The sequence below is a fragment of the Psychrobacter sp. TB20-MNA-CIBAN-0197 genome, from assembly GCF_040309765.1.
In the GTDB taxonomy this organism is placed as follows: Bacteria; Pseudomonadota; Gammaproteobacteria; order Pseudomonadales; family Moraxellaceae; genus Psychrobacter; species Psychrobacter submarinus.
This window is the reverse complement of the sequence record NZ_JBEOPC010000025.1, coordinates 1-51,702: the sequence shown is the minus strand read 5'-3', so window position 1 is coordinate 51,702 and position 51,702 is coordinate 1. Positions and strand designations below refer to the sequence as shown.

Genomic DNA, 51,702 nt, shown 5'->3' with positions numbered 1-51,702 from the left:
GTTTGGCATGGTTCTTAGACAACGATGAATGTTCTTCTTATTTTAATTCCCTCTGCTACTTTTGCAAGAGGTCTATTGTATCAGAAGATATTATAAAAATTTTGCAAAAGTGTTTGGATAGATTCTTACAAATTGAAGAGCTAAACAAAGATAGCTACAGAGTTGGCAGATTCGAACAACTTAAAAATAATACACTAGAAATATTAATGTTTACTCGATTTAGCCAATTTAATGGTGCTAAACGGTTTGCAAATGAAAACTGGTCTGAGATTAATTTGATATTACCAATTATCGATAAGCTTGTGCGTGAAGCAGGTTGGGTAGGCGTTGTTATGCAAAATTTCGTACAACTATGTGAGAGCGCTAAAAAAGACTATCCTACTGAACTTTTCGCAGATCAAGTCTTAACCGTCATATCTACACCTAAGCTTTTAGGCTGGCAAGGTAGCACGCTATATTCAAGGCTTGCTGAACTAGTTCAATTTTTTGCGGCAAGAGATAATCCACTAAACTTGCAAACTGGGCAAAAGCTCTTAAGAATTATTGACTGGCTTATTGATCAAGGCGATAGACGTAGTGCATCACTACAACAAAGCGAATTGTTTAGAAGCATCAAGGTTAATTGAACAAGCTAGCTATAAACAGCTCTAAACTCTATACTTTATCTTCTATTAATACCATCAAAAAATACCCTAAAAACTTAAGAACGCCCGATGACGCATAATAGTGATTAGTGGTAGCCAAGTTTTTGTCAGAGTGTTTACGTTTTTTCTGTACTACCCTTACCTCATAGCCATGAAAACTCTCACGTGCACCGACACGTATTGAGCTGTTCAGACCTAAGTCTTTTTTAACATCACTTACAACTTGCTCACTATATGTCCTAACTTGCCAATGATTGGCATCAATAAGCTGACAACCTACTAGCATAAAACTCTGTAGCATCTCAATCTGGGTCTCCTTAATACCAAAATGGATCGATGAGTTATTTAAGTTATGCTTATGCGCAAATATCTCAATAAATACTCTCAACTTCTCAGGATCCTTTATAGACATCTGATATGCCCTATCTAATGCTCTAATGATTACTTCCTGATTCTTACTACCTTTAGGCCTACCTAGTAATAGCCTGTCATCGTCGAACAGCTGACTAGCGCGCAGGTATAAACATTTAGATTTATTTAGACTTATACCATGTCTAATAGCAACTTCAGGTAACAGCTCATCTCGAGAATTTTCTTTTAACTCCTGCAGCTCCTCTAGAAAACCTATGACGTCCGCATATTTAGGGTGAATAAAAATTGAATTTGTATTCGACTCTTTCAATTCATTCAAACTACTATTTAACAGTGGCTGGCTAGCATTGCTATCAGGTTCATCTGCATTCTTAAATAATGGTGTTTTATTAACAGCCGTTTTTTTAAGGAAATATGGTCTTATCTTATTTAATTGCACAGTCTTTGTCGTTGCATCATAAGCAGTTTTGTCTTGTCTATAGATAGCAGAGTAATCTAGATCTGTTATTAACTCTAAAACTGTTATAGGTAGCTCCAAGCAAGCATTACTCAGCCGCTCCCCTGCCAGCAGATGAGCAGTATGAATATAATGCTCGAAGGTTGTGTCGCACGTTAAATGTCCTGCAAAGCTGGCCAGTCCAAACCAGGATCCTTGTTCCTTGTGATAGCCAAGGACCCCTTTTATTACTTTTTCGCACTGCTCATTATCATAATCAGTCATCACCTGTGCCAATGGCGACTTACTTAGTACTAACGCCAGCTGACTAATCGCAGTATGCCTAAAGCTGTGAAATGTGAAATCGTGCTCTCCTAGCAATCTGTCCCAAATTAACTTCATGAGATTACTGAAAATCACACTGGGTAACGGCTGATCACCTGAACCTTGAGAAAACAAGTAACGACGCTTCAACCTTTTCTGCTGACGATATAACTGAGTAAATTGTTTTAACTCGTCTTTCTTAAGTAGGCAGTTAATGGGTATAAGGCGGCTTGCGCTGCTACTTTTCAATCTCCGATAGCGATTTGGTCTTAACCATATTTGCGGCTGCTCTATTCGTTGTCCATGTTCATCAATATAGATGTCAGCTATATCACGAACTTTAACACCGATAAGTTCTTTAATTCGCAACCCTGTTCGATACGCAAGACTTAACACTAATAAGCAAAGGTCTTTCTGCTCATCGTCTAAGCCCGAATTGACCAAATACTCTTTCATCGCATGATATATCCGAGGCGATATCATGTTCGCATTTACCACTTGGCGTTTATTACCCCATGGGAAATACACAAACGGCGTATTATAGGATGCTCGCTGATAATTATGGAAAGCTCGTAGTCTGCCGTAAGTAAATTTTTGAGTATCTTTGAGCTTATCCAGATATGAAACTTTGTTTTTGTTTATATGCTCATTCTTTAAGCCATTGAAACTACATTGACTTATCACATCGTCTGCACAGCCAACTAAATCATCGTCTGTATCTAGATTGTCTTCACCAAAGCCTGAGTTTTTGTTCAAAATAGACCGCTTTCTTCCATCCTTAATCTTACTTTGAATGATCTCCTCATATACAGCTTCAAAGTCCTCGTCAGACCATTCATCAAGATTCTCATCCATTGTTAGCATCAGCCAATCGCGACCAATACATCCCAGATATTTACTGATGGTATCTAACCTGTTACTGCTATCATTCAATAAGCTCTTTACCCATCCTAAAAGACGCATGGCGTTGGGTTGGGTTAACTCCTGCTGTAACAGCTCTACTTGTATAATAGCGGATGCTTTACTGCCTTTAAGGGCATCTTGAACCTCTTTAATCAGATTCTTGCTAAAGCTTGGATACTCCCTACTATTGGTACTTTTTTTGTCTGATCCTGAATAGCTTACTATAAATAACTCGGACCAAGTAAGCGGCTGTGGGTTTGATTTAAACACCTCTTGATTATAACTAATAAGCTTATTTGTGGTTAAGCTCGTCGTTTTAATCTTTCCTTGTCTAACCATAGCCAGTGCAGTGTCTATATCGCCCCCCTTCATCTGCCGCCAATGATAGTCAGCGTATTTTATTAACTGTGATAAATATGGTTTACTTTTATCTTTATTTTGTAGTTTTAGCTTCTTACAAATCTCATTAATAATGATTTCAAACGACTTCACATCTTCTTTTTTTAACTTTTTATCTTTTAGCGCGTATAAAAAGCAAAGTGTCATATCATCAGGTATGTACTCTACATAGCGCTGTAAGCTTGTAGCAGATACATCCTCTGAGGTATGACTTTGCGTATAAGAACAACCGTAATTGTCATCATCAATACTGAGCAAGATTAGCGCCAAACTCTCGCTGCTGACACCTGAATCTGGTAATTCATCAGTTGCTGGTAGCTGCAATTGATATATGTCACGTTCGCCTAGGAGCCATTGATACAGTGCTTTTAACACATCTATGTCATTCAATCCCCCATACATCACGCTACAGTAGAGCACTGACTCAATCAAATCATTGTTTGAGAACCTTCTTTTCCGTTGCCATATCTCAATTATTTGCTGGCTAGCAAGGCTTACTTGAGCACCACTTACCATCCAATCATAGGATATTGTTAAATGATCACGCTCTGCTATGACTGGCACAACTGGTTCATCCATACTCAGTTCATGAGATTTGTTATAACTCCGTATGTATTCTAAAAATCCTTGTCTGGCTAAGTGATAGCTATGCGCAGTATCAAAATGCACCTCAAGTATGCTACCAATGGTTTGATAGTATTCAGTTAGGTCTGTTCCTGTGAGTATGTGATTGTCATCAACATACGAAGCTATCAAAAATTTTGCCTCATTTTTGATACTCTCATGACTCTTGCTTTTATTTTCTTCTCTTAACTGATGAGCAACGGCATTATCCATATATATTCACCTCAACTTGTCGTAGGTTAAGCTCAACTGCAACTTTCTCTAAGTCAGCGGATAACGCTTTTAGCTCATTAATGGATAATGACGACATGGGATGCATAGCCTCCTGATCTGGATGTTCATGACCATATAGGGCGCAGATCAAATGCTCAGGGGACCTATTCGTTAGTAGTGAACGTAATTGGTGTCTTAGCCAATTATCTTGATGACTAAAAAAATGCTTTATCTGATAGCGAACCTTACTAGGCGTGATACCGTTAAAGCCTTTGGGATTTTGGCTAAATAGCTGAATGAGTGGCTGACTAGAGTTCAAAATTTTATTTATAGGAAATTGGTCATTGGGATATATAGAATTATGCATGACCGCAAATTGCTTGATATATTTAATATAATTTTGAATCGCTGTGATTAAGAAATCACTAAGAGGAATAAGCCTTCCCTGCCCTTGTCCCTGACGCTCTTCTTTATCCGACACCCATAACAGCCTTTGCCTAAAATCAAATTGATTTAAAAGCCCAGGCGCATGCTTTACGGGTCTAATCCCAGTCTGAATAAAGATGATGTGCCATAACCAGACACCATAAGCATTAAACTGCTCAATATAACGGTCCTGCCTTATGCTTACGTTCCGCTTTAATCGACCGTTATAACTCTCAGTTGCTTCAGCAAGCTCATCAAAAAATCTTTGGCAGATATCAATATTTAAAGTCATGTCACTACCAATATATTTTTTATAACGATTGCTTTTCGTGCTAGACATACTAAGCTGTCGTAGCTCACCTTGGCTGTCCGCAGTACAGTATTCGGTCAATAGTTGTATGGCGCTGTAGTAAGTCTTCTCTAAGCTTATTGTCTCAATACTGGTGTAGTACAAGGGCGAGCTGTGTTTCACATCAACTCCAGTAATCATGTCGGCATGTAATGGCTCTTGCAGCTCATTCTTTATAACTGTATATAAACAAGCGTCAATATGCTGATTTGATAACACCGGTAGCTCTAGTTGCACTTTCAAGCTTGCCAGCACTTCAGACACTTCATCGCCATCCACCGAAAACTTATTTTCAATAACTGCTTGTAGCCTCGCTGGCAGAGGTAATTTAAATTCATTATCATGGCTTTGACGATGTGGCAATAAGTGGCTTCTACGATTTGAAGTTACGTTAATAGTATTACTCATAGCATAACTATCAGCAGCCGAACCGCTTTCATGACTCAACCACTTGCGCTGACTTTTATCCAATGCCAGCTCATAAATCACGTCTTGGACCTTCCGACCACTTAGCATTGATAGTAATATAACGGCATAAACCCGACGCTGTTTATAGCTGACAACGCCAAAAAGCTGCCACACCCGAGCAAATAACATCTGATAGCTCAGTAGACTTAGTTGACGTAAATTAGTAGGAAAATGAAACTGGTTACGGCGGGCATGTCGATATTTATTTTTTAGCTTCCATTGCTGTAATTCTGAGGATTTAGCGGTTGTACTGGAAGGCTTAAAATCATTATCTAAGAGCGCAGGCGGGTCATCATCAGCAATATTCTCAGCGTCCGATACGTTATCATTTTTATGGGGTCTACCAAATATTGTGACTCGTATTGGCTCATCAGCACTATTAAGGTATCGCTTATTAGTGTGTTCTTTACTAAGCTCATTGTTTTGTGAGCTGGTATAGGTTTTACTTACAAACGCTTTGTTCTCTGCAACTACTTCATAGGCAAGTCTTATTTGACCAATTTTACCAGCCAACTTTTGATTAACCACTTTGCCTGACTCTTCATCACTTCTTATCTTAGCTTCATATACGCGTAATGCTGCTAGTGCCTTCGTCAGTGAAACATGTTGAGCATGGATATCAATCAGTTTTTTAACAATCTCAGCTTGTGGGTTATTAGGCTTCAACCCCATCCTTAGACGCACACTTAGCTGACCGACTTTTACAGAGTGTTCATCCTTACGTATAGCAATCATAATGATTATTTGCAGATATGCACTCATAAACTGCCATGCTTCATCATCCCTACGTGCTTGACCATACCTCTGGTAAAACAAGACCAGCATATAAGTGACTGCCCAATTCTCAATTTTTTTCTCTTTGACGACTTTCCTGGCGATAGCTTCACATTCAGACGATGTAAATACTGGCATATCTAGGCTGGCTTGCTCACCAATATGTAGGCAGAAGCCTGGATTAGTATAAAGAGTATTAATAATCAGACTTTGTATTTTTATAAAGTACGGTGAATCAAGTGGCACTAGACGATCTAAAACCGTTTGTAATTCGCTGTTATCAAACTGCTTTATATTCATTAGGGTGCACCACTCAACCAGCTCATACTTTGAGGAATACCTAGAACTCGATCTTCTAGTGCAAACTTACATTGGCGATATTCATAACTACTCTGGCTAATACCTGCAAAATGGCAATACTCCTTTACAGTCAGTTGCCTAACCCCCATGAGCTGGCATATCACACTTTGAGGTGCAGTGCATTTAAGTGCTTTAAACAAATCAGGATGGTGAATACCTTTCAAGAACATCAAGTTTATAACCTCCATCCATGCGAGCTGCTGAACATCTTTAATACTTTCAGGGATTATTAAGCATGGGTGATCGCTATCATTCTCGAACCTTAAAACCTGATCGACTCTTTGGAAATCATTAAAGAAATAAAAAGCATCGTCCCCTCCATCAACCAAGCGCAGGGGTGGACGGTAGAAATTATCCAAAAACTTCATATTGATATAAGTCGTTTTAGGTCTCAATCTCTGCCAAACACATAAAGCGGCTTTAGCATACGGATGTACATACAAATCATCCTTACTAGGATTAGTAAGTTTTTGCCCAACCTTAATTTTATTATTTTTCATCATATATAAAATAATAGTGAATATAATTCATGTTATCCAATAAACATATAGGTGTCAAACGCTTTAGTGTTGTGGGGCTTAATATCGCAAAAAAATCAATTCTATTAGATAGTTAAAATGATTCTAAACACAAAAAAACCTCTTAAAGCCATAATCAATATAGCTGTAAGAGGTTCTTACATTTTATATTTTTGTCAGGTACAAAGTACAAACTCGGGGTTTGAATATCACTACAAACCTATAGGTACTATAGAATTATCCACTTCTACTCATTTGTTAATTTACTTAGGTGATGCTGTTAATATCGGGGTTTCCATATTAATGTAGGTAGCCTCGGGTTCAAATATCTGCTAAACAAATAAAGACTTCTCAGCATAGCGATGTATAAGCAAATTACTTTTGCCTAGGACTATAAGTTTTTTTATTGGCTTAAGATTAATATTTTTCATGTTTTATGATTAAATAGTGATTATAATTCATGTTATCCAGTAATCATGTAGGTGTTAAACGCTTTAGCGTTGTGGTGCTTAAAATTGGATAATAGCTACTAGTTTTAAATATTTCAGATTATTTTAAACACAAAAAAACCTCTTAAAGCCACAATTGATATGGCTTTAAGAGGTCATTATTTTTTAGAATTTTACTAGATGATGAGATCAAAGATGGGGTCTTGGGGTTTGAGTTTTTACTTTATTATTTTTATTCTTAACCTCTTAAGCTTTGAAACCGACTAATAGCCTTAACTACTAAAAACGGGGATATGCCTTAGGAATTCAAATTCGATTGGCAACCGTTCATCGGTTAGAAAAATAATCAGTATTTCAGACGCTATAATCAACTCATCAGCAAGGCTATCATTTACTTTGTCTGAAATTAAAAACCATAAAAGGATATAGTCATGAAGCTCAAAAAAACACTGATGGTTACTCCATTGTTATTACTTTCTATTAGTGCTATTGCCGGCATGGGTGATATTAATGGTAACACCAAATGCACCATCGTTGATTCTATTAGTAAGAAGAAGGTTATTGCAAAGTCTTGTACTTACGATGGTGCAGTAGGAGGGAGCATGAGTTATGCCATTAGCCAACTAAATTTTAAACTGCCTAATGGTAGTACTTATCGTACTGTCAATAATGCTACGTTTGATTTTGATAAAAATGGAAACGTCCAAAATTTAAAAGAAAGTATCTCAGTCAATGGTAAAGCAGCTGAAGTAATAAATTTACATCATAAGACATTTAAAAAAATATCTGATAAAGAAATAGAAAGTCGCTATGAAAAGAAAAGCCCTAACCTTTCTGATGTTTTGCAATGTTTCAAGTACATCAAAAAAGACACTGCTTTCTGCGTACCTTATGAATTTATTAGCAGTATATCCTAACAATTATTTAGCTATAATGCGTTCTTTACCATGTACCTGAACAATCTACATTTATTTATTGGAGAAACTATGACACCTATATCTATAAATTCTTTGGCTCTATTAGCGACTGCAACTTTACTATCTACTATTACCCTAGCTGCTCCTAACTCTTCTAAAAGTGTCAGCAGCTATAAAAGTAATGATATGGTCCATGTATTTGGTTGGATGGAAGATGCTTGTTCTGGTGAAAAACTGCCTTATAAAAAGATTGCTGCTAAAGACACAGCATTTATAGAGAGTATTAGCGGTCAAAAGGCCTCTGGAGACTTTGTAAAGCCGAAGGCGCAATGGTTAGCAGAATATCGAAATATGATAAAAGATGTAAAAATGAAGAAAGGTGAACCATACACTGAATATCGGGTTATTTTTAACAAAGGCGTTACCTATCGCGGTCAGCCTCTAGAGGAGTATAAATTCAGTTTTATACCTGAGTCATCAGGTGGTGAAAATGTTTTAAAGTTTGCACCGACTGCGACTATACCTACCATTATGCCGAACTTTCAAACTCGAACCATGGAATACTGGGGTGAGATGGAAAAAAGAGGGGCTACTTACAACCCTAAAAATAAAACCGTCACCTGTGAGTTTTGGTAAATAGATTTTTTGAGTAGTGACTTCTGCTGTCAAATCCGTAGACATTAGCTTGAGAGATTATAATTTTAAAAAATTTTGATCTGATGTTTATTTTTATTAAAGTATAGTTTTAAAACTAACATCGATAGCGAAGAATGGTTCAATGCTAGAGTGTAGTCGATACACTCTAAAAATGTCATAGCGCTACTGGGATGAATTTTGCGCAGCCTCTAGGAACGCAGCACGCAAGTAAAATTTATACCAGTAGCGCGTTTAAATCCATAACAGTTTTACATTCAGCTAACTATAGATCAAATATTAATTTAAACTATACCTTAGCAGATGGCACGTACCCCAAAACCATGGTGTTCAAAATATTAATAACATCTCCATATACCATTAATTTATTTACTCTGATAAGTCTAAAAACCCCTACATACTATTACTTGTATAGCATAGAAGGCTGAGGTATGAAATCCACTTTTCTCAGGTGATGTTGTTAATATTGGGGTTTGCTTTGATACAGATCGACTGTACCTTTCTCACCCTCAGAATGATTCATTTCCATTTCAGGATATAGTCGTCTAGTCAGCTCATAAATCTCATCCTCTGCCTTCATCCCTCGCTTATCAGGGTTTGGATAAGCCGCAGCAGTAAGTATCAATCGGGGTAGCTCTAAGTGATGAGAAAACATCCTTGCAAGCTCTTTTCTTAAAAAATCAAGCCAAAACGACACCGTCTGTGCAGGCGTGTGTGGATCTGGCGTACTATAAGTAAATAAATCTGCGTTAAGACAGTAGTCCATGCGAAAAGCAACCGCCATACGATCATGCAACCACTGCAAAGTTCTATGATCAAAACTATTCAGCTCATCTCGCAAGTCACTAAGTTCTGTACGGACATCAACCACCCTTTCGGCATGGCGATGCTTATCGATAGCAAAGTCAATGATGATTCGTAATGCTTCTCCGTAGCAATCATGCTGGATCATTCCTATACGAATAGAATCTCCTTGAAACTCAGTACCCACTATCATCGTTAATCCCTGTTGATAAACTTGTAGCGTATTAAATTAATAAGCAATAAAACACCATATCCACCCTATTTTTCAGAACACTTAAGCCTTCAAATACGATAAGATAGCGCTATAATTGCACATTAGCCTGCTAATTTACACCCGTAATTCATCGAAAGAGACCTCCATGGCATTTAACCAAACCCAGTTTTTTGAAGATTTAGAAAAATTAACCACCAAAGTCATTGATAAGAATAAACAAGACGACTTTATCTTTGATTTTCTAAAGCTACTCGATGTCTCGAAAACCACGATAACGGCACTTAAAAAGAACGATAGCCGTTTTAACGTTGCCGCCAATCCTGAAGCTGGCGAGGTTGCCAATAAGCATCGTATCTACTTTAAGCCTGTAGGTGCTGGTCAAGACCTTGCTAAAGCACTAACTGAGGTGATGAACAGCCCAATCATCAATCAGCACAAAATCCGCATGATGATGGTAACGGACTTCAATACTGTACTGATTAACGATACTAAGTATGATGAGACGCTTGACTGCGACTTTACCGATCTTTATAAAAACTACCACTTTTTATTGCCACTTGCCGGCCTAGAGCGTGCGCGTGAGTACTCAGAGCACCCAGCCGATGTGCAGGCATCAGAGAAAATGGGTCGTTTGTTTGACCACATCCGCAAGCTCAACGAGTTTAATACTGCTGATGACTTACATGCGCTCAATATATTTTTGACGAGACTACTGTTCTGCTTTTATGCCGAAGATACGGGTATCTTTAAGCCAGCTCAGTTCCATGATGTGATCGATGGCACTACCAATATAGATGGTAGCGATGTCGATAGCGTCTTATATGAGCTGTTTGACATTCTCAACTTACCTGAGTCTAGCGCTGAGCGCGATGCCAAACCCACCCATCTAAGCGCCTTCCCGTACGTCAACGGTAGCTTGTTTGAATATCCCTTTGCCATCCCGGAGTTCGATGCGCGTACCCGCCGTATCTTGCTAGAGTGCGCACGTTTGAGCTGGGCCGAGATTAACCCAGATATTTTTGGCTCCATGTTTCAAGCAGTGATTGACCCTGAGCAGCGTGGCAGCTTAGGACAGCATTACACCAGTGTTAGCAATATCATGAAGGTCATACAGCCCTTATTCTTAGATGAGCTACGTACAGAGCTAGACACAGTTATAGCGCTAAGTTATGACAATCGCCATAAGAATAATAAAGCCGAGCGCTTAGATACCCTACTTAAGCGTATCAGCCAAATCAAAGTATTTGACCCAGCTTGCGGATCAGGCAATTTTTTGATCATTGCTTATAAAGAGCTGCGTAAACTAGAGATTGATGTATTAAAAGCACAACGCGACTTACTTAAAAACTCTAAAGACAACTTGTTAGGTTTAAGCTTTGATAGTGTAGTCAGCTTAGATAATCTATATGGTATTGAGTATGACGACTTTGCCAGTCAAATAGCGCATTTATCACTTTGGCTCGCTGAACATCAGATGAATGTGTTGTTTGAGCAAGAATTCGGTGCATCAACCCCTATGCTACCTCTCAAAGACAGCGGGCATATCATTCATGGCAATAGCTTGCGTCTCGACTGGAATGAAGTATGTCCAAATAATGGCAGTGATGAGATTTATATTATTGGCAACCCACCGTTTGGGGGCACAACCAATAGAACTGATGAACAAGCTGAAGACATGAAAATTGTTTTTGGCAAAAAAACACTAAAGTATCTGGATTACGTTTCCTCATGGTTTTGGAAAGGTTCGCAATACATCGCTAACTCTAATGCTGAGCTTGCCTTGGTATCAACCAACTCGATTGCCCAAGGCGAACAAGTTGGCATGTTATTCCCTGATATTTTCGAATTAGGATTAAATATTAATTTCGCATACCAATCTTTTCCATGGCGCAATAATGCTAAGCATAATGCTGGCGTTCACGTAGTAATTATTGGACTATCTGCATTAAACCATCGAGATAAAGCTATATACAAACTTGTTAATAAAGTTTGGCATAGCGAATTAGTAGATAACATAAGCCCTTATTTAATCTCAGGTAGTAATACTGCTGTTATTGGATTAAGAGACCCAGTTCAAAAAAGACCGAAAATGTTATTTGGAAACAAACCTACTGACGGGGGGTTCTTGTTATTAGAAAATCATGAGAAGGAGGCACTTGAACGAAACGAACCATTCTCTAGTCAATATATTAAAAAGGTTGTAGGAGCTAAAGAATTTCTCCATAGTGAGCAAAGATGGTGCTTATGGTTTGAGGATGCCGATTTAGAAAAGTTAGCTAAATACCCTTTGATAAAATCAAGACTAGATAAGGTAAAAGTATTTAGAGAAGAAAGCAAAGCAGAATCGACAAGAGATTTTGCCAAATCCCCACATCTATTCAGACAAATAGCACAACCCAAGTCAGGAAACTATATCTTAGTTCCTGGGGTTACATCTGAACGTCGCCAATATGTGCCAATAGGTTTTTATAGTCATGAAGTTATAGCTACGAACCTTGTCAATATCGTTCCCAATGGAACAATATACGATTTTGCAATTTTAACTTCACTTATCCACAACGACTGGATGCGCTTAGTCACTGGGCGACTAGAGAGCCGTTACCGTTATACAAGCACTATCGTTTACAACACCTTCCCCTTTCCTGACGCCACGGATGAGCAGAACCAGCACATTGAAAGTCTTGCAGAAGAAATCCTACTTGCCCGTGCTAGTAATGCTGGCATGACTTTAGCAGAGTTATATGACCCTGATAAGATGCCTGATGATTTAAAGCAAGCGCATAGCACGTTAGACGACGCGGTGGACAAGCTGTATCGCCCGCAAGGCTTTGCCAATACCGAAGAGCGTTTGGCGCATTTACTGGCACGTTATGAGCAGCTTATCGAAGCGGAAAAGCAAAGTAAGACGAAAAAGAAAGCTAAGTAGCTTATTTGGCATTAACATCCATACCAAAACAATATCAAACCCCTTATAAAGAGCATTCTATTATGTTATCCAAAATCTTATCAAGCGCAGCAATTGCTGCCCTACTCGTGTTTTCTGCAGGTCAAGCATCAGCTGCATCGCAAAGTGATCTCATATCGCTAAAAGGCAAAAATGGTCAAGATCTTCCTGAAGGCGATATGTTTATATTGTTTGCATGGATGGAAGATGGCTGTATCGGTGATGGTCCCATTTATAGCTCTATCAATGAACATCATAATAAATTCATTGATAGCTCGATGAAAATGAAGACCCTTGCACAACCGAATGCAAATGATGAGATTTATGAGTTTTCTATAACTCCGCGCTCTCAATGGGCCCCTGGTTATAGCCCACTCATAAAGGATATCAGCATGCATACTAATTATGAATATACTGAATACCATATTAAATTTGCAGATGGTGTCAAATACCGAGAACAACCTATAACAGAGTATCAGTATAAGTTTAGACCTGAGTCAGAAGGTGGTGCACACGTCCTGAAGTTTGCCAAGAATGCAGACATGCAAAGCGTGTGGAAACACTTCAAAACACGTCAGACATCACACTGGATGGACGGTGTCTTTGATCAAAAGGCTGAGTTTGATCGTAATGATAATACGATAACTTGTGTCTACTAACTTCACACTATTGCTATGACAAATGAGCTTTATTTTTACGATGCTACAGCCTTATAAGCATCTCTACCTATAATGAATCTACTATGACTGCCACTGTTAATATCCTAAATCAAAATTACGCCCGCACGGGTCAAAGTAAACAGAACAACGAGTTTGGCATGCGTGAAATGCAGGCGCGTGCATTTGAAAAGCGTAAGAGCCAGTATTTGCTCATCAAATCGCCGCCAGCCTCTGGTAAGTCACGTGCCATGATGTTTTTGGCATTGGATAAACTTATCAACCAAGGTATCAAAAAGGTCATTATTGCCGTCCCAGAGATGAGTATCGGTAAATCCTTTAAATCAACAGCGCTCAGTGACTATGGTTTTTTTGCTGATTGGGAAGTGGCCGATCGTTATAACTTATGCTTAAGTCTCGCCCAAAGTGATACGCGCAAGACTGCGATATTCTCAGAGTTTATTACCCAAGATGTAGATGACAGCGCCCTACCCCAAGTATTAGTCTGCACCCATCATAGCTTTCGATATGGTTTTGACAAAGTGATTGAAGATGGCGGCAGTATTGAGCTATTTAACGATGTGCTAATCGGTATTGATGAGTTCCATCACGTGTCAGCGGATGACTCTAATCGCTTGGGTGCCATACTAGATGGCATTATGACGCAGACTAGCGCACACATTGTAGCGATGACCGGCTCCTACTTCCGTGGCGACTCCGTACCTATCTTGTCAGATAGCGATGAAGAAAAGTTCGATAAGGTAACTTACACCTACTACGAACAGCTGAATGGTTATGAATACTTAAAATCATTAGGGCTCGGCTATCACTTTTATAAAAAATCATTTTTTGATGCCTTAGATGAATGCTTGGATACCAGCAAAAAAACCATCATCCACATTCCTAACGTCAACAGTCTCACTGCTGAGACAGACAAGTATGAGACCGTTGGCCGTATCATAGATGTCATTGGTGAAGTTGAGTCTCGTGATGATATTACTGGTGTTATGACAATACGCGCACATGACGGTAAGCAATTGCTACTCGCAGATCTAGTGACTGATGACGCTATGCGGGCGAATACTCAGGCTTATTTAGCCGATATTACCTCTCGCGATCAGATGGATATCATTATTGCTCTTGGCATGGCAAAAGAAGGCTTTGACTGGGAGTATTGCGAACACGTATTGACCATTGGCTATCGAGGCTCTCTGACCGAGGTGGTGCAGATTATTGGCCGCTCAACACGCGATAGCAAGGGCAAACACCATGCTCAATTTACCAATCTAATCGCTGAGCCAGAAGCTGATAAATCTGAAGTCACAAGCTCTGTTAATGACTTATTAAAAGCCATTACTTTATCACTACTAATGGAGCAAGTGCTCAAACCTAACATCAACTTTAAACGTCGTAGTGAGCTGGATATATTAGGCAAGGCCGACTTGCCGGCAGGTACCATTGTCATTGACGATACAGTAAACCCTCCCTCCGATCGAGTCATGAAGATACTCAACCAAGACCGTGATGAGATATTGGCGCAGTTAGCCCAAAATACAGAGAACATAAAAAAGTATATCGCTGCTGAGACCAATAACGTAGAAACAGAAGCCGTATCAGATACCGTTATTCCAAGTATTATTCGTAGTAAATACCCAGCGCTGGATACCAATGAAGTACGGCAAGTGCAAGAAGGTGTCATGCAGTATATGGCTATCAACCGCCAAGGTGGCGTGGTTGAGGGTAAGGATATTCCTGAAGATGCCATCATCGAAAATGAACGATTTTTCGTTAAGCAAGGCACTGAATATGTCGATATCGCCACTCTAAACGCTGAACGGAAAGGTCAGCTCAATGAAAGTGACATTATCAAAGAGCGCCACCTGCCAGCTGACGCAAAAATTTACAACCCTAACGCCAAATCAAGCAGTAGCAACGACTCGAACCCTAGCAACGGCTTTGTGAAGGTTGGCAGTAAATTTGTCAACGTAAATAACCTTCCTATCGATCTTGTGCGCTCCGTCAACCCCTTTCATGATGCGTATGAAGTTCTCTCTAGGACAGTGGACAAAGAAGTATTGCAAACCATTAATGACGTTGTGCATGCCAGCCGTTCTACTGTTACTGAGGAAGAAGCGGTCCTGATGTGGCCAAAGATCGTTGCATTTATGAAAAATAAAAATCGTCAACCTAGTAAAAACTCAGAGGACGCTATCGAGCGACGTATGGCTGAGGTTATCACTTATGTCAGAAACCAAAAAGCCAAGCGAGAAGCCAATAGTCATGATTAAACTCGATGAGATCTATCAAAGTCGTGATTACAAAACGCTAGACGATATTTTTATCAATGACAGTACTGGTCTACTTGATGATATTAAGCCTACTACCAAAAGCACAGATACTAATAGTGTTTTAGCGCAGCAGTTTGACACTATCAACCTTTTTATCGATCAACAGGGACACGTGCCTAGTAGCAGTGCCAGCGACATTAATGAAAAGATACAAGCTCGCCTGTTAGCGACCATACAAACCAACCACGCAAACTCGCAAGAACTGCTAGCTTTAGATAGACATGGTTTATTAACTGCTCAAAGGGCGGCCTCTACCCTATCTGACGACAAACCGACCCTCTCAGACAAAAGTATAAGTAATAAGAACAGTGAGTCTGAAAAGACAAATAGCGCTGGCACTGAAAAAGCTGAGCCGGTAGTTGAGGCTGTTAGCGAGCCTCCTGTGATTAATAGTCTAGATGATATTTTTAACAGTGATGACCTAGGGATTTTTGACAATATTCACTCTGAAATCCTAATCAGTGATCATAAGGCTAATACACGTGCCAGCTATGATCAATATAATGACGAAGATATAGCCAGCCGGTTTGAGTGTAAGGACTTTTATAAGTTTGAGGCAACCTTTGAGCGTATATCTAAAGCCATTCAAACGGGTGCTTTTACTAAAACCAACTTTTCATCAGTGAAAGATATCAACATTGGCAGCGTATTTGTTTTAAACGGCATGCTTTGCTATGTGGCTAATATTTATAAAGCAGAGGCCAGAAAGAATACCCGTAGCCAAGAGAGATTACGCTTAATATTTTCTAATGGTACAGAGTCCAATATGCTCACACATTCATTGGCTACTGCTCAATATAAATACGAAAACAGCTATCAGCTATTAATTACTGATCCTGACTGGATGGATGATGAGCTCGCCAAAAACTTTGGGGACGAGCGACAACTTACCGGTGTCATTTATGTTGCTAAGCTGACTGAGACCCCAAGTGATTTAGCGCATTATAAACATCTGCACAAAATTGGCTTCTCAACCCTTACAGGAGAAGCGCGCACTAAGCACTCAATTAAGGATACCGCTTTCTTGCAACAGCCCGTAGATATCATAGCTGAATGGCAAGTCTATGATGCCAATGCTCGTAGTGTGGAAAGTGTCTTGCATGCCTTCTTCTATGATCAAAGAGTGAAAGTATCCTTAAAAGCAGTAGATGATAATCTTTACAAGGTAACCGAATGGTTCAACGTTCCTCTAGATGAAATCGAAAAAGCCATTAACTTAGTTATCGCTGGTGACATTAAAAACTATCGCATGGATGGTGCGGCTGGCAAGGTGGTTATGAAGTGACTATCGCTTTGTATTTTCATTAACGACTTAAACTATTATTTTAGCGAGCAAGCTATGTTAGATCCTTCCCTTATAGAAGCTTATCATCAAACCGATTATCACTTTCGCGACACCTTTTTTAATATTGGTGAGCTTTCCTCAAAAGCTGCCTCTCTTTTGCAGCAATTCGCTCCTGCCGGCGGGTTATTTATTACGGCTTGGAACCCGTTAGGAGAAGAGCTTACGGTTGAAGACAACCAAAAAGCTAATCAAACCTTGAAAGAAAAACTACTTAAACTAGGTCTAAATGTGACTGACGGCTACGGTATAGGTAAGGATGGTAAGTGGCGAGAAGACAGCTTCTTTACTTATCCGATAGATGAAGAAACCAGCCTCAAACTGTGTTGTCACTTCAGCCAAAATGCCGTGGTCTATGTCAGCTCTAATGGAGTACCTGAGTTACTACTACATCCTAAGTTTTCTTAATATTTAAGAGATCAGCTATTAAACACCTAAAGCAGTTTAGCCTTCAAACCGCATTTGGGTGAAGCACATGAAGATTGTATCGACTACGTGATAATGAGTCAGTTCTATATAGCTCAATCTAGTCTAATACATCCTTAATAAACAATATCAACTTTCACTATAAACTATTAAATACTAACGGAATTATCAATGGAAATAATAACAGTCACAGAGGGCGACTACGAATCCCCAACCTTTGTTACCAAAGATGAATGGAAGCAAGTACTGTCTAACAAAGACATATTGAAGCGCAGCTACATAGACGCCTTAATAGCTTTTTATTTAGAACCTGAACATAAATCCACCTGCAAAGCTCTTGGCGATAAATACGAGCTGCATCACAATACTTTCAACGGCGCTATCACCCAGTTCGGCAAGCAAGTCCAAAAAGAGCTTAATAGATTCCAAATCGTCAGTAATGACGGTAGTCAAATCTATTGGCGAATAGTCATGACTGGCAGATATGACTCTAGCAATTTTTTTGAGTGGACAATGCGAGATGAGCTGGTAGAGGCGATGAAAGATTTAAACTTTGTGGACAACAACTATAAAGATATGGAGATGACATTAAGTCAAAATAAACAATATGAATTTACTTGGATACCAGCCTTCAAAGCAATTTCGGATTGGCTAGTTGACTTTGAAGACAAGCAAGAGGATTTAGTCGATATCCTCATAGAGATTGGGGTAAATAATGGCCTTCAGGATCAGTTATTAAAAAATGAGAAAAGTAAAGTTAAGGTCATGGACCCCTTCTCATTCTTTTCATTAATAATGAAATACGGCGAAGCTCGAAGCCTTCGAACTCTTACTAGGTTACTTACTAAGCTAGAATTACAAAGTCTTATACCAACTGATTTAAATGGTTTGCCTAGATCAAACCCACAGAAAGTATGGATGTTTCCATACGGTTATATAAGAAAGCCTGAGTATATCCCTATGCTTTGGAAGATATTTCACCAAGCACGTGATCGTAATGTTGATGGGGATTTATTCGACTCTGCCATGCAGATTCCTGGTACCGCTTTCACTAAACTTACCCAAAATTTATTTTACATAGACCCATCAAATTACTTGCCTGTTGATAGTCAAACTCGTCCTTGGCTCATCTCTAAGAGCATTGATGCCCCTAAAGACGGTTGGCATAATTATCAAGAAACCATGCATAACGTAGCCTCGAAAACCGATCAAACTTTCTATGAAATTTCGTATGAAGCATGGCTATTAAATAAAAATAAAGCTAAAACCTCTCATACTGTTTCATCCAAAAGTACTGAATATGAGATCGATGACGATTATATACCACAACCTTTAAACCGTATCTTATACGGTCCTCCTGGTACAGGTAAAACTTATAAAACGACAGAACTTGCTGTAGAGTGTGTTGATCCCGAATGGTATCAAGCATTGGTACTTAAAGACCTAGCAGATGATGAAAAGCGTATCCTGCTGAAGCAAAAGTATGATGAGCTAACTAGCAAAGGGCGCATTGCATTCACAACCTTTCATCAAAGCTTTGCCTATGAAGACTTTGTTGAGGGCATTAGACCTACCGTGAATAAAGGACCTGACAATCAATCAATAATCAGCTATGACGTTATACCAGGTATCTTTAAGAGTATATGCAGTTTGGCCGATACCAATGCGAAAGAAAGAACTGGATCAACGCAGTCAGTTAATATTGATGGTAAGAAAATTTGGAAGTTGTCCCTTGGTAATACACTAGAAGATGAGGGTGAAGATATTTTCAATGAGTGTATTGAGAATAACTATATCCTTCTTGGCTGGGGCGAAGATATTAACTTTACAGGGTGTGAAAATAGAAAGCAGGTCGTTTCAAAGTTTGAGTCGACCCGTAACATCTCTCTTGCGGATGACCCTTACAATTATCTAGCAACTGCCGTTAATAGCTTTAAGAACGTCATTAAAACTGGTGACCTAGTAATTATCTCCGATGGTAATCATAAATTTCGTGCAATAGCAGAGGTAACTGGAAATTATGAATTCCTAGACTTGTCTGATCGTATTGGCTATCAACAGTCAAGAAAGGTTAAATGGCTACGAGTATATGAAACAAGCCTTCCTAAAGAAAAACTGTTTGAAAAATCCCTGTCTCAAATGACTTTGTATAACCTTAAAGACAGTACGATTAACCGAGACAAACTTAAAGAGCTACTTACTGTTCATTCAACTGAAAGCGCAGTTAATAAACCTCATTTAATCATAATCGATGAGATAAACAGAGGTAATATTTCGCGTATATTTGGTGAGCTCATCACACTATTAGAACCTGATAAACGTAAAGACGGGAGCGATGCACGCGAAGTTACGTTGCCCTATTCTAAGGAGAAGTTTTCAGTACCCTCAAACCTATACGTACTTGGTACGATGAACACTGCGGATAAATCGTTGGCGCAAATTGACTTCGCACTCCGCCGCAGGTTTGAATTCATTGAGTTGCTACCAGAACCTTCGCACTTGAAGGAAGTTAACGTTCATAATGTTCCAGTTTCTGAAATACTTGAAGTGATAAATCAACGTATCGAAGTATTATTAGATCGAGAGCACACCATAGGTCATGCTTACTTCTGGTCACTTATGGACCTACAATCAGATGAGGAAAGAGCAGAAGAGCTTGCCAATATATTTGAGAACCGTATTATTCCTTTATTACAGGAGTATTTCTTCTCAGATTGGGAGCGTATTGGCTGGGTGCTTAATGACCCTGCAAAAGATAGCAATGATAGATTCATTCAAGTTGATAACTTAACACCCGATGTTAAATCGCTGTTTCATGATAGTGTGACTGACCAAATTATGGATAGACGTTATCGTATCAATAATGAGGCTTTTAATCGTGCCAAAGCCTATGCAGGGATTATCCCTGCTGATCTACAGGCTGAGTAATGCTAAAACATATTCAGGTCAGAGAATACGCGAGGCTCACTACTGACACCTCGGTTAGTCCTACCCCAGATGTAGCGGTCATAAAACCCGATACTTTTAAGTGGCTAGTGAGCTTAAGCGAGCAGCCAAATTCTGGTAGATTTATTAGCTTTGAAAAATCTGACCGCCTGAGGCTGCACTCTTATGTAGGGTATCTGCAGAGCCCTGCTGGTGAGGGTATAGAAGTATTACCTAAGATAAGTAATTCAGAGTATGACCCACAGAATGGTAGAGCTGTATTATGTAAGATGCTGTGCTCAGCGCTGAACCTCCCCTACAAAGAAGTTCATGCAGCTCAGCTCACACGCATGAACTTGCCCATACATGAATGGATTTATCATCAATTCTTAACCCAACTAAACGGATTGGTTGCTTCAGGCTTGCGCTTTGACTATCTAAGAGTCGAAGAGGAAAGTAAGTTCATACGTGGTCAGTTAAATGTAACTGCTCAGCAGCGTCAACCTGCTGAGCGTGCGCACCTGTTCCATATAAGACACGATATCTACCATCCCAATCGTTTAGAAAATCGTCTTATAAAGACTGCACTAGATTACATTCAAGATAACTGTCGTAGTCCTGAAAACTGGCGTCTAGCAAATGAGCTATCGCATATTTTAAGCCCAGTTAAAAGCCTTGCTAACCCTATGAAGCTAATGGCTAAATGGTCGAACAGCAAAACCCTACATAACTATCAGGCTATCAAGCCTTGGTGCGAGCTCATTTTGGAAAAAATGAACCCTCACTTCCAAAAAGGCTCATACAGAGGTATCTCTTTACTGTTTCCAATGGAACGCTTATTCGAAGAACACGTTGCTGCTTGTCTGAAAAAAATGGTTAAGTTTCCATGGCAGCTTAAAACTCAAGCCTCTAGCAGGTATATGATTGAAGCTGGAGATAAACTATCTGATACAGATAAAAACCGCTTCTATTTAAAACCTGACTTACTGATTACTCATCAGGGTGAGAATCGTTACGTAATGGACACAAAATGGAAGTTAATTGATAGCTCTAATGGCGAAAAAAACTTTGATCTGAGCCAAAATGATATTTATCAAATGTTTGCCTACGGGCATAAGTACCTATCTGGCAGTGGTGATTTGATGCTGATTTATCCTAAGCACGAGAAGTTTATCCTACCCATGCCTTACTTTAGGCTAGATAAAAGCCTACGACTTTGGGTCGTTCCCTTCTGTATAGAGTCTGATAGATTGGTTGATGGAGAATGGATAGATTATTTTTTAATATTGTAAATAGATATGTTAGGACATGACGCAATGACTCAGCATAACGATACCTTAATACAAGTTGAGATACCGCAAGCCATATGTAATAACTGTGACCAAGGTAGAGAAGCTTCAAAGCATATACCGAATGCCTCTCCTGTTTGCTGGATTTGTGAGGCGAGCATAATATATTTAAGAAAAGCCAACAAACAATGGGGGAAACGTTTTGATTACTCGAAAGAAGAGAAAAACCCTAAGTTTTTTGACTTACACTTAAAGTGCAATATCTGTAAAACAGAATTCATTACAAACCCAACCATGCATTTGGATAGTAAATATGGTGGGTGTAAAGAGTGTGATAGGCGTGCAAGAGCTGCTAATTTTATAACAAAAGCTCAAGCGGTTCATGAAGGAAACTATATTTATGACCAGGACTTAAACTTTAAAAGCCAAGCCAAGCACGTAACAATAAAGTGCATTAAACACGGCTCCTTTACACAGAAAGGTAAAAGACACTTAAATGGCCATGGCTGTCCTGAATGTGGTAAGGAAAAATCAGGAGGATGGACCAGAACTGACTTTATTAATCAGTGTGAACGTAAGAATAATGGAACCGCTATTTTTTATTTAATTGTCTGCGAAGGCAATAACGAATTGTTTTTTAAGATAGGCATTACCTCAAACAGTGTGAAATCTAGATTTAGTGGTGGTCAAATGCCTTATCGTTATGACTCACTACTTGAATTAAAAGGCACTGCAGGTGCTGTTTATGATCTAGAAAAAAAGATGTTGAGGCTAAACAAAGCCAACCGCTACAATCCACAGATTTGGTTTGGAGGCGTTACAGAATGCTTTTCCGACTTAACCTTACTATCAAAAGAAACGTTAGGTATTAATTGGACATTATAAAGGCACTAATGGTTTAATCTTTTAAATCCACTATTCATATAAACAACTATATCTCTAAATGCGGCGCTTGTGACTGTCTGATCCGCTGATCTGACCTCTCCCGAATATCCTTACCCCAATTCGTTGCTCTTGCAGACACCAGCTGACGGTAGTTCTCATCCTCGCTCATTTGTATGGCGTTTAGTGCTGATCTGTCTACCCATCCTTGTACCAAATCACTAGATTCACTTTGCTCTGTTTTATCAGTCATTGCTTTGCTCCCTTGATTGACGTTAATAATGCTCGTTACTACTGTGTTATCTGCTATAAATCTGACCGTACTTATCACTCTACCCTCACCGCTTAAACCGTCTAATGCTGCTCGCTACCACACCGAACAATTCAAGCGACCCTTTAACCACAATATCAGCATAATTCTCATTATGCGCTCTCAGTATGATGTGCTCACCCAGTATCAATTGCTTAGCCGTAAAGCCATCATCTATCAGCGCAATCACAATGTCTTTATGACAGGCTGTCAGTGAGCGATCAACGATTAAGATGTCATTGGGGTAGATGCCGATATTGACCATACTGTCCCCTTCCACTTCAACCAAATATGTCGATGCAGGATGGCGTATGAGCAGTGTGTTTAAATCAATACAGTTTTGCACATAGTCAGTGGCTGGGCTTGGAAAGCCCGCTTTGACCTTATCACTGTACAACGACAGTAATACTGTTTCACCTTCATTGGTGAGCTTACCAATTATTTTGACCGTCATCTAATGCACCTTAGGCAACTGATTGATATTGGTGGTATAGCATGGCGATAGCATATTACGGCTCATCTGCCACGACTGCTTACCTTTAATACCTTCACTAGCGATAAACACCGCCGCTTGCTGATTGCTGTTCTGTCCGTACTTTTTATTGAGCGCATCCATGATGGCAGTGACTTCTGTGCTTTTCTTTTTATCCTCACTAGCTGCTTTGTCTTCTGCAAACAAATCAAGCTGTACCTCATCATGCTGGCAAATACCAAGCAGCATCACACCCGCTTTCGCGTAGCGTACCTTTTCTTTATAGATAACCTTTAGTACTTGCCTAGCAGCGGTGACCATCACTCTGGTGTCTGCTGTAGGCGTGATGAAGTGATAGTCGCCAGAGATAGAGACATAAGGCTCGTTCTTACTAAAGGGGCTGTTCTTAGCAAAGACCGTGATATAAGCACAGACGCTGTCTTGCTGTCGTAGTTTACTGGCAGCTTTTGCCACATGAGTACAGATAGACTCACTAAGTGCTTGCTGATCTATGATACGCTCAGAGAAAGAGCGTGAGGAGATGATTTGCTTTTTGGGCGCTATGCTGTCAATACCCAGACAGGACTGACCGTTTAGCTCTAAGCAGGTGCGCTCGAGTACCACGCCGAAGTGTTGCCTTATCTTTCCAGGCTCACAGATGGCTAACTGGTAGACGGTATGGATACCCATCTCATTGAGCCTAACCTTATAACGACGACCCACACCCCATAACTCACCGACATCGGTTATCTGCATGATGCGGCGTATCCATCTGATATTATCTAACACGCAGACGCCTTTGGTGGCGGGATACGTCTTAGCCGCATGATTGGCAAGCTTTGCCATGGTCTTAGTAGTGCCAATACCGACACCCACTGGAATACCCGTGTGCATCTCGACAATGGCTTTAAGCTTATGCCCGTAAGCACTGAGATCTTGCATGGCAGCAGGATAGTCAGCTAAGTATAAAAAGGCTTCATCGATTGAATACACCTCGACCGTTGGACAGAGGGTCTCAAGTGTCATCATGACACGCTGGGAGATATCAGCATAGAGGGTGTAGTTGGAACTAAAGACAGTGATGTTATTGTGCTCACAGAAGTCTTTGACTTGAAAGTACGGTACACCCATCTTAATACCCAATAGCTTTGCCTCAGGTGAGCGAGCAACGACGCAACCATCATTGTTAGACAACACGACCACAGGCTTGTCCTTTAGATCAGGACGAAAGAGCTTCTCACAGTTGGCATAAAAGCTGTTGCAGTCGATGAGCGCATACATGGCAGTCTCGGCTTATTGTCGGCATAAAAAAGGTAAATCCAAGCACTTAAATATTTGTGAATGAATATGCCTTTGATTGTAGAGACAGCGGCTTGAACAATTCAAGGGCAGATGTGAGTAATGCGACGATGGGTGTCGTGAGGTTTTTAGGTAGAATGTTTAAACTAAACAAAACGTCTTCACATTCTATTAGGGTTTGAACCCTAGATTTACCATTTTGCTAGCAGTTGTTATGTTTCTACAATCTCTGTCGCTATCTCAAACTAGTAGAAAGATAGAACACAGTCAACTTAATAGCAAAAAATCAAGCCATTTAATCATCTACTGTGAACAGCATAAATAAACGCAGTGAAGTATGCATCAAATACTTGTTTCCTAGTATAGAGAAACACTGTTATAATGTTTCTCTATACTAGGAAACAAGGGGTTATTAAATGCATTCTAATTCAGAATCAACTATGTCCGAGCGACTTAAAGAACGTATGAAGCAGAAACGCTTAAGACAAATCGATATATCTAAAGCCATTGGTGCATCGCGAGGAACGGTATCCAAATGGCTATCAGGTGACGCTGAGCCCAATCACGAATATACGTTGCGTTTGGCAGAAGTTTTTGATGTTCATCCAGACTGGATCAGAGAGGGTGATAATTACTACGCTACTTATGATGATCTAGATGACATGGAAAATGCGCTTAAAAAAGAAAATAGAGATATGTACCTTAATGAGTTAAAGCTTAAAAACAATGTTCCTTATAGCATTAGATACTTAGAGGAACTATATGATAAATTCAATGAAGAGCGTTTTAATGAGATGCAACAGGAAATGGAACAAAACTATGAAAAAGAAACGGGGATATTTGAAGACATGCCTAAAGAATCAGATTTCTTAGACTATCTTACCGAAAATCAAAGAAAATCAGTAAACTTTTTATCTAATATCGCGGAAGTAGCAGGTGCGGATATAAATAAGACAATTTATGTTACTTTAGAGGATGACAGCATGTCTCCTATAATTCGTCGCAAGGCTGAATGTGCCATAGATACTAGCAAACAAACTATAAAAGACGGAAGAGCATATTATTTCAAACATGAATTGGTTCACCGTATTAGAATACTTCATAAAAATCCAGACGGAGGATTACTAATTCGTAGTCAAAACAAAGAGTTTGGTGAGGAAATCATCAATGCTAGAGATATAAGTAAAATAAAAATTCTTGGCTGGGTGTATTCATGGACTAATATAGACACATGGTAGATACCACTCTTCTTACATAACGCTCAACTGAATAACATGGTTCAGCTAACTATTATTCACAATAATAAATCTTAAGTGAACTTAATAACGACCACCTAATAGGTGGTTTTTTTACGTATAGTCAAAATATCCTAAAAACGCTACGCTATTGCTGATATCAATTTTTTTTAGCCTCTGTCTGCGTAGGTACAGCAAGCAAGAAAAACTGATATCAGCAGCGCGTGATGTATCGAAATTACTTTTCACTGACTATATATACAATTAAACCAACTTTTTCCAGTATCTCCCGATTCCTCTTCATTAATTTTTATTTCCTTCGAATATACATTGCGCAGCGTATTTATATGTTGTATATTACGTTTATGCAAGTTTATTTTAATTTATATAGATTTATCATAGTTTATTGATATTTATCTATTAACAGCTTTCTAGCAGGAGATAAAAATGACTCAGAAAAAACCATGGTCGCAGTACACTGATGAAGAAAAGAGGTCGATGAAAAATGCAGTTGTAAATGCGCCTGCCAGTACTCCATTCTCTCCAAATTATGCAGCCTGCTACATTGGAAAGTCGCCAAGTTCATTACAGTATATGCGCTGCCATAATTCGAACGGAATTGTATACAGTAAGGTTGGCGGGCATGTCATTTATAGAAAAAGGCATCTTGATGAGTACCTTGATAGATGTGAAAAGTCTTTTACAGCTCATTACTAGCTTAAAGGAGTTTGAAAAGGTATCAACACCCACCCTTCAATTTTCTTTTAAAGAGAATAGAAGTTTTACAGTTATGAACTATATAGTTCATATATCAAAGGAAAGATTATTATGACTAAGAGCAATCAAGATAGTGTAATAGCTTTTGATAAAGATGAAGAAGCCGCTGAGCTCGTTAACTCGGCAAAAGAAAACCTGTCCACTCTGCAAAGTGGACAGGTAAATCAAACGTTACTGACAGATGATCTTCGTAAATCATCTTCTGCTATTGTAGCAGAAGATAATCTTAGTACGCTAGCTATGAAATATGATAAAGGGTACATCAAGCAATGTATCGATGGCTTGTACTATATTGTTGACAATAAAAATGGATCGAAGCCTAAGAGAGAAAAGATTTGCTCCCCTATCAAAGTCGTAGCTCGTAGTCGAAATGTTGACCATTCACAATGGGGTATAGTTTTAGAGTGGTTAGACAAATCAAATACGTTGCACACTTGGTCAGTACCGATAGAATTAATACAGAGTGATAGTCGTAAGTATCGTAGGGAGGTGGCTCGAAGAGGTTTAGTTGTATCAACGAAAAAGAATTTACAAGATGCTTTAGACTTTTACCTAAACAATCATCCAATTGAAAGCTTGTTTGTTTTTACTAATAAGGTTGGATGGCATGACAACGTTTTTGTTACGCCTGATAGAGTCTATGGAAAAACAAATGAAAAAATCATTTATCAACCAGAGAGCTCATTAAATCACGGATATAGTCAAAAAGGTACTCTAGAAGAGTGGCAAGAAAATTTGTGCTCTCCACTAGGTGTTCAAAGTAGATTAAATTTTGCTATCAGCTGTGCATTTACTGGTCCACTACTCAAAATCTTAGATATCGAAGGCGGTGGCTTTCATATGCTAGGTAAATCTAGTATTGGAAAATCACTTAGTTTATACGTAGCAGCTAGCGTTTGGGGCAAAAGAGACTATGTTAAAAACTGGAATACAACTAAAAATGCCGCTGAATACTTAGCAGCTATGTGCAACGATGGTATTTTAATTATGGATGAAATTAGTCAGGCTGAGAAAAACTCATTAGAGGACATATTTTATATGCTTTCAAATGGAATGGGTAAAAGCAGGAGTACCGCTGATGGAGGTAATAGAGTCGTGCAAACTTGGCGAATCTTACTTTTATCAAGCGGTGAAGAAACACTACAGTCTATGCTCAGGCACTCTAATAAACGACATAACCCTGGTATGGAAGTCCGGTTATGTCATATTGATGCTGACGCAGGAAAAAATTTAGGTATTTTCGATAGTTTGGTTTTAGCCACTACCCCTGAAAAACAAGCAGATATATTGACAAAACTAACGAATCAGTATTATGGGACTGCTGGTACTAGTTGGCTAAATTATATTACTCTAAATAAAGATTCAGTAATCACCGAAGCAAACCACATAATTGAAAAATTTATGCATGATTACAGTCATGTTAAATCTCAGGCTTACAGAGTTGGCAAACGGTTTGCAGTTGTTGCTGCTGCTGGCGAGCTAGCTACAAAAGCCGGCATTACAGGTTGGCAGGATGGACAAGCCTCGACTGCAGCAAAAATATGCTTTGACAACTGGATTGATAATTATGGGCATGATGGCAAACAAGAAGACCGAAAAATAATTGGTCAGATTGCTGGTTATCTGGAAAAATATGCAGGTAGTCGTTTCCAGATTGTTGGTAACTGTAGGCAAAAAATCAATAAACAATCTGGCTATTATAAATCGGATGATGACCTCTATCTTTTTGGCACCGAAACATTCGAAGAAATATGCCTTCCTTATAGCAAACAACAAGTCCTTAATGTTCTAAAAGACCACGACTTAGTCAAGTACAATGAACCAAAACGAGTTACTTTGAAGCTTAACAATAAACATATTAAAATTGGTCGCGCTCATGCTGTTAGAGGTCAAATCATGCGCTATGATATTTGATATATCTTAAGGCAGTGTTTAATATACTGTTAAGTTAATCACTAGTAAATACTAATACAGTATAAGCACTTAATTTTTTGATTCTCTAAGATTATATCTTGGAGAATCATTTTTGCTATCCGAAATAATTGTTTTAATTTTAGATCTTTGTATCACGGTAACCATGCCTTCTTCCCTATTCTTGTTTCCATAATATCTTTTTATTATTATCTATTACAGTAGCCCGAACTCTTTTATGACGATGACCTATAATAACATTTGTATATAGATTACCGATTTCGTATCTATTTCTATAAAAGGACTTTATAGATATCAGTACTTACATTACGCATAAATATACTGGGAACTTCGGGAACTTCGGAAAAATCTCACTTTTTCAAACTATGTATAAACTATACGAGGCCTTTAATCTCCTATCTTATTAGAGATAATATAACTCTTTCCATCTCACGTAGGTAGTTCCCAAGATCTTCGTTCTAAAATGAGGAACTGAATAAAAAAATTGTGCCCCGTGGTTTATATTGGTGCAAAGTCGCGACTGCCATTATTTGAATTTCCGTCATTACAATAGTATAGCCAATACTTTATTTGCTTTAGTATCTGAACTCAGTTAATGTAAAAGCTCAATATAATTAAAATATTCAACCTTAATTAATAAAAAATGAATATATCTCATGTGTAGAAGTATATCGAACAATTCAATAGCGTTATAAAGCTATTAGAACTATCAGCTTAGAGTTTAAGTAACTCCGTACCCTTAGTGACTCAAGGCTATGAGAGCTTTAGATGGATTAGTTAGGTGGACTGTTTAAACTTATGCTTTTCTTAAAGAGCCAATTATTCTCTACTCACAATCTCAAGCTTCACCTCGTGCGCCATCAAAGCCTCTTGAGTGACCGCCAGAAACCTATCTTTCATATCATTCATATATGGCTGTAATACTGAGTCCTTAATAGTAGTAGCAGACTGTTTTTCACGCTCCGCTATTTTATTTAGCTTTAATAAGCTCTGATTGTGCCTAGCCTTTTTGGGCAAAATATAGCCTGCGGCTTTGATACGTTCAGCAATAACTTCGGCCAATTGCAAGCCTGCTAAATCATAATCCGCAAAGATATATTTAGGACAGCTTAAGCGTGATATCTCTGTTGCGACACTATAGATGTTTTTATCATCGTGTCCTCTGTAGATAAGTAATACAATTCCATTATTGCTTACACCCTCTATTGAGCTTAAATGAGAGTCAGTGAACTCAGTAAAAGATGCAAAGTTTTCAATCACTACAATTGTATCTATGTCCCAATTTGAAATATGGTTTATATGCACACCTAAATAAGACCGTAATGGTGTTGATTGATTAGCGAAGTGGTCTGTTGTCTGACTTAGCGTCTCTGCACTACCTAATAAGCGACATAGAAGAAACCCCTGTGTTGGCGATCTACTCAATATTTTCTCGTCAACCATTATCGTACTATTTTCTAATCGTCCTTTTTGGGATAAATCTTCAATATCATCTGAAATAAGGTTAAAGCCCGTTCCAGCTTCCACTAAATTAATAATGCTTTGCCAACCTATATCAGAAAGGTATATCTTTTTGCCTGCTGAATATCCAATCGTCTTATCATACTGACACAACATATAAAAAATATTGTCTTCATTACGGTACGTGAATACCTTCGTGCGTTTGAGCAAACCATCACGTAAGGTTTTCAATGTTCGTTTTTGAGCTAACTTATTAGCAAGTCTTGGCTCCATATCATCTCCATACCTTATCCAAACTAGGTTCATTATCTGCTACTTTATATCTTATATAGCGCGCATCGAAAATACGTATGGTATTACAAAGCTCTGATGGTGTCTTGGTCTTAAGGTACAGTTTCCATTGATAACCCTCTTTGGTATGCACGATGGCATCGTCCCTAAAATTGCTTTTACAAATATGCATAACTAAGGCTAAAAACGATTTGAATTTGATAATACGATTGACTTCAAACCGCTCCCAAAATTGTCTGACAGACAGATTCTTATTTATATCATTCGTATTGTTATATTTCATGAAGTCATACGCCCAGCGTTGTTCTTCACTCAGTAGTGGCTTACTCGTATTATCATCATCGACGTGTAATAAGGGATCATCATAATGATTACTCACACTATCTTTGAGTGTGCGTTTAGGTGGTGACATCTTATCAAGTAAGCCAAGCAGTAGGAACTTATCCTCCTCTACATCAACATTGGTTAGCTGAGTCTCAACTGCCATGCCACCAAAGGCTAAGTTATGAGATACCAAGTCATCAAAACTTAATACCACATCTTTAGGATTATATTGGCCGTTACGGATATGCCGATGAAGTCGCCATAACATCTCGTTTTGACGTGTTTGTTCTTTCTTTAACTTATCAATAAGAATGACGGTTTTATCTAGACTAATCGTTAACTCTTTAATACATTGGTCGATAGTACCAAAAAGAAGGTTGTCTAGTATCATAGATACTTTATAGTTACCGGCATGGCATTTATGCAACTCTTCTCGGCTAAGGCTTTGCACCTTTTCTATTTGTGACTTTATTTTTTGTGTGAGTGTATCTAGTATGATGCGTTTTGATTTCAGGTTAAACGTGTTGTTTAATTCTGAATTAATCGTGAACTCTATACTCGCCATCTCTTGGATAAGCGCATCAGCCAATTCATAACTATAATCTTCGATAGTGTCTAAAAAACCTTGCTCATTACTCGCCTCATCCACTTCGTATGATGCATTTAGTGCAAGTTTACTATAATGCTCTATATTGCGTTTCCACTCTTCTATATCAGGCATTACATGCAAACGATGGGATTTTTTTGCCATAACATCGAAGATGCGTCTCATCTCTTTACTAATCGTTATGGCATCTAGACCTTCTTGGATGACACCGCAATCACGTAGCGTCCGATAATGCTTGGTTGATTGACTGTCCTCAATAGATAACTCAGACAGATAAGCTTGTAATAGCAAGTCGGCGCGGCTTTCGGTCGCTCGGCCTAAATCGCGAATTTTGTCCTCAGTTAACTGTCCACCACGGCTCATAGATCAAGTCCCTGTTGAGTGTGTGTTTCACTCTCCTTTTCTAAGTAATTCTCATTGATAAACTCAATAATACGATTGATGTACTCCATCTTTCCCGTTACTCGGTATACCTTTTTCTCAGGATTAACCAAGTAAAGAAGTTCATCTTTTTGTAGTTTGTTAAGTAACGCTCCCACTTGCTCATCGTTGGGTTTATTAACACTATTGGTAAACTCTGCCAATTTTTTTAAGCGTGTTGCAAACTCTTGATTATCGTTAACGGTGATTACCAACTTATCCTGCTTTATTATTTTCCCCATATATAGGGTGTCCCCATCTTCATCAGCACTAGCCAGCGCTGTCAATATATCGATGATGGGATAAATATTGTAATGAATATCTTCGAATTCTTTGACGACTCTTTTTTTATCCGTCTCATCTACGGCAATGTTGATACCAGCAAAGACCTCACCTTCACTAAAGGTGGTTAACCTCATGCCTAGTGGCTCTAGAATAGCTGTCATGCGCTCAAAATTATCAGGCATTTTTAACCAGTGATAACCCTCCTCGTCCGTAATGAGACAAATAAACTTGTTTTGTAAGAGTTTTCTAGCAATCGTCATCTCAATCATAAGTCAAAGACTCCGTGAGCTTCCATAGTGGCTTCTTGAGTTAGGGAGGATAAGTCATCGGTTTGAGACAGTCTATAGGTATTACTTTTATCACGACTACAGGCAATGTTATTAGTGAATAAAGGAATAACTGCATCATCAACAACTTGAGGCGCGGCGCACATAGCAGAGACTTTCTGGCTCTTAAGCAGCTCTAATAGTTCTTGAGTATTTTGTGGATCAAGCACACCGATTTCATCAATAAATAGCTTGAGCTCAGTATTAGTAGCCGTTGAAATCATAGATAGTAAAGACAAGTAAATAATAAGTTGAGCTATACGCATGGTACCGTTAGATGACAATGCTTTAAATGAATTGGTTTTCGTTGCAGTTCTTGGCGCTTGACCATGTTGCTTGACCATCAGATCCATTGAGAACTGCTGGGCAAATTTAACATTCAATTTATTCTGCCCAATAAAGTGCTGCACTTTATCTAGGCTGGCAAGTAAATACTCACTTGGCATAGGGTGATGAATGCGCTCAGAGCCCCGCCAATTATCATATGCTTCAGAAAAGTCATCGAGCACTTTATACCACTCGTTATCTTTTATGCTTGAACTGATACTCATCTTAAACTCTTCGATTGCTAAGGCATTTAAGTTGTCACAAATATCGGAGCAGTTTTTATTAATATTTCGAGTAAATTTATTTAAATTATTATCGGCGTTATCTAAGTCATGTTTAAAATTATTTATTTTCTCAGCTTCCACAATATAATGCCCAACGATCATCTCTTTTTTACTTTCGTGTTCGTTGTTCATATAGTCCATAAAAAATCTGGACTGTAAAAACCAGTTAATTTCTGTCGTTCTACCCATAATGTCAGATTGAGACAGTAACGCTTGAAACATCGACTCATTATCAAAGAAGGGTTTTTTGATGGTATCAACCAGCTTAACCCCTTGCTTTATGGTGGTGTCTGCCCGCTCTATGTGACTTTGCATACTGCGTAAGATACGCTCTGTTTGCAAATGCACATCTTCTGCAAGTAAATGGTTCTCTACTTCAGGTGCATTAGCAGGTGATAAACTAGTATTCACATCGATTAAAGCAGAGTTTAACGTTAGCTCTAGCTTTTTAAGGTGCGAGGTTAGATTGAGTTTATCTGCCTCTAGCACACTCAGTCTTTCGGCAGTCTTAGTTATCTTTGCTTGTAACTCATTGAGTAAATGTCGGGTCTCACTAGCATATTGCTCATAAACATGTTGCTGTACAATCAGGCTTGTCTCTAGCTCATTTTTTTGGCTTTCAAGCGCTGCTAACTCTGCATATTCATTTTCAAGAAATATATTATAATCATCAATGCGACGCTTTGCTTGTTCAGCAGTCAAAAGCTTTGAGTCTAAAATCTCGATATCAGCATGTATGCTATTTAGAATACTAGGGTCATAGCCTTCGTTTTCGACTGCTTGGTTTTTACGCATCGTCGCTTCAGCTAAGCGGGTTTCATACTCTGCTTTGGCTTTATCCAATTGAATTGTTAAATCATCTAAACACGCCTGCTTTTCTTGATTTAATTGATCACTATCAACCGTATAAGCTTCATTTAATGCACTTAACTGACTTTGCTCTTCTAGGTTTAGAGCGTCCAGTTTTGTATGGTTAGTCGTTAGCTGGTCATCCAGCGTCTGTATTTGACTTTGTATCTCAGATAAACGCTTTTGCCTTTCCTCTTCTGCCTGAATAAGCAAATAGCGCCCATGATCTTCTAAAGCTTCAATCTCGTTTTCTGTTTTTTGCTCAGCAAGCTGTGATTGAGTAAACTCTTGCTCATTTTGTTTTTTACGTTTATTTAGCTTATTGAGTGTATTTTCTAGTTCAGCCAACTCAGCATTGCTTGAGTCTATCTGTTGCTCATGGCTGAGTATGTCTTGAGCAATGTCAGCATGAGTACGGATATCTGAGCTGGGTATAGCGCTAGTATTCAATCTTAAGCCGTACAAACCGGTATGCACGCTATCAACGACATTAGACTCCTCGTCATCTACCAGCCAATCAGGATTTAAATCTGCTCGATTTAACAATGCAGGATTAATTGTTTTACGTATTTGGTGAACGGCATGATACGACTTGTCGTTTGCTTCACTTTGGATTAAAAAGCTGAACAAGGTATCACCCTGTACCAAAGATTCTAGATGTACCTTATTGTCTTGATGCTGGTTAATAGTGTCATTAATGCGACGTTGTTGGTTTAATTGGCTATCTGTCTCATCCTTTATATCAATCTTTTCTGCCTGTGCTTCTTTTAGCTGAATTTGATGGTCTTTAAGCGTTTTACGTAAGCTGGCTATTTCGCTAATATTGTTATCAATAGCGTTTTGTGAGGACTGGCTAAACGGTAAGTTACTGGCTTGAGTACGCTTAGTCGCTTTTTCTATATTAATGCGTGCAGTCTCACTTTTAATCGCTTCACTTTGCATCTGAAATTGCGACTGTAAACGTTGTTTCTCTTTGGACAGGCTATTTTCTATACTTCGTTGTTTTTCACTGAATTCAAAATCCGTCACGCTCTTGGCTTGATTGATTCTATGGACTGCCTCATCACGCGTTTTTTCAAGGTTGCGAATTTCATCTTTAAATAGTGCTTCAATTTTCTCTAAGTTTGTCTTTGTCTCCTCTAGTTGTATCTTATAAGCTTGCAAACTCTCGCCTTTACTTTTTTTCTGCGCTTGCAAACTGTCTATTTGCGCAACTCGCGCTTTTAACTTAAACATAGGCTCGTGCTGATATTTATCTTGAGTTCCTTGTTCAAACGCCTCTTTTTTATTTTTAAGGTTTTCTAACTCATTTGCCGTTAGCTTAATATCAGCCTCTAGTTTGCCTTTGACGGAGTACCAAGTGGTTTCTTTATCGCCAGCTTCCTTTTTCACACTATGATATTGGGTATCAAGCGTCTTATTTATTTCACCTTTTTCGATAATCTCATTACGAATTTTGGATAGTAAACTTAATGCTTGATGTCTTATGTCAGCCAGCTGCTGTTGATGAGCAATATTGTCATTTAAAGATTGGGTTAATGTCTCGAATTTTGGTTTAAGCGCCTCTATTTGCTGCCACGTTTCGCGCTGACGCACCCATTTGGCGGTATCAATATTCACCGCATCTAACCTCAGCTCATCACTACTTAGCATGTCCTGCGTTTTCATAGCTTCTACTAAGAAAGCACATATATCATCAAATTCCAGCTGAGTTTGAAAAACATTATTAACAATAGGAGAAAAACCAAAAAATGTGGCGTGTGGATCTGACGTAAGGGCATAATCAGGACGATATTTCGCAATGGTTCTACGAGCTTGTGCAGATGTTATTTTTAAGCGTTTCATTGGGCAGTTGCTAATAATCGCTTCATACTCTAGCTGACTGATATTACTTGATACCTGTAGTCCTTGCGACTTAATAGCGCGCATGACCTCCACGCTTCCTTTAAAGTAAAACTCATCATTTCTTTTACCGATAAACCAATCATCTTTATAGCTACTATTGATAAAGTTAAATATCTGCTTTTTATCCTGACTGCTTAAGATGACACAACGTGATTGACCATCTCGTACATATTCATAAACGATATAACTATTATCATAAGGTAGATAAAACTCAATAAAGCTTTTATTCACTTCAGACTTTCTGGCAATAGCACTCAAAGGTACGCCATAAAATGGAGCAATAGCTCCCATTAGAGTCGTTTTACCAGCGGAGTTATGCCCTGTTAAAATACAGTTGTTATCAACATTTAGTAGATGAGCTTGACCTTTTAGATAGCTATTAATCAATGCTACACGGAGTAATCTATTAGGTGATTGCCCTTGTGTGCTTGACTGGGTAATAGGCACATATTCATTAACTTGTGTATTATCTGAGAGTATGTCATGACTAGATGCTGATTGAGAAAAAGTGTTCAAAGGAAATCCTCTATGTCATTCAATTATTAATGCTTCGATGTCATTTAATTCGTCTTTTTTGGATATAAAATTGGATAAATACTATGTACCCAATAATAGACTTATGACGGTTATTTTGCCATAGGTATAGTATTGTTCTTTATAAGTTACATGTTTTGTTTATTTGAAACCTATCAAACTCAAAGTTTTAATACATCTTACAGTCAATATCTCAAAGCAATAAGCAGCCTAACAGGTTGGCTCGTTACTAAGCCATTAAGGTTATAAAGCTGATAGGACTAATTAGTCGAGAATTGAAGAGGCACAATTATATCCTGCTGTCTTGCACTCGAGCAAAGAAGGACTTTGCTAATTCTAGCTCATGACAACCATTTAAAATATAACTTACTAGATGATAGAGCCTTTAATCTTATGGTGTTAGGAATGCCTATAATATCTATATATCGAATAAATCAACCTTACCTTTATAGTTCAAAAAAGCCCTACATACTATTATTGATATAGTATGTAGGGCTTAGGAATTAATTTCATTTCTCTTAGGTGATGTTGTTAATATCAGGGTTTGACGACCTGCCTCTTCTTGGCCAGGTGTCGTAATCACTAATACCTTCTGATAGCCATGCTGAAGTAAAACGTCTTTGGCTTCATTTGACTTGCCCACGCCAAAATGAACATCAATTGGTAAAGCCTTGTAATGAAATTGTTGCATGAGTTCATCCTTGAGCAAGTCAATATTAGGAAGCTTAATGAGTAGTGAGTAGTTTGCTCAAATTTGCTCAGGCTTATAATCAAACCCTTCTTCATCATAAATCTGATAAGTCACATCTAACAATGTTTTTAACAATTCTGATTTGTCAAAATGCCTGACACTCATAACAATAGAAGAAGTTAAAAGACTATCCTCGAAAGGAATATAAACAACCTCCTGACTCCGAAGATGCTCAAGAGTTTTTGGCACGATAGTCAACCCTTCACCTGCTGCTACCAATCCCAAAGCCATATGCAACTCACGCATTTCAGTAAAATAGTTTGCTTTCAGATTGCGCGCCTCAAACAACTCTAATACATAGTCGATAAAACTGGGCCGAGGTGCCATTGGATATAACAATAAATTTTCATTGGTTAAATCCATTAATTTAATACTTTTTAGCTTCTCTTGTGCAAAGCGATGTTTGACAGGAACAGCTACTACTAACCTCTCCTCTCTTAGTAGTAATCGCCTAATAGAAGCATCTTCGAATAACAATCTTCCATAACCGACATCTATTTTACCCTCCACCAAACTTTGCGTTTGCTGCCAAGAATTCAACTCATATAACTTAATCTCTATATTTGGATAAACCTCTCTGAAGCGGGCAATTACTTTCGGTAATATGCCATACAATATCGACGACACAAAACCAATCGATAAGGAATTGTCAAAGCTGCCTTTACGAAAAGTCATCGCACGAAGATCATCTGATTTTTTTATTATCTGAAGAGCATGATCATAAAAAAACTCGCCAGCTTCAGTAAGTTTCAAAGGGCGATTATCCCTATCAATGAGCGTGACACCTATCTCTTCTTCTAACTGTCTTATCTGACGGCTTAACGGTGGCTGTGAAATAAACAAACGCTCTGCTGCCTTATTGAAACTCTTTTCCTCTGCTACTGCTACAAAGTAGCGTAAATGTCTCAATTCCATTGAACGTTGTTCCTTGAGTGACCTATGAGCTATTTTCCAGCATCTTTAATAATTTAGAAATAGACTTTTTAAAAAACAGCAACATTGAAGGTAATGTATTTTTAGGTTATCGATACCTAAAGAACATAACATGATGAAGGTTAGTTATCAAAATACCTAAAAGGTATCGATAACAGACTAAATAGGTCTTAGACATGTCGTTATCTAATAACTATAGTTCTTATTAAGCATATGGAAGCATCATTTATTTAATAGGGACTGTCATGATTCGTTCAATTAATACTTTATTGGTACCGATACCTACTATAAGGGCTCATAAGCTCGCTTGTACCGTTATGAACGAACAAGTTCTAGTCTTGGTGCACATTCAAACAGAAGATGGCTATGAAGGTTGGGGCGAAGCGACCACTATTGGCGGTCTAAGCTACGCAGAAGAAAGCCCTCATAGTATCAAGACTAATATCGACACCTACTTTACTCCTCTTTTATTAAAAGAGCAGCCCACTAGTACAGCAAAAGCTATGCAGCTGCTAAATCTTCATATCAATAGCAACCGCTTTGCAAAGTGTGCCATCGAAACTGCCCTCCTAGACATTGAAGGCAAGCGCCTAAATCTGCCAGTAAGTGAGCTGCTTGGTGGCCGAGTTCGTGACCGTATAGAAGTAGCTTGGACTCTTGCCAGCGGTAATACAGCGACTGATATAGCAGAAGCTAAACACATGATTGAGCAAAAGCGCCATCGCATTTTTAAATTAAAAATCGGTAGCAACCCGATTATTGATGATGTTGATCATGTACTAGCTATAAAAAAAGCCCTACCTGATTGCCGCATTACCGTTGATGTCAACCAAGCATGGACAGAACTTAATGCAATGCAAGGCATTAGCCTATTGCAAGCTGGCGGCGTTGACTTAATAGAACAACCTATCTCAATGCGCAATAAAGCCGCACTAAAACGCCTAACAGAGCATTTTGATGTGGCCATTATGGCGGATGAAATTGTCCAAGACCCACAAAATGCCTTTCATTTAGCAGCAGATAATTGTGCTGACGTCTTTGCCGTGAAAATCAATCAAGCAGGCGGATTAAAAGCTGCATGCTTAATCGGACAAATGGCACATCTAGCAGGTATCGAGCTTTATGGTGGCACTATGCTTGAAGGACCTATCGGTACGGCAGCATCCGCCCATGTGTTCTCAACCTATCCCAGTCTAAATTTTGACACAGAACTGTTTGGTCCTTTGTTATTAACTGACGACGTTTTAGCACAGCCTCTTGATTATCAAAATTTTGGATTGAGTGTACCTACGGGCGCAGGCCTTGGTATAGAAGTAGATAGCGATAAGGTCTATCACTACGCTAAACAAGCAGTCCCTGCGTTACCTAAACCTTCAAAGGCACAAACTTCTACTAATACTCAAACTGAAACGCTGTAAAAGTCAGCCAAATTATCTTTCATCACGTATAAGGAAATAATTATGTTATACCACGTCAGAATGGATGTCTTAATCCCAACAGATATGGATGCCGATAAGGTCAACGAGCTTAAAGCTACAGAAAAAGCACTGTCACAAAAGCTCCAAGAGCAAGGTAAATGGCGTCATATTTGGCGTATAGCAGGTCAGTACTCTAACTTCAGCATCTTTGATGTTGAAAGTAATGAAGAGCTACACGAGATTATGATGTCACTGCCACTTTATCCGTACATGAAAGTTGAAGTGACACCGTTATTACGTCACCCATCATCTGTTCGTAGTGATGACAGCTAAATCAAGGCATTAAATCTGTAATCAGAATCTATAAAAGGTGGGTAAGAATACTCACTGTAGTTACCCCTTAATAAAACAGTCCTCAACAAGGAGAGAGACATGGAACGCAGCCAAATTGAAGCATTAGCCACTCAGTTCATCAAAGGCAAAATCGACTTCCCTGAACAAGTAAATCCACGTGTACAAGAGATTGTATTACGTATTGTGACCGACCTTATGCAAACCATTAATGACTTAAAAATAACCGCCGATGAGTATTGGTCTGGGGTTGAGTTCATTGGTGATTTAGGCAAAGAAGCCGGTTTGTTATCACCAGGTCTTGGTTTTGATCACTTCATGGATTTAATGATTGAAGAAGATTTAAAAGAAGCAGGATTGGATGGCGGGACTGTACGTACTATTGAAGGCCCTCTCTATGTCGCTGGCGCACCAGAAGAAAAAGGGTTTGCACGTCTTGATGACGGTACAGATATTGATAATGGCACGGTGCTATTTATGCAAGGCACTGTTTATGGTGAAAATGGAAAACCTCTTCCAAACGCAAAGGTAGAAGTATGGCATGCCAACAGCTTAGGTAACTACTCTTTCTTTGATGAATCACAGTCTCACTTCAACTTGCGTCGTAGCATCATTACAGATGAGAACGGCAATTATGCATTCCGCAGCATCGTTCCGCTAGGTTACTCGGTACCACCAGAAGGAATGACGCAAAAAGTATTGGGCGCGCTAGGACGTCATGGTCATCGCCCAGCTCACATTCATTTCTTCGCCAGTGCTGACGGTCATCGCAAACTGACCACGCAGATTAACATCGATGGCGATGAGTACCTATGGGATGACTTTGCTTTTGCAAGCCGCGAAGGTTTGGTACCAGAGGTAACGATGGTCGAAGATGCGGACAAGCTAAAAGAAAAAGCGCTGGATAAGCCTTACGCAAGTATCGACTTTGACTTTCATTTAGTAAAAGACATTGACCAAGCTGTACAAGGCAGCGAAGTAGAACGCCGCCGTGCTCAAGGTTAATGAGCACTCATATTAAATAGCATTAATTAATTGATCACTACTAGCGACTTACGTTTGATATGCCCTCAGTTGCCGTATCAAACGTAAAATTCTAATCTCATTTTATATCGTCATTATACAAGGAAGGCAGCCATGAGCGAGCGTATCAATTTAGTACCTGAAGGATCAGACATCACTATTGATGATTTTTTAGAAGAGAACAGTGAAAAAGGGATTTATCGTCTGCATCGTAGCGCCTTCACTAACGAAGAGCTGTTCGAGCTTGAGATGAAGTACATCTTTGAGAGCAACTGGGTCTATTTGGCTCATGAGTCTCAAGTTCCTGATAACAATGACTACTACACCTCATACATCGGTCGTCAGCCCGTGATTCTTGCCCGCAATAAAGAAGGCGAGCTGCATTGCATGATTAACTCATGCTCACATCGTGGTGCACAGCTCTGCCGTCATAAGAAAGGCAATAAAGCCACTTACACTTGCCCGTTTCACGGTTGGACTTTTAACAACTCAGGTAAGCTGCTTAAAGTTAAAGACCCAAGACACGCCGGCTACCCAGAATGTTTCAATAAAGAAGGTTCACACGACCTAAAACAAGTGAAAATGGCCAATTATAAAGGCTTTATCTTTGCTAGCTTAAATGATGATGTTCAGTCAATTGAAGACTGGCTTGGCGGCTCTACCAAAATTCTTGACATGATTGTCAATCAGTCGCCAGAAGGTCTAGAAGTTCTACGCGGCACATCAACCTATACTTTTGATGGTAACTGGAAACTGCAAGCTGAAAACGGTGCTGATGGCTATCACGTATCAGCTGTGCATTGGAATTATGCGGCTACCACTGCACGTCGTAAAGAACAAGAAGCAGTCAAAGAAGACAACATCAAAGCCATGAACGCTGGAAAATGGGGACGTCAAGGTGGCGGTTTCTACTCTTTTGAAAACGGACACATGCTGTTATGGACACAGTGGGAAAACCCACAGGACCGTCCAAACTATGCCTATCGCGATGATTATGTCGCTAAATACGGTGAAGCAATGGCGGACTGGATGATTGGACGTTCACGTAACTTATGCCTATATCCAAACGTCTACATTATGGATCAGTTCAGCTCACAAATTCGTATGCTCCGCCCTATCGCGGTTGACAAAACTGAAGTCAGCATATGGTGTATCGCACCAAAAGGCGAAAGCGATGAGTCACGTGCACGCCGTATCCGTCAGTATGAAGATTTCTTTAACGTTACTGGTATGGCAACACCTGATGACTTAGAAGAGTTCCGCTCATGCCAAGAAGGTTATAACGGTATCAAACTTGAATGGAATGATATGTGCCGAGGCTCCGAGCACTGGATTCAAGGAGCAGATGAAGGCGCTGCCGCTATTGACTTAAAACCTTTAATGAGCGGTGTTAAGACTGAAGATGAAGGGCTATATACCGTCCAACATCGCTACTGGCATGAAGAGATGAAAAAAGCTCTAGAGCAAGAGCAGCAGCTACACGGTGCTAATAGCGACTAATACATTTTTATTATTACTCTGCTATTTATTGTAGAACTGACAAAAAATAAGGATATCAATCATGAAAAACACAACTGTTAACATTGAAGACATTAGACAGTTTCTATACCGTGAAGCGCGTTTATTGGATGAGAAAAAATGGGAAGAATGGCTCACTTATTACGATGAAGACTGCCCTTTCTGGATGCCAAGTTGGGATGATGATGGTCAGCTCATCAGCGACCCACAACGAGAAATTTCGCTGATTTATTATCCGGACCGCCGTGGTCTTGAAGATCGTATCTTCCGCATCGAGACTGAGCGCTCATCAGCGACCATACCTGATACACGTACCACGCACAATTTATCAAATATTGAATTACTCGAAAACAATGACGGTATTGTGACGGTACGTTTCAACTGGATCAACAAGTCCTTTCGCTATCACGAGACCAATACCTATTGGGGTTACTCTCAGTACAAAATAGACATGACTCAAGACCAACCAAAAATTTTGGATAAGTATGTGGTCTTAAAAGACGACTATGTGCATCAAATCATGGATGTCTATCACGTCTAATCATTATTCACTCATTACTTAATCACTAGCTTTTAATCAATACGTGTTGAAAAGGGATATTTCTCATGGAATATAATATTGCTCTACAGTTCGAAGATGGCGTCACGGGCTTCATCAAATGTGAAGCCGACGAAACAGTTGCCGAAGCAGCGTATCGTCAAAAATTTAATATCCCTGTGGACTGCCTAGATGGTGCTTGCGGTACTTGCCGTTGCCATTGTGAATCTGGCAGCTATGACATGCACCCTGATATGTATATCGAAGATGCACTCACAGAAGCTGAAGCTGAAGAAGGTTATGTACTCACCTGTCAGATGATTCCTGAAAGCGACTGCGTGATCAAAGTACCAACCTCCTCTGAAGCTTGCAAAGTTGGCAAGTCTGTATTCAAAGGCAAACTACAGCAACTGAATGTACTGTCTGAGTCTACCATTCACTTTGGCGTCGAAGTCGATAATCCAGATGCGCTAGTATTTTTGCCAGGCCAGTATGTCAATGTCAGTATTCCTGATTCTAACGAGACACGCTCCTATTCATTTAGCTCTATACCTAGTGCCAATCAGGCCGAATTTGTCGTCCGCAATATTCCTAACGGCAAAATGAGCACCTTTTTATCTGATACTGCAACTATAGGCCAAGAGATTAATTTTGAGGGTCCATTTGGTAGCTTTTACCTGCGCCCTCTAATCCGCCCGACCCTATTTCTAGCAGGCGGTACCGGTATCGCGCCTTTTTTATCGATGCTAAAAAGTTTAGAAGTGTCTGGTGCTCATCATCCTGTCAGGATGGTCTACGGCGTCACCAACGATTTTGATCTGATAGAAGTCGAGAAACTAGAAGAAGTAAAACAAAACCACCCTTGGTTTGACTACCGCACCTGTGTCGCCACAGAAGATAGTAGTCATGAGCGTAAAGGTTATGTTACCGGTCATGTTGATAATGAGTGGCTGAACGATGGTGACGTCGATGTGTACTTGTGTGGTCCGTTAGGGATGGTGGATGCGGTGAGTAATTGGTTAGACAGCAGTAATCTAAAACCGTGCAATTTTTACTATGAAAAATTCACGCCCAGTGAACAATAACATAGCTTAGCCGTATTACTCTACTAGCAAAGCATGAGCAAGATTTTTAGGAGACTGTCATGAGTAAAAGATTTGATAATAAAGTATGTATCGTTACTGGTGCCGCCCAAGGCATCGGGCGCGGAGTCGCATTACGCTTAGCAAGTGAGGGCGGAAAAATCGTCATGGCAGACTTTTCTCCATTAGTAGAAGAGGTGCTGGCTGAAATCATTGCTAATGGTGGACAAGCCGTTACCATTCAAGCTGACCTTGAAACCCGTCAAGGTGCTAAAGAGGCTATTGATAAGGCACTTGATAGCTATGGGCGTATCGATATATTAGTCAACAATGTCGGCGGCGCAATATGGATGAAACCTTTTACCAGCTTCTCTGAAGCAGAAATCCAAAAGGAAATCAGTCGCTCATTATTTCCAACATTATGGTGTTGTCATGCGGTATTACCAACCATGGTCAAACAGCAGTCAGGCATTATTGTTAATGTGTCCTCTATCGCTACTCGTGGTATCAACCGCATACCCTACTCGACAGCGAAAGGCGGCGTGAACGCCATGACCGCATCGCTCGCTTTTGAGTATGCAAACGATGGCATCCGTGTGAATGCCGTGGCAACTGGCGGTACTGAAGCGCCGCCCAGAAAGATTCCACGTAACGCCAAACCATTAACTGATGATGAAAAATCATGGATGAATGCGGTGGTTGATCAGACCATTGATCGCACCTTTATGAAACGCTACGGCACGATAGATGAACAAGTCAATGCCATCTTGTTTTTAGCATCCGATGAGTCTTCTTATATTACTGGTAGTACCATTCCTGTAGGCGGTGGCGACGAAGGCTAATAATAAATCTGTCAATCAGTAGCATGCATCTTAATTTGCAACCCCGTAACGAATGCTAATTTGCAAGGAAGCAATATGGCCTCTGTAATCCAAACCTTAAAAAACGACTGGTCGCTCTCTGCATCGGTTGCAGGGTTCTTAGCGGTTCTTATTTCCTATGCAGGTCCTTTGATTATTTTTTTTCAGGCCGCACAAGCCGCACAAGTATCGGATGCCATGATGGCGTCTTGGATTTGGGGTGTCTCCATTGGTGCTGCCATTCCTGGTATTTATTTATCTATTAAATATAAAACACCGGTTATTACAGCATGGTCCGCACCTGGTACCGCTTTACTGGTTACCCTATTTCCACAGATGAGTATTAATGAAGCTGTTGCCGGTTATATCATCTCAGCGATTGTCATATTTATTATTGGAGCGACAGGTTACTTCGACAAAATATTAAAATGGATTCCTAACGGTATTGCCGCTGGCATGATGGCAGGCATCCTATTTCAGTTCGGCTTAGAATTATTTAAAGCCACTGATAGCATGCCATTTATCGTCTTTAGCATGCTCGGTTGCTATTTATTAGCCAAACGCTTTTCGCCGCGCTATACGATGATCTGGGTGTTGATATGCGGTGTTATCTTAAGCGTCTTACTTGGCAAAATGAACCCTGTCCATTTCGATTTAGCCGTTACCATACCTAATTTTATTGCACCTGAATGGTCGTGGAACTCAACGTTTAACCTCGCTATACCACTCATCCTTGTGAGCTTAACTGGTCAATTCTTACCCGGCATGGCTATTTTAAATCTAAGTGGCTATGACACGCCAGCCAAGCCTATTGTGAGTGTTACAAGCCTCGCCTCTTTAGCAGTTGCATGTGTTGGTGGTATCACTATCGTACTTGCCGCTATCACAGCCGCGCTTTGTACTGGCAAAGATGCGCATGAACTTAAGGAAAAGCGCTATATCGCAGGTGTCGCTAATGGCATCTTCTATTTATTTGGCGGTTTATTTGCTGGCAGTATCGTTATGGTATTTAGCCTATTACCAAAGGAATTGGTCGCCGCCTTAGCTGGCCTTGCATTAATCGGTGCCATTTCTGCCAATATTACGCTCGCTATGAAAGATGACGGTCAAAAAGATGCGGCGTTAATTACGTTTTTAGCGACAGCATCGGGTATGAGCTTTTTAGGATTAAGCTCTGTGTTTTGGGGGATTCTTATAGGCATGATTGCTCATCATATTTTGACCAAAAAGCGCCTACTACCAACCTCACTTACTTCATTAACAACCTCTAATAATGAAACTCATTAAGAGTAAGTCTCTTACGAAAAAAAATTAAGTAGTGTCAGAGCAATGAGTCCAATCCATGTACCACTTATTAATTTTGAAGACATTACCCCATATGAATTTTTATAGGATATAAATATGATTAATAAAGCTGATAAAAGTATCTCTGACGTACTTAGTCAAATTAAAGATGGCGCCACCATCATGATTGGCGGCTTTGGTACAGCAGGTCAACCCGCTGAACTCATTGATGGGCTTATTAATTTGGGCGTAAAAGATTTGGTCATCATTAATAATAATGCCGGTAACGGCGACCATGGCCTTGCCAAACTCTTAAAAACAGGTGCTGTGCGTAAGATAATTTGCTCTTTTCCCCGTCAATCAGACTCTTGGGTATTTGATGAGCTTTATCATGCTGGCAAGATTGAACTGGAGCTAGTACCACAGGGTAATCTGGCTTGCCGTATTCAAGCAGCTGGTATGGGGCTCGGTGCAGTATATACGCCAACAGGCTTTGGCACTTTACTCGCGGAAGGTAAAGAGACTCGTCATATCGATGGTAAAGACTATGTTCTTGAATATCCGATAAAGGCTGATTTTGCCTTAATTAAAGCCAATAAAGGCGATCGCTGGGGCAACTTGGTGTACCGCAAGTCTGCACGCAACTTTGGTCCAATCATGGCAATGGCAGCTGACGTAACTATCGCTCAGGTATCTGAAACGGTGGATCTTGGTGAGCTTGATCCTGAAAACGTTATTACACCGGGTATTTTTGTGCAGCATGTGGTGCAAATCCAGCCTGCTAGTACCGAACCTGCTAGCACAGCAACTACAACCACCGCTTAATACTGCCAATTATAAGGAGCGTCATCATGAGCCATACTTCCTACACCGCTTTGACACGCGATCAAATCGCCGAGCGCGCTGCACAAGATATTCCAGATGGTGCCTATGTCAATTTAGGTATCGGACTACCGACTAAGATTGCCCAATACTTACCGGATAATAAAGATGTCTTTTTGCATTCAGAAAACGGTTTACTAGCTTTTGGACCACCACCTGCCAAAGGCGAAGAGGATCCCGAGCTAATTAATGCCGGAAAAGAATATGTCACCATGCTCGATGGCGGCAGCTTCTTTCATCATGGCGACTCTTTTGCGATAATGCGCGGTGGTCATATCGACATTTGTGTATTGGGCGCGTTTCAAGTGGCTGCCAATGGCGACTTAGCCAACTGGAGCACCGGTGCAGAGGATGCAATACCTGCTGTTGGCGGCGCTATGGACTTAGCCGTCGGTGCCAAAAAAGTCTTTGTGATGACCAATCACACCACCAAGACGGGCGACCCTAAAATCGTCAGCAAGCTTACCTATCCTGTGACTGGTAAAAATTGCGTTGATCGCATTTATACTGATCTATGTGTCATTGATGTCACTAATAAAGGTTTAGCAGTCACTGAAATGGTTGATGGCATGAGCTTTTCGGACTTACAGGCCTTGACGGGCGCCACACTGACTGATGCCACTACAGTAAAATAATAATAAGGATAATATCTACAATGGATAACTTAACAAACGCTTATATCATTGACGCCATTCGCACCCCTTTTGGTCGCTACGGCGGCGGTCTAGCAACTGTACGTGCAGATGACTTAGGCGCTATACCAATTAAGGGGCTAATCGAACGTAATGTTAATGTCGACTGGGTACAAGTAGATGACGTCATCTATGGCTGTGCCAACCAAAGCGGCGAAGACAATCGCAACGTCGGACGTATGTCATCTCTTCTTGCAGGCGTACCCTATCAAGTGCCAGCCACCACAGTGAACCGCCTATGCGGCTCATCAATGGATGCGTTAGCGATAGCGGCGCGTGCGATTAAAACAGGTGAAGCGCATCTAATTATTGCAGGTGGTGTTGAAAGCATGAGTCGTGCGCCATTTGTAATGGATAAGTCAGATCAAGCGTTTGGTCGTAGTCAAAAGCTTGAAGATACCACTATGGGCTGGCGCTTTATCAATCCAAAGCTTGATGAGCTATATGGCACGGAGACTATGCCGCAAACCGCCGAAAATGTCGCCGAACAGTTCAATGTCAACCGTGCTGACCAAGATGCCTTTGCGCTACGTAGCCAACAACGTACCGCAGCGGCGCAAGAGTCAGGATTCTTCAAAGAAGAGATTACCCCTGTCGTCATCCCACAACGTAAAGGCGAGCCTGTCACCGTCGATACTGATGAGCATCCTCGCGCTGATACTACACTTGAAAAGTTGTCCAAACTGCGTCCTATCGTAACTGCAGATGGTACGGTGACAGCTGGCAACGCTTCTGGGATCAATGATGGTGCGGCAGCCTTCCTAGTAGCGTCAGAGCAGGCGGTGAAAGAGTTTAATCTAAAGCCGCGTGCACGTATTATAGGGGCAACTACCGTAGGCGTTGAGCCGCGTATCATGGGTTTTGCCCCAGCACCCGCAATGAAAAAACTGCTTAAGCAAACAGGACTAACGCTTGATGAGATGGATGTCATTGAATTAAACGAAGCCTTTGCCGCCCAAGCTCTAGCTTGCACACGTGACTTAGGGTTAGCTGATGATAGCGAGCGCGTCAATCCTAACGGCGGTGCGATTGCCCTTGGTCATCCACTCGGCGCCTCAGGTGCACGTTTGATCTTAACCGCCCTTAATCAACTGGAAAAAACAGGTAAGCGTTATGCTATCTGCTCAATGTGTATCGGAGTTGGACAAGGTATCGCGATGATTATTGAGCGTGTTGAGAATATATAGATAGCTCAAAAAATAGATGCACTCATTGATAGGCAAAAACCAATACCTTACTCACATGACAATCACAAACAAGGACGTTCATCATGCCTGAATTTGACAATAAAGATATAACGCTAAACTATGCCACTTTTGGTGATAGCAGTAACCCTGCTCTGATATTCTCCAACTCTTTAGGTACCAGCTATCATATGTGGCAGCCACAAATCGATGCTTTGCAAAACGATTATTTTATCATCTGCTATGACACTCGTGGCCATGGTAAATCTTCCGCACCAAGAGGTCCTTATAGTTTCGATCAGCTTGGACAAGACGTCATTGATTTGCTTGATTATCTGAACATAGGTAAAGCATTTTTTTGTGGCATTTCTATGGGCGGTATGACTGGTCAATGGTTAGCTATCAATCACCCTGACCGCTTTCATCACTTGATGCTATGCAATACCGCCGCGAAGATTGGCAATGAGGCATCATGGGTAGATCGCGCGCACTTGGTACGTGAGCAAGGTCTAGATCCTATCGCCGCTACAGCCGCTCCGCGTTGGTTCACAGCAAGTTTTATCGATAATCATCCTGATGTAGTCGCAGCATTGTCCAGCGCTCTCGCGGCTGGCAGTAGCGAGGGTTATGCCAGCTGCTGCGAGGCGTTATCTGTCGCGGATACTCGCGAGCAACTAAAAGATATTCGCGTACCTATCACCGTGGTGGCAGGTACCGAGGATCCAGTAACGACGGTTGCCGATGGTCAATATATGGTCGATCATATCCCCCACTCTACGCTTGCGACTATCGATGCCTCGCATATCTCCAATATTGAACAGCCTGAAGCCTTCAATCAACTAGTAAGGCAGTATTTGCATGATCAATAACTCTATTGCGGATTAAAAATTTTTATAAAACGTGAGAATAGAAAAGTAATTACAAGGAAGACACATCAATCAACCAACAAACCATCATTCAAGGAAGAAAGTATGAAACGATCATTATTATCATTGGCTGTCGGTATTATGGCCTGTAGCACCTTTAGCGCTCATGCCAACATCAACATCGATAAAGAAGTTAAAAGTGTTGAAAACAAAGTGATTGAATGGCGTCGAGATATTCATAAGCATCCTGAGCTGGGCAATAGAGAAACCCGCACTGCCGCTATTGTTGCCAAGCACCTAAAATCACTAGGTATGCAGGTCGAAACTGATATCGCACATACAGGCGTTGTTGGATTTTTGAAGGGTGCGAAACCTGGCCCTACAGTGATGCTACGCGCAGACATGGATGCCCTACCCGTTACCGAAAAGGCGGACGTACCATTTAAATCAACCATTGTGACCAAGTACATGGGTGAAGAAGTTGGCGTGATGCACGCCTGCGGGCACGATACTCATGTCGCTATGCTTATGGGCACGGCTGAAGTACTAGCTGCGGTTAAAAATGAATTGCACGGCAATATTATGTTTGTGTTTCAGCCTGCTGAAGAAGGTGCCCCTGAGGGTGAAGAAGGCGGTGCTGAGCTTATGTTAAAAGAGGGTATATTTAAAAAGTATAAGCCTGAGGTGGCGTTTGGGTTACACATCACATCGAGTTTAAATAGTGGAAAAATTGGTTACCGAAGTGGCCCTGTTATGGCGAGTGCTGATAGCTTCGATATAACAGTAAATGGTAAGCAAACACATGGTTCAGCACCTTGGAACGGGGTCGATCCTATTTCAACTGCAGCGCAAATCGTAACCGGCGTGAATCATATAGTCAGCCGTCAAATTGATATTACCAAAGAGCCTGCCATTGTCTCCTTTGGTAAAATAGACGGCGGTGTACGCAACAATATTATTCCAGATAATGTCAATATGATTGGCACTATTCGTAACTTTGACATGGATAATCGCGAGCAGATTTTTAGTAATATAAAGACGACGGCAACTCATATAGCAATGGCATCGGGCGCCAAAGCTGACGTCAAAATCAACAAAGGTTATCCGGTCACGATTAACAACCCAGACCTTACCACGCAAATGTTACCGACGCTCAAAAACGTAGCAGGTACAGACAATGTATTAGAGATACCTAAAATAACAGCATCCGAGGATTTCTCCTTTTATGCTCAAGAAGTACCTGGTTTATTTTTCTTTTTAGGTGGGACACCAGCAGGCCAAGACCCAGCTAAAGCCCCCTATAACCACTCTCCCTACTTCTACGTAGATGAATCGTCATTTAAAGTGGGTACAAAAGCGCTTAGTCAGTTAGCAATAGATTATCTGGCTATGAAAAAGTAACTCTATAGTCAATTCGTTATAAAAACGATACAGCGAGACTGGTATAAATGGATTTCTTGAATCAATACTTAAATCCGTAAAGATATGGGTTTAAAAATAAATTCTTATCTATTTTTACCGTTAATTTATACTTTATAGACGACATATAGTCTAATCCAAATAAAACCGATACAATATTTATAACAATCTTAATTAATGAAATAAACAATGACTTATTCAATAGACTATCGCAAACAGGTACTTTCTAGCATCGCTGATGGCATGACCATACGAGAAGCTGCGCTGTTTTATGGACTTAGCACCAGCACCATTCACAGCTGGCAGCAGAACCTAACTCCTAAAACAACCAGAAATAAAGCACCAACTAAAATACCTGATGACGCATTGATTGAAGACGTAAAAACATATCCAGATGATTATAACTATGAAAGAGCTCGTCGCTTGAACTGTAGTAAGACTGGCATCTTTAATGCTTTAAAGCGTCTTGGTATCAGTCAAAAAAAAGACCTTAGAACATCCAAAAGCGTGTCCGATAAAAAGAGCAGTATTCCAGAATAAGCTTGATAGCTTTACGCAGCAAGGCTACCCCATTGTCTATATGGATGAAAGCGGCTTTGAGGC

General features: G+C 40.0%; 40 protein-coding genes and 1 pseudogene. 28 read left to right on the top strand and 13 right to left on the bottom strand.

Going from position 1 to position 51,702, the window contains the following annotated elements; all coding sequences use genetic code 11:
- Window positions 1–626: pseudogene (locus AAEY83_RS09220) on the top strand (hypothetical protein); the annotation flags it as partial.
- Window positions 627–654: 28 nt separating this feature from the next.
- Here the strand turns inward: AAEY83_RS09220 and AAEY83_RS09215 are convergent.
- Genes AAEY83_RS09215 through AAEY83_RS09205 form a run of 3 tightly spaced genes read right to left on the bottom strand, consistent with a single transcriptional unit; the run spans window position 655 to window position 6,795 of the window.
- Window positions 655–3,915: a tyrosine-type recombinase/integrase gene (locus tag AAEY83_RS09215; RefSeq protein WP_025643550.1), complete on the bottom strand. Its 3,261-nt coding sequence runs from the start codon at window positions 3,913–3,915 to the stop codon at window positions 655–657.
- Complete coding sequence (locus AAEY83_RS09210) at window positions 3,908–6,232, bottom strand: hypothetical protein (protein ID WP_025643552.1); 2,325 nt, start codon at window positions 6,230–6,232, stop codon at window positions 3,908–3,910. The genes AAEY83_RS09215 and AAEY83_RS09210 overlap by 8 nt, the downstream gene beginning before the upstream one ends.
- Complete coding sequence (locus AAEY83_RS09205; RefSeq protein WP_025643555.1) at window positions 6,232–6,795, bottom strand: hypothetical protein; 564 nt, start codon at window positions 6,793–6,795, stop codon at window positions 6,232–6,234. The genes AAEY83_RS09210 and AAEY83_RS09205 overlap by 1 nt, the downstream gene beginning before the upstream one ends.
- Window positions 6,796–7,690: 895 nt before the next feature.
- Here AAEY83_RS09205 and AAEY83_RS09200 point away from each other — a divergent pair.
- Window positions 7,691–8,176 (top strand): hypothetical protein, encoded by a 486-nt coding sequence (locus AAEY83_RS09200; RefSeq protein ID WP_025643557.1) that lies wholly within the window; start codon window positions 7,691–7,693, stop codon window positions 8,174–8,176.
- A gap of 69 nt (window positions 8,177–8,245) precedes the next feature.
- Window positions 8,246–8,812, top strand: a complete 567-nt coding sequence (locus AAEY83_RS09195; RefSeq protein WP_025643559.1) for a hypothetical protein — start codon at window positions 8,246–8,248, stop codon at window positions 8,810–8,812.
- Window positions 8,813–9,290: 478 nt separating this feature from the next.
- Here AAEY83_RS09195 and AAEY83_RS09190 read toward each other — a convergent pair whose 3' ends face one another.
- Window positions 9,291–9,827 (bottom strand): hypothetical protein, encoded by a 537-nt coding sequence (locus AAEY83_RS09190; protein WP_025643561.1) that lies wholly within the window; start codon window positions 9,825–9,827, stop codon window positions 9,291–9,293.
- Window positions 9,828–9,993: 166 nt separating this feature from the next.
- Here AAEY83_RS09190 and AAEY83_RS09185 point away from each other — a divergent pair, with 166 nt between their 5' ends.
- The 8 genes from AAEY83_RS09185 (at window position 9,994) to AAEY83_RS09150 (ending at window position 22,663) form a co-directional block, all read left to right on the top strand.
- Complete coding sequence (locus tag AAEY83_RS09185) at window positions 9,994–12,774, top strand: DNA methyltransferase (RefSeq protein WP_025643563.1); 2,781 nt, start codon at window positions 9,994–9,996, stop codon at window positions 12,772–12,774.
- Window positions 12,775–12,779: 5 nt separating this feature from the next.
- Window positions 12,780–13,451: a hypothetical protein gene (locus AAEY83_RS09180; RefSeq protein ID WP_156923929.1), complete on the top strand. Its 672-nt coding sequence runs from the start codon at window positions 12,780–12,782 to the stop codon at window positions 13,449–13,451.
- An 83-nt stretch (window positions 13,452–13,534) separates the two neighbouring features.
- Window positions 13,535–15,736: a DEAD/DEAH box helicase gene (locus tag AAEY83_RS09175; RefSeq protein WP_025643567.1), complete on the top strand. Its 2,202-nt coding sequence runs from the start codon at window positions 13,535–13,537 to the stop codon at window positions 15,734–15,736.
- Window positions 15,690–17,081, top strand: a complete 1,392-nt coding sequence (locus AAEY83_RS09170) for a GIY-YIG nuclease family protein (RefSeq protein ID WP_025643568.1) — start codon at window positions 15,690–15,692, stop codon at window positions 17,079–17,081. The genes AAEY83_RS09175 and AAEY83_RS09170 overlap by 47 nt, the downstream gene beginning before the upstream one ends.
- Window positions 17,082–17,135: 54 nt before the next feature.
- The gene (locus tag AAEY83_RS09165; RefSeq protein ID WP_025643570.1) at window positions 17,136–17,546 is read left to right on the top strand and encodes a DUF3293 domain-containing protein; all 411 of its coding nucleotides are present in this window, start codon (window positions 17,136–17,138) and stop codon (window positions 17,544–17,546) included.
- Window positions 17,547–17,735: 189 nt separating this feature from the next.
- Entirely contained in the window at window positions 17,736–20,492 is a 2,757-nt protein-coding gene (locus tag AAEY83_RS09160) for a DUF8426 domain-containing protein (protein WP_025643571.1), read from the top strand.
- A complete protein-coding gene (locus AAEY83_RS09155) occupies window positions 20,492–21,781 on the top strand; it encodes an McrC family protein (protein ID WP_025643573.1) in 1,290 nt (429 codons plus the stop codon). The genes AAEY83_RS09160 and AAEY83_RS09155 overlap by 1 nt, the downstream gene beginning before the upstream one ends.
- Window positions 21,782–21,805: 24 nt before the next feature.
- Window positions 21,806–22,663, top strand: a complete 858-nt coding sequence (locus AAEY83_RS09150; protein WP_025643574.1) for a DUF723 domain-containing protein — start codon at window positions 21,806–21,808, stop codon at window positions 22,661–22,663.
- Between the two features lie 46 nt (window positions 22,664–22,709).
- Here AAEY83_RS09150 and AAEY83_RS09145 read toward each other — a convergent pair whose 3' ends face one another.
- The 3 genes from AAEY83_RS09145 to umuC form a co-directional block, all read right to left on the bottom strand.
- Window positions 22,710–22,913 (bottom strand): hypothetical protein, encoded by a 204-nt coding sequence (locus AAEY83_RS09145; RefSeq protein WP_025643576.1) that lies wholly within the window; start codon window positions 22,911–22,913, stop codon window positions 22,710–22,712.
- 85 nt (window positions 22,914–22,998) lie between these two features.
- Window positions 22,999–23,424 (bottom strand): LexA family protein, encoded by a 426-nt coding sequence (locus AAEY83_RS09140; RefSeq protein WP_025643577.1) that lies wholly within the window; start codon window positions 23,422–23,424, stop codon window positions 22,999–23,001.
- Entirely contained in the window at window positions 23,425–24,723 is a 1,299-nt protein-coding gene (gene umuC, locus AAEY83_RS09135) for a translesion error-prone DNA polymerase V subunit UmuC (protein WP_025643578.1), read from the bottom strand. It abuts the gene before it with no gap.
- 434 nt (window positions 24,724–25,157) lie between these two features.
- On the opposite strand from umuC, the gene AAEY83_RS09130 reads away from it, so the two are divergent.
- The 3 genes from AAEY83_RS09130 to AAEY83_RS09120 all read left to right on the top strand — a co-directional run bounded on the left by AAEY83_RS09130 (window position 25,158) and on the right by AAEY83_RS09120 (window position 28,667).
- Window positions 25,158–25,979: a S24 family peptidase gene (locus AAEY83_RS09130; RefSeq protein ID WP_025643579.1), complete on the top strand. Its 822-nt coding sequence runs from the start codon at window positions 25,158–25,160 to the stop codon at window positions 25,977–25,979.
- 444 nt (window positions 25,980–26,423) lie between these two features.
- On the top strand, window positions 26,424–26,693 hold the full coding sequence (locus AAEY83_RS09125; protein ID WP_156923930.1) for a helix-turn-helix domain-containing protein: 270 nt from the start codon (window positions 26,424–26,426) through the stop codon (window positions 26,691–26,693).
- A gap of 111 nt (window positions 26,694–26,804) precedes the next feature.
- Window positions 26,805–28,667 (top strand): DUF927 domain-containing protein, encoded by a 1,863-nt coding sequence (locus AAEY83_RS09120; RefSeq protein ID WP_025643581.1) that lies wholly within the window; start codon window positions 26,805–26,807, stop codon window positions 28,665–28,667.
- Between the two features lie 837 nt (window positions 28,668–29,504).
- Here AAEY83_RS09120 and AAEY83_RS09115 read toward each other — a convergent pair.
- From AAEY83_RS09115 to AAEY83_RS09090, 6 genes are all read right to left on the bottom strand, one after another.
- Window positions 29,505–30,419: a DUF7281 domain-containing protein gene (locus AAEY83_RS09115; RefSeq protein WP_025643583.1), complete on the bottom strand. Its 915-nt coding sequence runs from the start codon at window positions 30,417–30,419 to the stop codon at window positions 29,505–29,507.
- Between the two features lies 1 nt (window position 30,420).
- Window positions 30,421–31,731, bottom strand: a complete 1,311-nt coding sequence (locus tag AAEY83_RS09110; protein WP_025643585.1) for a hypothetical protein — start codon at window positions 31,729–31,731, stop codon at window positions 30,421–30,423.
- Complete coding sequence (locus AAEY83_RS09105) at window positions 31,728–32,342, bottom strand: condensin complex protein MksE (RefSeq protein WP_025643587.1); 615 nt, start codon at window positions 32,340–32,342, stop codon at window positions 31,728–31,730. The genes AAEY83_RS09110 and AAEY83_RS09105 overlap by 4 nt, the downstream gene beginning before the upstream one ends.
- A complete protein-coding gene (locus AAEY83_RS09100; protein WP_025643588.1) occupies window positions 32,339–36,280 on the bottom strand; it encodes an ATP-binding protein in 3,942 nt (1,313 codons plus the stop codon). Before AAEY83_RS09100 ends, AAEY83_RS09105 begins: the two co-directional genes overlap by 4 nt.
- Before the next feature lie 514 nt (window positions 36,281–36,794).
- Entirely contained in the window at window positions 36,795–36,989 is a 195-nt protein-coding gene (locus tag AAEY83_RS09095) for a hypothetical protein (RefSeq protein WP_025643590.1), read from the bottom strand.
- Window positions 36,990–37,046: 57 nt separating this feature from the next.
- A complete protein-coding gene (locus AAEY83_RS09090; protein WP_351058932.1) occupies window positions 37,047–37,964 on the bottom strand; it encodes a LysR family transcriptional regulator in 918 nt (305 codons plus the stop codon).
- A 263-nt stretch (window positions 37,965–38,227) separates the two neighbouring features.
- Between AAEY83_RS09090 and AAEY83_RS09085 the strand changes: the two genes are divergently transcribed.
- From AAEY83_RS09085 to AAEY83_RS09020, 14 genes are all read left to right on the top strand, one after another.
- On the top strand, window positions 38,228–39,400 hold the full coding sequence (locus tag AAEY83_RS09085; RefSeq protein WP_351058930.1) for a muconate/chloromuconate family cycloisomerase: 1,173 nt from the start codon (window positions 38,228–38,230) through the stop codon (window positions 39,398–39,400).
- 42 nt (window positions 39,401–39,442) lie between these two features.
- Window positions 39,443–39,733: a muconolactone Delta-isomerase gene (gene catC / locus AAEY83_RS09080; protein ID WP_025643596.1), complete on the top strand. Its 291-nt coding sequence runs from the start codon at window positions 39,443–39,445 to the stop codon at window positions 39,731–39,733.
- Between the two features lie 99 nt (window positions 39,734–39,832).
- The gene (gene catA / locus AAEY83_RS09075; RefSeq protein WP_025643597.1) at window positions 39,833–40,756 is read left to right on the top strand and encodes a catechol 1,2-dioxygenase; all 924 of its coding nucleotides are present in this window, start codon (window positions 39,833–39,835) and stop codon (window positions 40,754–40,756) included.
- Window positions 40,757–40,888: 132 nt separating this feature from the next.
- Window positions 40,889–42,274, top strand: coding sequence for a benzoate 1,2-dioxygenase large subunit (gene benA, locus AAEY83_RS09070; protein WP_025643599.1), 1,386 nt, complete (start codon window positions 40,889–40,891; stop codon window positions 42,272–42,274).
- 61 nt (window positions 42,275–42,335) lie between these two features.
- Window positions 42,336–42,833 carry a benzoate 1,2-dioxygenase small subunit gene (benB, locus tag AAEY83_RS09065; RefSeq protein WP_025643600.1) on the top strand — a complete coding sequence of 166 codons (498 nt, stop codon included), beginning with the start codon at window positions 42,336–42,338 and terminating at the stop codon, window positions 42,831–42,833.
- Window positions 42,834–42,898: 65 nt separating this feature from the next.
- Complete coding sequence (gene benC, locus AAEY83_RS09060; protein ID WP_025643602.1) at window positions 42,899–43,915, top strand: benzoate 1,2-dioxygenase electron transfer component BenC; 1,017 nt, start codon at window positions 42,899–42,901, stop codon at window positions 43,913–43,915.
- Between the two features lie 59 nt (window positions 43,916–43,974).
- A complete protein-coding gene (locus AAEY83_RS09055; RefSeq protein WP_025643604.1) occupies window positions 43,975–44,754 on the top strand; it encodes a 1,6-dihydroxycyclohexa-2,4-diene-1-carboxylate dehydrogenase in 780 nt (259 codons plus the stop codon).
- Window positions 44,755–44,829: 75 nt separating this feature from the next.
- Window positions 44,830–46,059 (top strand): benzoate/H(+) symporter BenE, encoded by a 1,230-nt coding sequence (benE, locus tag AAEY83_RS09050; protein WP_025643606.1) that lies wholly within the window; start codon window positions 44,830–44,832, stop codon window positions 46,057–46,059.
- Window positions 46,060–46,173: 114 nt separating this feature from the next.
- Complete coding sequence (locus AAEY83_RS09045) at window positions 46,174–46,881, top strand: 3-oxoacid CoA-transferase subunit A (RefSeq protein WP_025643607.1); 708 nt, start codon at window positions 46,174–46,176, stop codon at window positions 46,879–46,881.
- Between the two features lie 26 nt (window positions 46,882–46,907).
- Window positions 46,908–47,573 carry a 3-oxoacid CoA-transferase subunit B gene (locus AAEY83_RS09040; protein ID WP_025643608.1) on the top strand — a complete coding sequence of 222 codons (666 nt, stop codon included), beginning with the start codon at window positions 46,908–46,910 and terminating at the stop codon, window positions 47,571–47,573.
- 20 nt (window positions 47,574–47,593) lie between these two features.
- Complete coding sequence (gene pcaF / locus AAEY83_RS09035) at window positions 47,594–48,817, top strand: 3-oxoadipyl-CoA thiolase (protein WP_025643609.1); 1,224 nt, start codon at window positions 47,594–47,596, stop codon at window positions 48,815–48,817.
- 83 nt (window positions 48,818–48,900) lie between these two features.
- A complete protein-coding gene (pcaD, locus tag AAEY83_RS09030; RefSeq protein WP_025643614.1) occupies window positions 48,901–49,683 on the top strand; it encodes a 3-oxoadipate enol-lactonase in 783 nt (260 codons plus the stop codon).
- 102 nt (window positions 49,684–49,785) lie between these two features.
- On the top strand, window positions 49,786–51,081 hold the full coding sequence (locus AAEY83_RS09025; RefSeq protein ID WP_025643616.1) for a M20 family metallopeptidase: 1,296 nt from the start codon (window positions 49,786–49,788) through the stop codon (window positions 51,079–51,081).
- A gap of 207 nt (window positions 51,082–51,288) precedes the next feature.
- Window positions 51,289–51,639 carry an IS630 transposase-related protein gene (locus AAEY83_RS09020; RefSeq protein ID WP_025643618.1) on the top strand — a complete coding sequence of 117 codons (351 nt, stop codon included), beginning with the start codon at window positions 51,289–51,291 and terminating at the stop codon, window positions 51,637–51,639.
- The last annotated feature ends 63 nt before the right edge of the window (window positions 51,640–51,702 follow it).

Excerpts from the sequence above, each read along its gene's own strand:
- AAEY83_RS09140 (WP_025643577.1), bottom strand. The coding sequence starts at position 23,424 with ATGACGGTCAAAATAATTGGTAAGCTCACCAATGAAGGTGAAACAGTA.
- AAEY83_RS09130 (WP_025643579.1), top strand. The coding sequence starts at position 25,158 with ATGCATTCTAATTCAGAATCAACTATGTCCGAGCGACTTAAAGAACGT.
- AAEY83_RS09120 (WP_025643581.1), top strand. The coding sequence starts at position 26,805 with ATGACTAAGAGCAATCAAGATAGTGTAATAGCTTTTGATAAAGATGAA.
- benA (WP_025643599.1), top strand. The coding sequence starts at position 40,889 with ATGAGCGAGCGTATCAATTTAGTACCTGAAGGATCAGACATCACTATT.
- AAEY83_RS09090 (WP_351058932.1), bottom strand. The coding sequence starts at position 37,964 with ATGGAATTGAGACATTTACGCTACTTTGTAGCAGTAGCAGAGGAAAAG.
- AAEY83_RS09045 (WP_025643607.1), top strand. The coding sequence starts at position 46,174 with ATGATTAATAAAGCTGATAAAAGTATCTCTGACGTACTTAGTCAAATT.
- AAEY83_RS09190 (WP_025643561.1), bottom strand. The coding sequence starts at position 9,827 with ATGATAGTGGGTACTGAGTTTCAAGGAGATTCTATTCGTATAGGAATG.
- catC (WP_025643596.1), top strand. The coding sequence starts at position 39,443 with ATGTTATACCACGTCAGAATGGATGTCTTAATCCCAACAGATATGGAT.
- pcaF (WP_025643609.1), top strand. The coding sequence starts at position 47,594 with ATGGATAACTTAACAAACGCTTATATCATTGACGCCATTCGCACCCCT.
- umuC (WP_025643578.1), bottom strand. The coding sequence starts at position 24,723 with ATGTATGCGCTCATCGACTGCAACAGCTTTTATGCCAACTGTGAGAAG.
- AAEY83_RS09210 (WP_025643552.1), bottom strand. The coding sequence starts at position 6,232 with ATGAATATAAAGCAGTTTGATAACAGCGAATTACAAACGGTTTTAGAT.
- AAEY83_RS09185 (WP_025643563.1), top strand. The coding sequence starts at position 9,994 with ATGGCATTTAACCAAACCCAGTTTTTTGAAGATTTAGAAAAATTAACC.
- AAEY83_RS09025 (WP_025643616.1), top strand. The coding sequence starts at position 49,786 with ATGAAACGATCATTATTATCATTGGCTGTCGGTATTATGGCCTGTAGC.
- AAEY83_RS09215 (WP_025643550.1), bottom strand. The coding sequence starts at position 3,915 with ATGGATAATGCCGTTGCTCATCAGTTAAGAGAAGAAAATAAAAGCAAG.
- AAEY83_RS09110 (WP_025643585.1), bottom strand. The coding sequence starts at position 31,731 with ATGAGCCGTGGTGGACAGTTAACTGAGGACAAAATTCGCGATTTAGGC.
- AAEY83_RS09200 (WP_025643557.1), top strand. The coding sequence starts at position 7,691 with ATGAAGCTCAAAAAAACACTGATGGTTACTCCATTGTTATTACTTTCT.
- AAEY83_RS09155 (WP_025643573.1), top strand. The coding sequence starts at position 20,492 with ATGCTAAAACATATTCAGGTCAGAGAATACGCGAGGCTCACTACTGAC.
- AAEY83_RS09105 (WP_025643587.1), bottom strand. The coding sequence starts at position 32,342 with ATGATTGAGATGACGATTGCTAGAAAACTCTTACAAAACAAGTTTATT.
- AAEY83_RS09195 (WP_025643559.1), top strand. The coding sequence starts at position 8,246 with ATGACACCTATATCTATAAATTCTTTGGCTCTATTAGCGACTGCAACT.
- AAEY83_RS09085 (WP_351058930.1), top strand. The coding sequence starts at position 38,228 with ATGATTCGTTCAATTAATACTTTATTGGTACCGATACCTACTATAAGG.
- AAEY83_RS09095 (WP_025643590.1), bottom strand. The coding sequence starts at position 36,989 with ATGCAACAATTTCATTACAAGGCTTTACCAATTGATGTTCATTTTGGC.
- AAEY83_RS09170 (WP_025643568.1), top strand. The coding sequence starts at position 15,690 with ATGTCAGAAACCAAAAAGCCAAGCGAGAAGCCAATAGTCATGATTAAA.
- AAEY83_RS09205 (WP_025643555.1), bottom strand. The coding sequence starts at position 6,795 with ATGATGAAAAATAATAAAATTAAGGTTGGGCAAAAACTTACTAATCCT.
- AAEY83_RS09055 (WP_025643604.1), top strand. The coding sequence starts at position 43,975 with ATGAGTAAAAGATTTGATAATAAAGTATGTATCGTTACTGGTGCCGCC.
- AAEY83_RS09165 (WP_025643570.1), top strand. The coding sequence starts at position 17,136 with ATGTTAGATCCTTCCCTTATAGAAGCTTATCATCAAACCGATTATCAC.
- AAEY83_RS09040 (WP_025643608.1), top strand. The coding sequence starts at position 46,908 with ATGAGCCATACTTCCTACACCGCTTTGACACGCGATCAAATCGCCGAG.
- benB (WP_025643600.1), top strand. The coding sequence starts at position 42,336 with ATGAAAAACACAACTGTTAACATTGAAGACATTAGACAGTTTCTATAC.
- benE (WP_025643606.1), top strand. The coding sequence starts at position 44,830 with ATGGCCTCTGTAATCCAAACCTTAAAAAACGACTGGTCGCTCTCTGCA.
- catA (WP_025643597.1), top strand. The coding sequence starts at position 39,833 with ATGGAACGCAGCCAAATTGAAGCATTAGCCACTCAGTTCATCAAAGGC.
- AAEY83_RS09160 (WP_025643571.1), top strand. The coding sequence starts at position 17,736 with ATGGAAATAATAACAGTCACAGAGGGCGACTACGAATCCCCAACCTTT.
- AAEY83_RS09125 (WP_156923930.1), top strand. The coding sequence starts at position 26,424 with ATGACTCAGAAAAAACCATGGTCGCAGTACACTGATGAAGAAAAGAGG.
- benC (WP_025643602.1), top strand. The coding sequence starts at position 42,899 with ATGGAATATAATATTGCTCTACAGTTCGAAGATGGCGTCACGGGCTTC.
- AAEY83_RS09150 (WP_025643574.1), top strand. The coding sequence starts at position 21,806 with ATGACTCAGCATAACGATACCTTAATACAAGTTGAGATACCGCAAGCC.
- pcaD (WP_025643614.1), top strand. The coding sequence starts at position 48,901 with ATGCCTGAATTTGACAATAAAGATATAACGCTAAACTATGCCACTTTT.
- AAEY83_RS09115 (WP_025643583.1), bottom strand. The coding sequence starts at position 30,419 with ATGGAGCCAAGACTTGCTAATAAGTTAGCTCAAAAACGAACATTGAAA.
- AAEY83_RS09175 (WP_025643567.1), top strand. The coding sequence starts at position 13,535 with ATGACTGCCACTGTTAATATCCTAAATCAAAATTACGCCCGCACGGGT.
- AAEY83_RS09020 (WP_025643618.1), top strand. The coding sequence starts at position 51,289 with ATGACTTATTCAATAGACTATCGCAAACAGGTACTTTCTAGCATCGCT.
- AAEY83_RS09145 (WP_025643576.1), bottom strand. The coding sequence starts at position 22,913 with ATGACTGATAAAACAGAGCAAAGTGAATCTAGTGATTTGGTACAAGGA.